The organism is Paenibacillus sp. FSL L8-0708 (assembly GCF_038009325.1).
GTDB lineage: Bacteria > Bacillota > Bacilli > Paenibacillales > Paenibacillaceae > Paenibacillus_AQ > Paenibacillus_AQ odorifer.
Genome location: NZ_JBBPBC010000001.1, coordinates 7,546,201 through 7,603,871 on the forward strand (window position 1 = coordinate 7,546,201; position 57,671 = coordinate 7,603,871).

Here is a 57,671-nt window from a genome sequence, read left to right on the forward strand (position 1 = left end):
TTAAGCATCCGGTCCACTATAACCTCTAAATCTGAGGCGATCTTTTCCTTCGGGCTCCATTCCGAGGCATCTTGGATGATTCTATTTTTCCCAACAATCCATTTAATACTTAAAGCAGCCTGAGCCTGCCGATAGGAATCATGCAGCTTACCCAGTTCTGTTGTGTACATCCCTCTTCCAATCGTAATTGAACAGGAAAACTCCTGATAGAATGACCGAATGAGCTCTTCCATCAAAGCGGTAAAATATTGTTCCTGAACCGCAGCAAGGATCACAAAATGATAGTCATAGGTTGTGATGACCATGCCTAAATTTTGATCTTGCGCGAACTTCCGGATAAAATGATTGGCTGTGCTGCTCCATAAACTCCGCTCTTCTTCCGTCCAAGTTTGGATTTTCCGTGCCATATCGTCAATCTCGACGATGGCAACCGCCGACGCGCCTTGTAAGTAAGACGTAAGAACGTTGTGAATATGCGTCTCCACCTGCCCCGGGGCAGTCTCATTAAACCAGCGCAGCAGCAGCTCCTGATTCACAAGCGTCAGTGTTTCCGATAAGGAAATATGCTGCTTCCTCTCCTTCTCAATCTTGGCGCAGAGTTCAGTCAGTGTCTTATTTAACTCTTCATCATCGACGGGTTTAAGCAAATAACCGGAGGCATTTAATTGAATGGCCTCTTTGGCATAGTTGAAATCCTGATGTCCGCTAATAAAAAGCAGATGGACCTCAGGGTTAATCTCCTTCGCTTTCCGGGCAAATTCCACGCCCGACATAATCGGCATGCGGATATCGGAGAGAATGATGTCAATGCGGTGCTGCTCCATCATTTTTAAAGCGGAAAAACCGCTAGTTGCCGTTCTCACGCTATGCAAAGGCAAATGATCACTGCCCGCCACCCGCCGTCTAAGCCATTCCAAATCGATCACTTCATCATCCACCAGCAGAACGTTGATCTCCATCGCCATACTATTTACTCCCCCATAACTTCCCGGATTTCCGCATTATCCACCGGTAAGATAATTTGAACGGTCGTTCCTGCCCCAAAGTAACTGCCGATATGAATGCCGAAATCATGGCCGTATCTCAGCTTGATTCGTTCCTCCACGTTTCTCAGTCCATAGCTGCTCGAATGGAATGAGCTTGAACGCATATTTCGCAGTGTCTCCGCCCGCATACCAATTCCGTTATCGATGACCTTGAGCTCGATGCGTTCACCCAGCCGTTTTCCGGTAATCCGGATCGCAATCGTCTCCCCAAACCAAGCATGCTTGAATATATTTTCTACAAATGGCTGCAAAATCAGCTTGATGATAGGAACCTGTAAAATATCAGGATCAATATCATAATAAACCTCAAACGCATCGGCATACTTTACCCTCTGAATTTCAAGGTACATCCTTACCTGCTCCAGCTCTTTTTCAAGAGAGATATAGACATGTCCTTCATTCAAGGTGAGGCGATAGAATTTAGAAAGACCTTGTACCATCTGTGTAACCTTCTCAACTTCGCCCAAATTGGCTAAGCTGCCAATGGTCGACAATGTATTGTACAAAAAATGCGGACTGATCTGAGCTTGAAGCACATCCAGTTCTGCTTGCTTTTTCTGAATCCCTTGCTCATAGACGTTCTGGATCAGGTCCTGGATACTAGTCGCCATCTGATTAAAACTATTAGCAATGTAGACAAATTCATCATTCCCGGCAAACCCAATTCTTTTATAAAAATTCCCTTCCTGAAACGACCGGACCAAATATACGATCCGTTTAATTTTTTTGCCTGATATGCGGGCAACGAGGAAGCCGATCACCGCCATGACTAAAAAGCTGATCAGACAAACCGTGGTGATCACCTTCTGCATTCGGCTAGCATCTTTATTCAAGTAGGCATGCGGCACCCGTACCTCGATAGCATAGTCAGACAACGGAATATCTTCACTAATGATCAGATAAGCATCTTGCTTCGCATGTTCATCGACAATACCTTGTTCATAAAGCGTTAATCCACTAACCCGATCCACTAGACGAAGGTCTATGCCCTGTTCAATCGGAAAGGTATCGAAATTGCCAAAAAGCTCGTCAATTCTCGCCGTGACGCGAATATAACCAATAATCGATGGGCCTCCCTTAGAAGAAACCAGCTTGCGGAAATACGAAATATTGCTTAGTTCACTGTCGCTGTCCGCCTGAAGCCACAAGCTGTCTTTGTTATTGGCAACAATCGACTTGAACCATTCCTTATCTTCAATAACCTGATCAGAAAGAATATAATAATCGCTTCTACCGATAGGTACAGACATATCATCACCGGGGATTTCAAGCATCGTCTCATTCGCGGTATAGAGCACAAGTCTCAAATTGTTCCCATACAATTGCAGAGGGGCTTTCATATAAGGAACGATATCATCCCTCATTTTGAGCATGTTTTCCAATGCATCTCCCCTAAACTGCAGAGCATTCTGAAAATTCGTATTGAGAAACAGCGAGTTAGTCATTCGTTTGATTTCATCTGTCTGATATTCGATATTGTTCCTCGTCTGCTTCAAAGCTGTCCGGACATTCGTTTCCGCCATTTCCGTTCTGGACTCTACGAGCATCGTATAAGCTATATAACCCACCAATACATCTGTCAGCAATACTAGAATGAGGTACGGTATCATCATCTTATAGGTGAACGGAATATACTTTTTACTGAATAAAAACCTCTCCATACCCATGCTCCCTTGTATCCGAGTTAATGCTAACGTTGTTTTCATCCATTCTACAATGGAATGAAAGCGGTTACTAGATATTGTGTTTGGAAAATGGGCTTTAGAGCAACACCCTGTTTTCCAATATATTTTTTAGACTGATATGAGATTTTGAAGGTCCAAACTTTATAAGGTTGTCTTGGAATTCAGCTAACTCCTCAATCGACGCGGTTTGCACCTTTATGAGGTAATTATATTCTCCGCTAATCCGATATAAATCGGTAACTTCCATAGCATATTTGCAAAAATCCGTAATCTCTTGGCAATGTTCTGTTTTTAATAGAATAAACGTAGTTGTGCCCCGATCCAGATCTCGTAGATTAAAAGCTGTATGATACCCAGAAATGATATTCCTTTCCTCCAACTTGATCATTCGTTCTTTAACAGAGGGTTGTGACATCGAAACCTCTTTACTGATTTGTGAAATGGACATTCGGGCATTGTACTGAAGTAATTGCATAATCTTTTTATCAATCTCATCCACAAGTTGTTCCATAGCAAGCGCCTCCTAAACCCATTTTATAAAATAAACTTATTCCACTAAAATACCTTAAATTTAATAACCATATTACTACAAAACACTTATCTTATATATATATCTCATATTTTAATACAACTATAATAAGTATATATTAAAGTTGGGAGCGATTATAAATGAGTGTAAAAGGCCTTGCACATGTAGCGATTCAAGCTAAAGACTATAAAGCAACTATTTCATTCTATATTGACGTTTTAGGATTCAAGCTAGGTCATCATTGGAGTCTGCCATCCTTTCAGATCAAAGAAGCCTCCATGCTGATTTCGCCTGACCGCAGAACCTGTATTGAGATTTTTGATAATGATGCAGTCATCGCCGCTCAAGGAAAAAAAGCCTTGTCTGATGAAGATATAGCGCACGGAGCGTTATTACACCTTGCCTTCTATGTAGATAATGTAGAGGAGATGTATCAAAAAGCCCTTGTACATGGGGCAAAGGCTTTTATAGCACCGGACTCTCTGTCTCTGGGCGAACCGCCTCTTCTAATAAAAAACGCGATCATTCATAGTCCCAATGGAGAAGTTATCGAATTTCTTGAAGAGGTTGATTTTGATATGTCCAGCAAAGTTCATGTAGAATAAACGCTAGGGAGGGTTATGAATTATAAAACATACCATTCTCAGTAAAAAGTCGCTTTTCCTCTTAATTTTTTTGATATTTCTTATAGGAACCTACTTTTTATTCTTTGGACTTCCGTGGAAGTCTCTGGCTTTAAAAAAGCAATTTGAAGTCTATTTAGAAGATAAATATCAACTCGATTTCCAGCTGGGTAAGATGGACTTTGATTTTATACATCGCACTTATCTTTCTTATGCCCATCCAGCAAATGATCCCACTCTGATTTTTTATGTAGGTCAAGATATTGAAAGCAAGGAAATTCAGGATCTTTATCCATATGAAGTTAATAAACGAAATGCTGGGAGAAAGTAAGAGAATTTGAAGCCAACTTCTAGCAGATGAAGAAGGAATGGTAGTATTGATCGTGATTCAAGCCATCGCTTGGCTCATCGCCTTCGCAGCCTTGTTATCCATGGTGTCGATTGTGCTGGTGAGCTGGAGAAACGGGATATCGCCGATGCCTACGTCAAAATCTGTACGCTCGGCTGTTGCCGTTGAGGTGAATCGGATTCCGGGATATAGCAGCATTGTGGAGGCGGGATCGGGTTGGGGAACACTTGGCATGGATGTTATTCGCCAATGTCCAGGCAAAAGGCTGACAGGCATTGAAAATTCCAGTATTCCCTTGTGGACATCCCAGCTGCTTGCTAGGTTCGGCACACGTATGCTGCGAGCAGACGAAAGCCAGAATCTGCTCCGCGGAAGGCTTCGTTATGTACGTGGGGATATTTATAGCAGCTCTTACGAGCATGCGGATATTGTTCTTTGTTACTTATTTCCCGGAGCGATGAAACGGCTGGGGGACAAGTTCAAGCGTGAGCTACTGCCGGGCGCGGTGGTCATTAGCATTTGTTTTGCCCTTCCAGGCATGCAGCCTGTCCGTACCATAACATGCACGGACACACTGCGTACCAAGGTATATGTATACACTTTTTAATTCAGGATTACCCCACTACTTCTTTTCAGACAAGGTGGTAATTCTGGATTTTTTTCAGTTTATCCACTTGAAGCTCCCCTTGCCAAAAACAATGAATTGCACGGACTTTATACTACTACCGAGGTAAGTGATTTGTGCAGGAGAATGAATTTTATCCTAAATATAACTTTTTGGATGTCTTCTCCATCTAATTATACAGAGGGCCCTCAAGGAGGAAAAATCATTTGCTGGAAAACGAACTGGATATCAAAAAAGCGCAGAAAGGCGACCACGAGGCGTTTACCCGTCTTTTCAGGCAACTGGAATCCCAGTTGTACAGATTAGCCAAAACCATTCTGCTAAAAGATGAAGATTGCGCGGATGCTCTTCAGGAAACAACACTGAAGGTGTATAAAGGGTTGGCCAACCTTAAACAGCCTAAGTTTTTTAAAACCTGGGTTATACGCATCCTGATTAATGAATGCAATCAGTTACTTCGTATGCGAGAACGAACTATAGCTGTGGCGGAAATTCCCGAGGAACCGGTCGTTTCCTATGTGCATTTTGAAGATTCAGGCAACGTAGACCTGCAAAGCTTCATTAATCAGTTGGACGAATCCCTGCGGCTTGCTATCGTGCTTTTTTATTATGACGATTTATCCATTAAGCAGATTGCAGATGTGCTCGACATCTCCGAGGGAGCGGTCAGGGCACGACTTCATCGCGCACGGAGATTGTTGTCCAAACAGATACATCCTGTGCGGGAGGAGGGTCTTGCTAATGAATAATAACAATTTAGAAAAGCAGATCAGGGAGCTAGGGAAAGCTAATATACAGGAGCTTCCTCCTTTACTACGATCACGGCAGGATTCGATTTATGCATCGCTGGCCACCATTGTCCAGGATCCTGTGGAAAAGGAAAAGAAAAAGCGGATATATCCAAAAATCACAGCTGCTGTGACTGCGGCGATATTGTTAAGTGTTATGCTAACGGCTATCTATCCGCCTACGTTGGCCAATGCGCTCAAGCAGCTTCCCTTGATAGGCGGTATTTTTGAACGGGCAGATGATATAGGGTTACAAGCGGCCCAGCGTCTGGGACTGACTTCCCGTCTAAACAGCAGTGATACCCATGAAGGGATCACCTTGTCTGCCGAAGAGGCTGTATTTGATGGCAGCCGGTTGGCATTCTCGGTGAAGCGTGAGGGAGAAAAACTGGAAGGTAAGCTAGCCGGAGTAACGATTGGAGCGGATGGGAAGCCTTTTTTAGCGAAAGGTGCAATAACCTCTGCAGAAGTATTGATCGACGGCGCTTCCCTGGAGCAATTTTCTGATGGTCTCTGGAAAGCTATGCCGTTTCTAAGCTGGATAGAAGGTGCGGAAAGCAACACAGCTATTTTTAGACTAGTGGATTCCTCGAATTCCGGAATCTCCAACAAACCTTTTCCTGATCGATTTGTATTGACCGTAACTCTTGGCTTAAACGGTATGGATGAACCGTTTGTTCTCCAAATTCCTGCGCGGAAGGCTACGATTAATAAAATTTCTACACCTGATATACGCGCACAAGTTGGAGGATGGAGTTTGATCCTGAAAAAGCTGGAATATAGTCCATTAACGACACGCCTGTCGCTCATGCTGGAACAGGATACAAACGAAGACCATGCAGCATTGAGTTTAGTGGGCTTTGAAGTAAAGGATCAACAAGGACAGGTGCTGAAAGATATTTCACAGAAAGTCCTCTCGACTTCCAATAGGTCACTTAATGTCGATTTGCTTACTGAGCCATTTGAGAAACACCCTAATATGCTCACAATCCGTGGCTATCTTTATGAGTTTGAGAACCCACAAAGTAAGAATGGAGCATTTAAAACAGACAGTTCTGGAAACCCAGTGAAGCATTATATTGACGGTCTAGAGATAAACGTGCTAGTTAAATAAAAATTAAGGAGCTTGATAATATCATGAAAAAAATGACTAAGAAGATGTCTGTAATTTTAAGTGCTGCTGTATGCCTAGGAGCGTTGGGAATGCCAGCTTTAACCCAAGCATCCAGTGCTCAACCCGCTGTTGAAGCTTCCCTGAATACAACAAAAATGGCCGATTCACACGATCAGCTTACTTTAAAGGGCAGTGCGCAGTTTGATGGTAACTATATTAAGATCGACCTGAGCCGTGAGGGATCGTTATTTTCAGGAATGCTCGCAGGAGTAACTTTAAATGATAAAGGTGAGCCCTATCTTGCAGAAGGTACTATTGTGGGAATAGACGCCAAGCTCACTCAACCAGGAGGCATGGATTTAAAAACACCTCGCTGGATCAGTGACGGTGATGCCAACAAGGCGGTTGTTGTATTGCAGACCGAATGGCTAACTGAGCAACAAAAGGCAAACCTGGCTTCCTCTGAATTGAGTATCCATGTGAAGCTTAACGGAATCGATGAACCGTATGTACTTAAATTTTCTCTCAAGCAAGCAGCATTAGTGCGTAACATTCAGCTGCCTGCTATAAAGAAAGACAACCAATTTGAAATCAAAACCACCCGTGTTGCTGCGGGAGAGACTTCTGTGCGTATCGCTTTAGCGATTAAGGGGGTTGCCACCCAAGCGCAGGCTTTAGGATATGACATTTATGATAATCTGGGAAATGAATTAGAATTTATTGCAAGGGATTCTGTTGCAGCAACTCAAAATACGGTTTCTGAAGATTTATTGTTCGAAGCACCTAGCTCAGCGGCAGAATATCTGATTATCAGACCGTATCAAGCCGTATTTGAAAAAGGCAACACCGGGGCTTATAAAGTAGATGCCAAAGGCAATGTAGTTAAAAATTATAACAAGCAACTGGAGATCAAAATCCCTCTAAAATAATCGTTAGCGCAGCAAACATAAACATATTTATCTAGGAAAAGGGGATTACCTCTCCGGCCGAAGGCTTGAGGTAATCCCCTTCTTTCAACGGAAAGAATGTTCCGTTTTACTGGTCATTTATAGATAAAAAGCGGATAGTAGCTGTTGTCCCCTTACCTTCAGAACTACTATAGTAAATTTCCCCGCCGTACTTTTCTACGATATTAAAGCAAATCATTAATCCTAAACCTGTTCCATTACTTTTTAATGAATAAAAAGGAGTCCCTAGCGACTTAACCTCAGCTTCCGACATCCCGCTTCCTTCATCGATGATTGTTATCTCAATAAAATTATTGTTCCTATTCGCCATAATAGAGACAGATCTACCAACATCCGAAGCCTCTAAAGCATTTTTTATTATATTAATAAGCAGCTGCTTAAATTCAATTTTATTAATAGAGATCTTGCAGTCTTCTTCTACATAGGTAACAATTTGATTATCAGATAACATTGCGTAGGAATGGAGCAATCCTGTGACACTCTCAATAACATCCTTCACATCTACTTTTTCTAGTTTTTGTTCTCCATTTGGCTTTGAAAGGGTTAGAAATTGCGAGATAATCTGTTCTACTGTGTTCAATTCATCAATCATTAATTTAAATTTTCTTTTCATAGGATCATCAAATGAAGGATCCTCATCAAAAAACTGTAAAAAACCTCTAACCACTGTCACTGGATTTCTAATTTCATGCGCAACGGCAGCTGTCAATTGTCCAACCATCTTTAAGCGCTCAGATTGCTGTAATTGTTCATAATAAAGCTGCTGTTTTTTCATCCGTTTAAATGATATTTGAAAAATGAAAAATAATAACACTTGAACCGCTATTATATTAATGAAATTCCCTAGAATATCATAATGTAAATATGTATATAGATCCCCTCTATCAATCAAGAGGATATAGCCAAATGTAATTACCATCAGTATTCCATTTATAATGAAGGAAAAATAGAACAATTTTAAATCAAAAAATAGAATAGAGAGTGCAGGAATAAGACAAATGAGGATATAGGTAGTCCAAGTTTGAGGATATAAAAAGAATAGCGTATAAAAATACGCAAATCCAAATAGAATGATAATCTTTCTAAAAGTATGTGTCTCATGCTTAGGGTAAATCCATAAACAAACCGTTAGAAACGCCACACATAAAAAATGAATGATATAACCAAAATCAATTCCATCTAACTCTAGAGTAGATAGTATTAATCCAGACATCATAAGAACGATGATCATTAACATTAATATGTAATAGGTTTTTCGATTCACCCGACTGTAGAACTCTCTCATGAATTCACCACTTTTAAATTGATTGTCGAAATAAGAATTATATCAGCTGAAATAGTAATAAACAATAACTGAAAAAAACTGTAAACTCAATACCCCATTTAATTTCTGAAACTAGTAATTATTGCTATAATTATTGTATTCACTTTAGTTCTGATATCTAAAGCATTAGGATGGTGTACCCTATGGTATTTGCATTTTTATTTATATTCGCTATGTACGCGGCAACTAACTATTACATTGCGAGAAAGATTTTTAAATGGTTACAACATATATTTTCACATATAAACGGGATCATATATGGAGTCATCTACAGCTTATGTGCGTTAACCATCATTATTAATTTACTATTGTCTTCTTCAGCTATGACGACCGATTCAAATATTGTTAATTTTATTGGTCAATTCGGGGACTATTGGATGGGTATCTACTTCTATTTGTTCTTGCTTTTGATCCTTTCAGATGTAATCTTACTAATTAGTAAATGGATCAAGGTCCTCCCTTCTCCTACACCAGCACGTGTTATTTTTCATACAAGGTTCATAGTATTAATTCTAGTCATAGGATTGGTGTCCTATGGGATTTATAATGCAAATCATTTAAAAGAAGTCACCTATCCGCTCCAAATACATAAAAACACTTCATTAGATCAGTTAAATATCGTCCTGATCAGCGACTTACATTTAGGCTACGTAAATGATGTAAAGTTTATTGAAGACGTTGTTGATCGTATTAATGGACTACAGCCGGATATGGTGTTGATGACAGGAGATATATTTAATGGTAACTACTATGCGCTCTCTAACCCTTCCAAAGGAATAGAGTTATTAAGTACTATTCAGTCAACCTATGGAGTTTATGCTTGTTTAGGTAACCATGATGCAGGACGCTCATACGATGAGATCGTGAACTTTATAGATAAGAGTAATATCAAACTTCTAAATGATGAGCATGTCGTTATTGATAATCAATTCGTTGTTGTTGGCAGAAGGGATTCATCACCGATTGGTAATCAAGGGAACCCCAGAGCAATGACTTCAGAAGTGATGAGTGACATTGATACAAATATGCCCGTTATCGTAATGGATCATCAACCAACCAATAGGATTGAATACGCAGATGACGTTGATTTGATACTTAGCGGACATACGCATCAAGGACAAGTATTCCCTGCAAATCTGATCACCAATGCTATGTTTACAGTAGATTATGGCCACTATCAGAAGAATCCTAACAGCCCTCACGTCATCGTTACATCTGGTGCAGGGACTTGGGGACCGCCATTACGAATTGGCACGAATAGTGAGATAGCACAAATCAAAGTTGATTTTAAATAGAGGATAATTTTAGACTGATTAAAAAACATGGAAGAATATCCCGATAGCATACATAAGTTCGAAAAAGAGCATCGACCTCATTAATGAGAAAATCCACCACCGTATACGGTGGTGGATTTCTATGTCTGCCTATCCAACTGTAATATCACCAAGCATCCTCACCGACTAATCATGCCGAATCTCCGTGTTAGTCCGAATACCTTCGAGACGTGCTCTTGGATCAGGCGTTATTCTTTCCCTCTTTCTTCTATTTATCGAATACAAAACAAATAATAATATAAACCATAGAGGCGTCAACAATAAGGCCGGACGAGTTTCATCAGCAAATAGCATAATTATGAGTATGATTGCAAACAAAGCTAGAACAACATAATTCACAAAGGGTGTAAACGGTGCTTTGAATTTTGATTTGGCCTGCAATTCCGGCTTCGTCTTTTTATATCGCAAATGGCAAATTAGAACGACGCCCCAAACCCAGATGAAACAAATGGCACTAATTGTTGTCACGATGCCAAAAGCCGTCTCCGGAATCAGCTTACTCAACAAAGCGCCTACAGATAAGACAAGTGTGGATATGAATAAAGCATTACTTGGTACATGATTTTTATTAAGCTTTGCAAAGTTGGCTGGAGCCTGGTCATTTCTGCTTAGATTGTATAGAATCCGGCTTGTTGAGAACATCCCGCTATTACAAGCGGACGCAGCTGAAGTTAATACAACGAAGTTAATAACCCCCGCGGCAATCGGAATCCCCACTAAACTAAATGTTTTAACAAAAGGGCTTTCTGCCGGGTTTAGTTCTGTCCAAGCGTTGATGCATAATAAGGCAATAATAGCACCCACATAGAAAAATAGAATTCGCAAAGGTATTTTATTAATCGCCGATGGGATAGTTTTTTCTGGATTGGAGGTCTCTGCTGCCGATACGCCCACCAATTCCACACCCACAAAAGCAAACACAACCATTTGAAATGAAAGCAGGAACCCTGAAATGCCGTTTGGAAATACTCCCCCATGTGCCCAAATATTACTGAGCGCAACGGTTCCGGTAGTTGTTTTGAATCCAATCACCAGTAAGACTACCCCGATAGCAATCAAAGCGAGAATAGTGATTACTTTAATTAAAGCAAACCAAAATTCCAATTCGCCAAAGCTTTTTACCGTTAATAAATTGAGTCCTAATAAAATAATTAAACAAATGACTGCGGGTATCCATTGCGGGATATCAAACCAATATTGTACATAGACCCCAACAGCTATAATATCGGCCATAGCCGTCATGATCCAACAAAACCAATAGGTCCATCCGGTTACAAACGCCGCCCGCGGTCCAAGATAGTCTTCGGCAATGTCTGTAAAAGATTGATAACCTGCTTTAGACAACAGAAGTTCTCCTAATGCCCTCATCACAAAAAAAATAGCGATACCCACGATTAAATAAGCAAAAATGATGGATGGTCCTGCCAGCTGTATAGCTTTACCTGATCCTAAAAATAATCCGGTACCGATGGTTCCACCAATCGCAATGAGCTGAACATGCCGATTCTCTAAATCTCTCTTTAATTCTTGTGCTGCCATTTCAAACTCCCCCTTATGTGAAAAAATATACAAGTGAAAATGATAACAAAAAAGAGATTGGATACGCTCCAATCTCTTAGGTCTAAGAATAATAAATAAAATACATTCCTTTATTCTGACGATGATCAGAATAACAAATGAATTATCTAGTACTCTTCTGTCCTTTTGCCTGAGATTGTGAACCCTTCGGCGCCGGGGGAATCCCCCACGGTCTCTCCAGAAGCTGCTCCTGCTATAGTGTGATCCATAGCAATCATAGCTTGCGAATTATTTAATTGTTATGCCGCTAACTTCATTTTTAATATTTTTCAATACTAATCATTGTCAAATATTTTGTCAATAACATTAATTACCGCTGGATTTAAACACATAATACGGATTTTTAATAAAAATGCGAGAAATTAATAGCCTAAACGAGGGTAAAATGCTCGTTTTTAAAAGCTTCTCCTCTAATTGCGATTTACTTTAAGACCCAAAAGATTACTATTTGGAGTACGTATTTCATTTAGATTTTGAAAGCGTTTTATTAGAGGAGTACAGGTAGCTTGTTATGCATGGCAACTAAGTGAGGGGGAATTTATTTGAGACAAAAAACAAGCAATAGGTTTATGAGCGCACTCAAAAAAGACGGGCTTCTTTATATGATGGCACTGCCCGGCATATTAGCGCTGTTGGCCTTTTCCTACTTGCCAATGGCAGGGTCGATTTTAGTGTTTAAGGAATATCGCTTTGACGGAGGTATTTTTAACAGCCCATGGGCAGATCCCATCTTTAAAAACTTTCAATTTTTCTTTAACAATTTTGATACTGCAATGCGGGCGACATTTAATACGATAATGTTCAATATTTTATTTTTTGTATTTGGCACCATCTTCGCGGTAGCGATTGCTATTATGCTCAATGAAATTTCTAGTCGCCGATTCGTCAAAGTTAATCAAAGCATTATGTTTTTTCCGTTTTTTATGTCTTGGATGGTTATTGGCTCCATTCTAAATGCAATTTTGAATAATGAAACAGGCTTTCTAAATCAGATTATTAAAAGCATCACCGGTTCAACTTATGATTTTTATGCTACGCCGTGGATTTGGATTCCGATTCTGGTCATTGTGGTGATTTGGCAAAGTACAGGTTATAACTCCATTATTTATTTTGGTGTGTTGACTGGCTTTGATTCCTCCATGTATGAAGCCGCCGAGGTAGATGGCGCCAGTAAACTTCAGCAAATTTTTAAAATTACAATTCCTATGCTTAAACCGACCATCATTATTTTGTTTCTATTATCGGTCGGCAATATGCTGCGCGGTAACCTAAATATGATTATCGGCTTGACGAATATGAACCCGATTTTGTTACCCTTCACGGATCTGATCGATGTATTTGTTTATCGCAGCGGCGTAAGAAATGGTGAGATGGCGTTTGCGTCGGCGATTTCGTTATATCAATCTGTTTTTGGCTTCTTCCTTGTTATTATCGCTAACAAGATTACAAGCTGGTACGACAAAGATTCCACATTATTTTAAGGGGGTGTCTATTTGAAACGATCAAATGCTGATAAGTTAACTAATATAGCCTTTTATGTCTGCTCAGCAATATTTGCACTATTCTGCTTGTTCCCGATTGTTTTAGCGATTTCCGGTTCACTGTCTGATGAAATGGCGATCACTATGCAAGGTTTTTCGATTATTCCACGTCATTTCTCATTGGATACTTACCGTTATGTATTTTCCAATCTTGATTTTATGATCTTAAAAGCCTACAAGATAACATTGTTTACGACAATATTTGGCACACTACTATCGGTGTCGATAACAGCATGCTTTGCCTACGTCATTTCCGTAAAAGATTTTAAGCACCGTAATAAACTGGCGTTCTTCGCTTACTTTACTCTGCTGTTTAACAGCGGTATGTTGCCGTGGTATTTAGTGACCACACAATTTTTCGGCCTGAAGGATTCGTTGGCAGCATTGATTTTGCCTTATTCAATAAATGTATTCAATATGTATCTGCTACGTAATTTCTTCAAGTCCATCCCACAAGAATTGCTGGAAAGTGCACAAATTGACGGCGCTGGTCATGGGCGGATTTTTATGCAAATGATGCTGCCGTTAGCCAAACCGGGGCTTGTTACGATCTCATTATTTTATGCACTGCAATATTGGAATGACTTCTATTTACCATTAATGCTCAATAATAACCCCGAGCTATATACGATGCAATACATCTTGTACAAAATGATGGCCAATATTCAATACCTTGCAGCCAATCCAAGTGGCACCATGGCAGGCCATGTTATTCTGCCCTCGCAAACGATTAAGATGGCAATTACCTGTATTGCGATTGGTCCGATTATCTTGCTGTATCCCTTTGTACAAAAGTACTTTGTTAAGGGCGTTACTGTTGGCGCTGTAAAAGGATAATAAGAAAAAACAATAGTAGTTAGGCCTATTTGAATTTTAGTAGGCTAAATATAAATTTGGGAGAGTGTTCTTATGGGCAAATCGAGAAAAGGGTTCACCTTACTGCTTGCATCTTTACTGCTGGCGGGACTTTTAAGCGGATGCGGCGGCAAGTCGCAAGGGGACGAAGCTGGTAGCAACAATAACAATAATGGCAGTGGCGATCAGCCGACCAAAGCAACGTTAGTGCTTTACGGGGAGCAGTCAAAACGTATGGCTGATTTTGCGAAAAATGAGTTTCATGACAAGGTTCTGCAAGCGATTAACGTCGATGTAAGTATTCAATATTTACCATGGACCGAGTATGCAACTGGTAAAACCGAGCTAATGCTATCATCCGGCGAAAAATTCGCCACATATACCGATACTGCATTTATGGCAAAATCCGTTGCCAAGGGCTATTACGCTGATTTGACTGAAGCTGCTGAAAAATATGCTGGCGATTTAAAAAAGAATACGGGCGGCGATGAAGCGTTTGACATCTGGAAGGTCAACGGAAAGCAATATGCATTACCTTTCGGCAATAAACCAAATGCTGGAGAAAATTATGTGATTATTGCACGAGAGGATCTGCTGCAAGAAGTCGGTATGACCGATTTGAAAACCGTTGAGGATGTTGAGCAATTTTACAAATTGGCAAAGCAAAAATATCCTGATATGATTGGCTCAGGACGCGGCTGGAGCTTGAATATCTTCAATGGCTCGATTAATTCGAACATTAATATTTATCAGCCGTATAGCTTTATTATGACCGATGGCAACAAGCCGGAAGATCCGACTGTCTACAGCTTTTATGAATCGGATGAATACAAACAAATGGCGGATATCGCCCGCAGATGGAATAAAGAAGGTCTTATCCCAAGCTACGCCTTGTCAAATCCTGCACAAGCAGATTCATCGTTTTTTGCAGGCAAAGCATTATTCGGCATGGGTGCAAGCTATCGCGTATTTGAGTATATGGATGCCATACGCAAAGCTAACCCTAATGCGGTGTTCAAAAACTACTATTTAGGTGATCCTGCGAAAAAACCACTAATGTCACGCGGCACATATTCTACAGCGTTTGCAGTTGGGGCTAATGTAAAGGGTGCTGAACTCGAGGGTTACGTGAAGTTAATTAACTTACTGCAAAGCAGTCAAGAATGGACAGACTTTATTCTGTATGGCGTTGAAGGCAAAGATTATAACCTAACTGCTGATGGACAGATTGAGTTTATTAATCAAGATACATTGTTCGACACTTGGTTGCCTGATAACATTCATTTCACAAGATTTAGAGATTATATTACTGAAGAACAAATCAGTACGTATCAAAATTGGAACGAAGGCTCGATACTACAAAAAGATATTGGCTTCTCCTTCAACATGGAGCCCGTTAAAACGGAATACGCTCAAATGCAAGCCGTAGAACAAGAATATATACAACCCATATCACAAGGTTTTAAAGACTATGACTCCAATATTGACACTGCCTTGAAAAAGCTGCGTGATGCCGGTTTAGAAAAATTTATTGCTGAATATCAAAAACAATTTAGTGAGTTCATTTCCAGCAAAAAAGCAACTAATTAAGCTTATATGACTATCGGAATAGCCTGATTCATCAACTCACAATTAGGCTATTCCTTCATAATTTCATATAAGGAGGGAATGAAGCTATTGAAGCTGTTGAATCCAGGCAAACAATTTGTAAGTAAATATGCCAATAGATGGCGCAAAAGCTTTAAGTTCAAAGTCTATATGAACTTTTTATCCATTTCTATTATTACTGTAATTATTATCAATGTTGCGGCCTTCCAATATTTTAATGTATATATGAAAAATCAAATTAACGACATGTTGCGAAATAAGCTGGAAAATATCAGTACCGTATACAACAGCAAACTAGATCAATACCGTCGCCTGACAGAGCTTATTAATAAAATGCCCAAATCTATTTCTTACATTTATGACTATGAAAACACCAGCGTATTGGACGCGATAGAGATAAGCAATAACTTACACCCGATTTTGAATGCGAACGAATCCGTCAACTCCATTTTCTTTTTTAATCAGGATGACATTATTTATGAACTGGATGACTACTATCTTAATCGAAATGAAAAACAAAATATTTTAAAGCAAGTACTGCAATCTAAGACGGATCGTTATCCTATTCCGATTACATTAGCAGATGGCAGCCAGCGACTCGTATTTTTTCAAACCTCGCGCACAGCCTTATACGGCACTAGTCAAAGTGGTATTATCATAGTCTCCAATACGGAAACATTACGTAAGAGCATTCTTTCCAGCTATGAAGATCAGTCTGACAGTATATTAATCGTAGATAATCAAACAAGCCAAATTATAACTGAACAAAACAATAATTATCCCATAGCACCAACTACACTAAATGAAATAGCGCATGCCACAGATGGCTATAACAGCTATTCATCAAAAAATAAGGGTAAAGATGAAGATATAGTAATTTCCTATGTAAATAATGGGCGTGAAGGATACAGTATCGTTTCCGTCATGGATTATCAAAGCAGTATTGAACAATTACTTAAGGCTAGAAATGCGATTATTATCTTTTCCATCTTCATTATTTTCATTGCGCTATTATTAAGTTATGTGTTCACTAATAAAGTTTACAAGCCAGTTAATCATATGCTGCTCAATATTTATACAGCCTTCAGAAACTCGGAGCAGGATGATGAAGAGGAGCAAGAACATGGAAATCATTATGATGAGATACAAACAGCATCACTGACAATATCGAAAGCGCTTTCTAAAATGAGTGCCTTGGAATCACGGCACAGCAGCAATGAATTTATAGATTTTCTTCAAAAGCGTAACTATAGTCAACAAAATGCAGACCCGCAACTGCCGCGAGAACTGAAAAGCCTGCAAGAAAAGCTAGGAGATCAAGGACATTATCGCGTTATCAGTGTAGAAGTTACTGCACCTTCTGCTCTAGATCTCGATTATAATCTCTTACTTCTTTTGCAAAATGTCGGGCAACAAATATGGAGCCAGGAAATAGATTATAAAGCCTATCCTATAAGCAGCAATCAGTTCATTCTAATTGTCAGCGAAGGGAGGTCGGGTATTTTACTAAACGATCTGCAAGTTGTGGCGCAATACGCTGAACAAATGATTCATAAGCTTGCCGAGAACTATAAAGTTCATATCACTATAGGCATTTCACAAATAGCATATAACTTGCAGCAATTACCGGATTCCTATGAACAAGCCCAACATTTGATAAGAAATAAATTGTTTTGCTACAAGCAGACGTACTTTATCTTTGACACCTTTACACCAAGTAGTCTATCCAAAGGGCAAGCGAATGAGTTGACACAGAAGATTTTGGAGCTAATTAAAAGCAACCAATTGCAAACGATCCCTCTTGAAAATATAGAAGCTTTACTTGAGCTTGTGAAAAATATTGAGTATGAAGCAGGTTTAAGTTATTTAGCCAATTTGCTTGCTGATGCTGCTATGCTAGCGCATAACTCCATAGTAGAAAATAAGGAATACCGTAGCATCTATCTGGATGTCTATGTGAAGCTGCAAAGCTGCAATAATATTGATGAGCTTAGTACCCTGCTAAAAACAATGCTCGACAGTGCTTGTTTAGAGTTAAAAACTTCCCGTTCATTAACGGTGCAAAACAACATTATGAAGGCGATCGAGTATATCCATGAGCATATTAACGATAATACGCTATCCATTGATGCCCTTGCTGAAAAATACAATATGAGCTCATCGTACTTTAGCAAACTGTTCAACAGCTATACGCAGAAGACCTTTCCAGATTATATAAATCAATTAAGACTGCAAAGAGCCGCAGCTCTACTGGTGGAGAAGAAAGATTTCAATATTAACGACATTGCCAGCGAAGTTGGCTTTAATAGTAGTTCTTATTTTGCTGCTGCCTTTAAGAAGAAATATGGGCTGTCACCGTCGCAATACAGGATCAATTATCTTGATGTTACTGCAGAATCAGCTGGAGAATGACACATAGAACACATGGCGGCGAACCATCTCCAAAAAAACCTAAAAAGGCACCCGAAGGGGCGCCTTTTAGGTTTGGAATACACGTTGTATTAGTGGCTTGTCAGCCAAGCCGCCAACTCTTCTGTCTGACTCAGAATAGCTATCGGGTCCCAGTAGCCGGAGCGATCGCTTGTCCAAAGAAATACGTGATCATTTTTGACTGCTGGCAGTGCGCCCCAGATCGGGTCGGCTTTAAGTTCATCCAGCTTTTTCGAGTCGGAGGTAAGAATAATATAGTCACCGGCATACTTTGGTAAGACCTCAGCAGAGAATGAAGCCCAGCCCGGATCGGCCATTTCGGCGGCGATATCCGCAGGAGGCTTAAATCCCAATCCATTATAGATTGGTTGTCCACCTTTGCCGAAGTCTGTTCCGACGGCCATCAAGCTGTTTTCAGACCATTCAATAATGGAAAATGTGCTATCTGCTGGCACAACCTTCAATACGCTCTCCTTGGCATTGGCCATACGGCTGTCATAGTCTGCAAGCCAGGTTTTGGCCTTATCTTCTTCACTAAGCAGCTCACCGAAATAAGCCACTTCCTCATGTACCGTTTTTAAGGAAGCGTATGGAATAACGACCGTAGGTGCGATTTTTGACATCTGCTCATTTAGCTCAGGATAGAAATCATCCATAATAATCAAATCGGGATTAAGCGACAGAATTTTCTCTACATTTCCATTTCCGTCCCCTATATTCTCAACGTCTTTCAAATACTCCTGAAAATATGGATTTTTAATATGATGTTCGGAGGTTCCGATGGGTGTAATGCCCAGCGCAATTAAGCTGCCGAGATATTCACCTGCAACAATTCTTTTGGGATGAAGGGGGATCTCCACCTCACCGTTAACCGTTTTAACGATTTTGGTCTTCGGCTGCTGTGAGGCAGCATTCTCCGTAGCACCGTTTGTACCACATGCGCTCAGTACCAAAATGAAACTTAACAGCAATACCGATGCCAGCGTAGGCCTTGAATGTTTAAACATGAATGAATCTCCCTCTTCATCAAAATGATACTGATAATCGTTATCAATATAATCAGTATAGTCAAATGATTCAAGGGCAACAATGGAGGATTCTATGTTTGTGGCAGGACTATCTTCTAGTTTGTTCTTTCTGGAATGCAATTCTCTATAGCTAATCGGGGAAACACCCTTATACTTTTTGAACAGCCTGCCCAAATAACTAGGATCTTGATAACCGACGCCCACTGCAATTTCTTTCAGCGTAGCATCTGTTTCCAGCAGAAGTGCCACCGCTTTTTCGATGCGCACCTTAATTAAGTAATCAATCGGGCTAAGTCCAGTACGGATTTTGAAGTAGGAAGATAAATGGGGGACGCTATAGTTCAGGCTTTCCGATAATGATTCCAGCGTAATGTTATCCGTATAATGTTCATGGATAATGTCGGCGATCCGGGCGGCCAGATCACGCTTAGTCGTATTAACACCGTGCACCGACATTTGATGGAGTAGCTCATACACAAACTGATGAAGTAAAGTGCGAACATGCAACCGCGCAAGCGGCTGCGGCTTCCCCCACTCCTTAAACATCTCGCTCACTATGCGATACAGCGCTACCGAATTGTCAGGCGTCATGCTGTACGAATGATCAAAGGATTTAGCGCCCTCGTATAGCGTAGCAATCTCTAAGGGTAGTGAGGGATGCATACTCACTTTATAATAAATGCTATAGTAATCCAGCCCCTCGCTGCCTGCGTCAATGTTGAGCACAGTTCCTTTGCCTACATGAAGCACTGTAAAGCGCTGTAAACGGTGAACTTGGCTTCCCAGGTTAACTGTAGCATTACCGTGAATCGACATAAGAAACAACCTTGAGGGGACGTAATAGGAAGGTATAGATTCGCCAGGTCTAAGGGTCATCCGACGAATATCAACTACTTTGCAATTCGCGTGATTCCATACAGCAATAAGGTCATTGATGTCCATGATTGACTAACACCTTACATGTTTTCGTTTGAAGCCGAGCTGCGATTTATCAACTGCCTTTTGAATATTAATTGAAGCATTCAAAATCTTGCTTTTTGCACTACCGGTATGGACTTCCACCGGGCCAACGTCCTTTGCAATCTCAACCGCTTTATCATGAAGCGGCAGATAGGATACGCCCACAGTGTAGATGAAATTGTTCATTGCGTATTTCGTTCGCTCAGGAGCATCATGAATCGTATTTTTAGCAAGCTCCAACATAGCGGCCAATTTTTCTGCGGAAAATTCACTGTCCGGGCGATTTCCGAGCAGCCAGCAGTAACAGTTCCAGCCCGCCGACATTTTCAGCTCTATCTCACTTGCAATCCATTTATCAGAAACCTCTTGCGCAATATCCGTCTCCGCCAACGTTACTGCCACCACAAAGTCCGATAGCATATAGAAATAAGCGCCAGCAATCCACCGCTCAAAATCCGACTCTGACATTGCTTTAGGCTCCGCGATCACCCCGGCAAAATACATAGCGTCGTAATTTCCCGTAGCATAAAGCTGCTCGGCCAAGGGTTGATTATGTTTTATTTTTCTGAAGATGGGCTTCATCTGGCCTGTGGCCACACCAAAAAGCGGTTCGTGCGCGCCATTGGATAGATATATTTTCTTGGTGCGTTCCTTGCCGAGAGCTTCAAGCTCTTGCATGACCGTTTCTAAATCCATTGTTCGCACTTCCTTTTTAGATTATTGGCTAGGGACTCAAACTTTACTTGAATATATCATAAAAGCCCTTATAAATACCTTCTTTTATACATCAAGGTAATTTGCCCCGCTATGTATTCAGCGCTATATTGGTTGCCATCCTTAATCCACCACATAATAATCCCCAGTAGTGAGGCTGCAATAATATCAACGGAGACTACCTCCTTAGTAAGGTCAATGTTCCTCGCGTTTCTTCGTTTTTCGACAGTACCTTTTAACAGGTTGGTCAAGTGTTTTTTGAAGCCTTTATGCTCAATCAATACAGCAAAAACTTTCCGGTATTCAAAAAAATAATTTAAAAAGGTGACCAGCTGCTCCTGTTCGTTGTTACTCTTCATTTGTAATAGGGGTTCAACCTTCATGGACAGGTCATCGAAGATTTCATGTACGATCTGGCGCAATAAATCGTTAATATCCTCATAATGCAAATAAAACGTTGCACGATTTAGTTCCGCGCGGTTGGCGATTTTTTGGACGGTCAATTGCGAAATCTCCACATTGTCGGCCAATAATGAAAAAACGGCGTTCTTAAGCATCTTTTTTGAGCGAATAGCTCGTGGGTCAACTCTTTTATGTTCAGTCATTTCATCCCTCTATTATCGTTTAAATGGCATTTCATCAACTAATTTGCCTATTCTGTCGATTAGTCGACATTTTCAATAAAATTGCAAATAGGAATACTATTTAAATCCTGATATGATTTATTTTATTGACACTATGTCGAAAAAGCAATGAAGAGAGGACTGCAACATGCAAGAAGACATTAAGAAAATAAATAAAGGGATCTTACTAACCATCTTAATCTTTGGTTGTTTCTTATCCACACTCAATCAGACGCTTTTAAATGTCGCCTTAAGTAGTCTGATGGATGTATTTGATGTAACGGCAACAACCGTACAATGGATTTCAACAGGATTTATGCTGATCAACGGGATTTTGATTCCGATTACGGCCTATTTAATGAAACGTTTTACAACACGGCAATTATTTATAAGTGCCATGTCATTTTTATTAATCGGTTCTATAATTTGTGCAGCAGCGCCGAGCTTTAGTCTACTCTTAATCGGACGAATGATCCAAGCTGCCGGTGCTGGCATTATAATGCCGCTCATGATGAGTGTTGTGCTGGCGATCTTCCCCGTTGAAAAACGTGGCAGCGCTATGGGACTGCTTGGACTGGCGATGATATTCGCTCCTGCTATTGGGCCAACGCTCGCGGGTTTTGTTGTCGAATACCACTCTTGGCGCTGGTTATTTATCGGGCTTATTCCACTTGTCCTCATTGTTATAGCGTTGGCACTCAAGTATTTAGTGAATGTATCTGAGACGTCTAAGTCGAAGCTTGATGTCATAAGTGTTCTTTTATCAACCGTCGGATTTGGCTTGATTTTATACGGCTTCAGTAGTGCAGGCAGTAAAGGCTGGGATGATGTAATCGTGATCCTGACCTTAGGGATTGGGGTCGTGGTAACAGCCGTATTCTGTCTTCGACAAATCAAATCGGATGATCCGCTGCTAAACCTGTCGGTCTTCAAAAATAAGGTTTTTACGATGACATCTCTTATTAACGTATTAATCACGATGATGATGTACGCAGATATGATCTTATTGCCTATTTATCTGCAGAATGGCCGCGGGTTTACAGCATTTGATGCAGGACTACTATTGTTGCCGGGCGCACTCGTAAATGCGTTCATGTCACCCGTCACCGGTAAACTATACGACCGTTTCGGTGCGAAGCCGCTGTTCATCATTGGTCTATTGTTTATTATTCCATCTATGTGGGCGGTAACAGATTTATCTGAATCAACTACGTATACGTATCTAATGATTCGTACTATTGGCCTGCGAATTGGATTAAGCTTCATTACTATGCCACTCAATACAGCCGGACTAAATGCGTTGCCCAAACAACTTGGCACTCATGGTACAGCTGTGAACAATACCGTTCGCCAAATTGCCGGGGCCATTGGTACTGCTGTCGTAATTACAATTTATACAGTGCAGGCAACAAGTCATGCAACTACAGTGATGCTGAACAATCCCTCCACTACTCCTGAGATTCTTAAATCCCTTACATCAATTCTTGGGGCAAGTGACGCCTACTACTTCATGATGATTTTATCCATTGCCGCATTTATTATAACCTTATTTATGCCCACGAAAAACAAGCTCATGATTGAAAAGAAAGCAAACCTAGTTAGCAAAGAAGAACCTCAGTTGTAACTAGTAATTGCAGAGTAAATGAAGAAAAGCCATTCCTTAGCGGAGTGGCTTTTGTTATGAATGGCTTGCTTTGGATCATTGGAGCACGTATTCCTACGAGCATCAATATTTTCTTATCCATATCAGTATCCCCCTCTCCATATCAAATGTGTAGACTCTATTATAAAAACGGAAAAATATTTAAACTTTACACATAAGTTAATATATGGTATTTTAATAGTGTTATTAAAAGGAATATTAATCCATAATAAGGAGCTGATTCCATTCATGAAATTATCTTTAAAAAAGAGATTGATGCTTGTTGGAACCTTTGTTTCAGTCTTTCTTTTTTCTTTTGTTTCCCAAGCATATGCGACTAATTTAATTGGCTACCCTACAGCTACACAAGCTAAGAATAATTGGTGCTGGGCTGCGACTAGCGTTACCATACTTCAATATTACGGAATCTCTGTAAGCCAATGTTCTTTTTATGATCATGTGAAGGGAACCTCCGGCTGTACAACAGACGAGAGTGAATCTTATGGAACTGTTCAAGAAGGCATTCATGATTATGGTGTCTCCAGTTGGAATCATACAGGAGCACTATCTTACAGCGATGTAAAAAACCAGATTGATAATGTTGGCAGTCCTATATATGTAAGCTGGAAATGGAATAGTGCTACCGGTGGCGGGCACGCAGTAGTTATCTATGGGTACGACACATATAGTGGAAATGATTGGATTCAACACATGAACCCGAGTGGGGGCACAAAAACCTCCATGTTATACACCAACGTTAAAGGTGGCTCCAGCTACGATAGAACCTGGAGATGGGGACTTCATGGCTTCAACAAATATATTTAAGGAGGGCTTCCCATTAAGAAAACGCTGCTTTTAACTGTAACTTCATTCGTTTTATTTCTGACTTTTTTCTCACCTGTATGGGCTCAGACCGTAACTGAAGATGTTGTTTCTTTTGCAAATACAGAAGGATTAACATTGATTAAAGAAGGGCTATCTAAAGATCCTGAAGGGTATGGTTACAACAATGAAGCAGAGATTAGTGAAATTACCGTAGGTCAAGGAATGCAGATTCATTTTATTGATGGCGCTAAGCTTAGGGCGGCTTCCGATAGTCTGATTGAAACGGCCACACCCCAAGACAACTGGGAGTTTCTTATTTTATCGGGCGGAATACCCAAATCTAAAATGATCATTCAAAAGGATTCAAACGGGTCCTATCAAGTTACTGAGTTTGGAGGAAATCCTAATACTTTGGCCTATGCTATTCATTCACTAGAAGCTGAGGGTGAAGTGAGTGAGCCTACACTTATCCGTGAGCGGGACGAATATATAGCTGCCTTCAAGAAAGACAATCAGGAACTAATCATCGCCCCACAACAAGCCTCATCAGCAGAAACAAAAGGACTAAGCAATATTTCGGAGCCTCAAGCACCCGGGCATTTAATTGATGTGTTACAAACGATGCAGAACGATTCTTCCGATGACGAGCAGGATGGGTCGGGAACCATTGCTTCCGCATATTATGCGGACGATAATAATCATCTGACAAGGTCTATCACCATTAGCGCCATTATTGCTCTAGTAGCGGTATTTGTGTTCTGGGCCTATCTCAGAAGACGTAAACAACCTAAATAAATGTAAAAATAAGTAGGCCGCCCTCCTTCATTGGATTGCGGCCTACTTTGATAGATAGTACCTCTAAAAAGCCTCCCTCTCCCCATATGATTAGGACATAAAGGCTGCCAAAGACCTCGTTAGCATAACACCATTTGTAATGGTATCTTGCGGCTAAACATCTCGTCCAGTACCCATGCCCCTTTTATACATTTTTTCTGCTTCAATAGGACTTTCTTTTGCCGTGATATGATACGGAATTACCCGATAAACTTGAACCGGACCGCCAAATACAGCCGATCTATACTTTTCCACATGCTGCTTGGACAAGGGGCGATTATAATAACCCGGTACGTATTTATTGATCAATTCCTGAAGTACATGTGTGGCTTCATCCAAATCTGAAATCGGTTCTGCTTGTCCAAAAATCATTACGCTCATATAAGCTGTATCCGTTTTGGCTGGTACCGGATCTGTAATAGTTCCGTATTCCTCACATACCGTAAAACATACCTCCGGATTATCACGCATGACCTGATTACGTCTTCCATCTCCAGCCCCATGAATATACAGTTTCCCTTCAGTCCATACATAATTAAGTGGCACAACATAAGGGAGGTTCCCATCAACCAACCCCAGATAACCTAATCTCGTTTGGTGAAGGAACCTTTCAATCTTCTCTTGATCTAGGCATTCCCTGGTCTTGTAACGAACCGAATTCATATCGAATCTCTCCTTTTATTTAAATTGCGGATACCAGCGTTGTTACGGTAGTATATCAATGAATGGATTGCATTAAAATATCCATAATTCGCTGTTTAGAGCAATCCATAATCAGCTTTTTATGATTGGAGTTTCTATTTGGAGGTATGTACGATGATGAAAGTAATTCGTAATGATAAGCGACCGATCTGGCAGCAATTGCTTGATCAAGCGATCCATAATATTACTAGCGGAGTCTGGGCACCAGGAGAACTACTGATTCCTACCCGCGAACTTGCGCACATCGTAGGTGTCTCCCGCTCAACTATACAGATCGTCTATGAGGAATTGTTAAGTCGGGGTTATACAGTTACCTCCCGCCGGGGAGGGACGCGAGTTAGTACATGGAAGCAAGTCGCTATATCAACGAAGGAAATAGAAACAGAGGGCCCCACACCTCCTTCACTCTCCTTGCTAGACTCAGCTGTTGATCAATTACATGACTGGTTCAGAGGTAAAGAACCGCTAGAAGTGGATATTGATTTCAGTCCCCATGAACCCTATTTGGATGAACAATTTCAAAAAAACTGGCGGCAATCGCTGCTCCAGGCATCCTCTGAAATGGATTTATCAAGCTGGGCTTACGGTAACTGCTACGGGTACACACCATTACGTGAGCAAATACAGCGTTATTTATCACTTGAACGGGGCATACATGTCCAAACCAATCAGATTCTGTTGACCTCAGGAGCTCAGCATAGTATTGACTTAATCGCACAGTCACTTTTAGCTGATGGGGACACTGTCTCAGTAGAAGATCCAGGTTTCCCAGCTGCTTGGATGGCAATGAAATACCGCCGTATGAATGTGGTACCCGTTCCTGTTGATGAGTATGGTCTAGTGGTTGAGCATATTCACCCGCAATCCAAACTGGTCTTTGCCACCCCTTCCCACCAGTGCGCAGTAGGGGTCGTTATGTCGGAGCCCCGCCGGCAACAATTGCTGCATAAGGCCGTTCAAGAACGATTTTGGATCATTGAAGACGATTATGATAGTGAATTTCGATATCGCGGGGAGCCGCTGCCAACGCTGTTTAGTCAGGCATCTAATAATACTTTGTATCTCATGAGTTTCTCTAAAATGATTGCACCAGGCATTCGTATTTCGGCTATTGTTGGATCAGTCGAGGCAATTGCTCAACTAGCGAAGGTGCAGGAGCTGACTTACCGTCATCTTCCGATTATGGATCAGCTAACACTAACCCACTTCATTAAAAATGGTCATTTTATGCGCCATATGCGAAGAGTCAGAAACGTATACCGGCGAAGACACGAGGTCATGGCAAAAGCTATTATGGCTAGCGGTTTAGGGGAGCGCTTCACGCTCAGTGGAGTAGAAACTGGATTACATATGTTATTAGAAGCTGAGGAAACATTCGACGAAGAAGCTGTGACAAAGTTAGCCCTACAACATGGAATACGTGTGTACCCTCTTGGGCCCTATTGTTTGGATAGCAAAAGAAAAGGATGGGTATTAGGGTTTGCAAAAATAGATGAGGCAGCAATTGAGCAGGGCATTCATCGTCTTGCGGAGCTGATCCTATAAAATCATCTCCGCAGCACTCACAAAATTTATTGAACAGTCCATAGACTATTTTAGATTTATGAAACCATTGCTTCCGCGTATTATCCGGACGATAATAATCACCTAACAAGGTCTATTACCATTAGCGCCATTATTGCTCTAGCAGCGGTATTTGTGATCTGGGCCTATCTCAGAAGACGTAAGCAACCTAAGTAAATGTAAAAAGAAATAGTCGCTCTTTTCATGAAGTGCGGCCTATTTTTCTCTCATCTACGGCTCCCGAGAAATATTCAAACACTGCACTCTAATACTATTAAAAACTTACCAAGAAACTACTAAAAGGCATGTTGATTACTACTTCCGGAGACTATTTTTTATATGAAGGAATCAATCCTGGATTGGCTCAAACAGACAATGTAGTATTTGAAATCCCAGAAGATATGACTGGCTTTCTTTTGAATGTCCAAACTGGGTTCTGGGGAACCGAACAAGGACAGATTGAATTGAAATAATACTATATGGATCGTAAACCACCAATGTAAGTTGGTGGTTTTTTGTTACTTTTTCGACGTAAAAATTCTACTTTATGATCAAAATAACCGTCAACGAAGTAACTGGTGCTTTAAAACGTAGTGGTTAAGATACTTGGCAGTTAACAACTGAATATTTAAAAATCAATGCAAAAGGCACTACCTTGAGGCAGTACCTTTTGCATTGTTAAGTGAAGAGATCTCCAATTTAGGGGGGGTTAATACTCCACACCGATTCAATCAGGTCGTATGTTACATAGCTTTTTCAGCCAGATCACTAACTAAATTTCTCATCCACTTACGGGAGTAAATCCGGGCGTAGCCGAAACCAAAGCGGACAACCTCCTCCAGCGAGATGACGAGATACACAAGGTAGACTGGTTGCTTCCAAATGTATGACAGCAACAGCCCGGATGGGACACCTATCAGCCACGTTGCGGTAGACTCCATGCCGAATACGAACTTGCTGTCTCCTCCGCTGTTTAGAATACCGCCGGCTATAATCATATTGGATACTTTGACCCAAAGAAATCCAGCAAACACGATAACGATATACATGCTCATTTGCTTAGCATCCTCGGAGATATTGAACGCAGAGACATACAGCTTCGAGCCTGCCGCAATGATAACCCCGACAATCAGAGAGATAATGATGCCTAGGCGAATGAACCTTTTCGCATGATCGAGTGCGATATCAGATTCATTCGCACCCAAACGGTTGCCAACCATTACCCCTGCTGCACTAGCCAGACCCGATAATAAACCGATGCAAAGACCCTGAAGTGGGAAGGTAATGGTCATTGCAGTCATTTCCATCGTCCCCATACGGCTATAAATGACCGCATATGCCGTTTCACCCAATACCCAAATCAATTCAGTCAGTAGCAGCGGATAGGTCGTTCCAAAAAACTTGCGAATGAGCGGTTTAGGAACGATGAATAAGTTCTTTAACCCGACAGCTCCCGGTAAACGATACCGGTACACGGCACCAATGATCAACAAGCATTCGAAGACCCTAGAGATAAGAGTAGCAATGGCAGCGCCCTTCAGACCAAGCGCAGGAGCACCGAAATGACCGTAAATAAGTACGTAATTCAGTATAATATTCAAGCCAACTGCAATTAGACTTACATACATCGGCCATTTGGCATGGCCAGTACTGCGTAAAATCGCGGAATACATCATCGTGAGCATGACAGGTACAAAACCGATCGACATTATCTGGAGAAAAATATAACCCTCATCTATTACATTCACGTCTGTAGTGAACAGGCTCAGAAAGAGCGGCGAATCGATGAAGACAGCCGCAGAGAACAGGAATGAGAACGCAAAGCCGGTGATCAGTCCGAGACCCAGTACTTGAGAGACGCTTTTGGAATCTTTATTTCCCCAAAACTGGGCTGCATATATGGATACACCCGTCGATAAACCGGCCAAGACAACCGCGATGATCCCGTATATTTTGGTCGACATCCCCACCGAGGCAATTGCCACATCTCCCAGCTGCCCAACCATCAATTGATCCGTCAAATTAAGCAATGCCATCAGCAAGCTTTGAAGCGTAACGGGCACAGCGATTTTATACACACTTTTGTAGAAATCTTCTTTCTCTGACATGTATCGTTCACAACCCCCATATTCTCGATTTTTCCAGAACTCATTGTCATTCGCAGTCTATGACTTAGTGTGAGGCTAGATCACCTTTTTGTAGCGCATGAGCGTGTAGTTATCTTTTGGTTGAATTTCTACAACCTTGAACTTTTTCGCAAAGCTCAATTGCTGATACCCGTCTCCATCCACTAAAGTAATGTTTGTGGAGCCGCCTATGATGATTGGAAGCTGCATTAGAATAATCTCATCGACGATATCCTGATTGAAAATATGCCAGTTTAAGAATCCGCCGCCTTCGACCAGCAGACTGGTAATCCCATAGTTCTCCTCCAACTGACGTTCAAGCTCCACAAAATCTACTTTATCCTCGCCGCAGATAAGGCACTCCTTTCCTCTTTGCCGGATCTGTTTGATTTTTTCTTCATCCCGTCCTTTCTCGGTCGTGACAATAATCGTCTTCCCTTGGTCCGAGAGTACATTGCAATCTAGCGGAATATCCAAGGTAGTTGTCGGAATGATACGAATTGGATTTTTATTTTCCTCATACCGATTAGTAAGGAAAGGATTGTCCGTCAAAATTGTATTTTTGCCGACCATAATTCCCTGCACCTTCCCCCGGAATAGATGAATAAATTCCATATCCTCACTGGAAAACAAAGAAAAAAGCTCTTTACTCGAATTACCAGCGCCCATAGTAAGCTTTCCATCAATAGAAATTTGGCTGAATATCGTTGTTTTCATTTGGCTCTCCCCATCTCTAATTAGCTTTTAAATGCGCCCCAAGAGGCTTGAATAGTCTGTTCTATTTTGTTCAATGCTTGTTCAGGATTGCTCAAGGGCAGCTCGATAAGACCCGCATTTAACGCCTCCCATACATGGATCATGAAGGGATAAGTCGGCATCGGCCGTGAATGATCTAGAAGCGATAAAATCATCTTTTTGTTAGGCGCAGCAGAGGCAGCTAGACGGTTCAGCACCTCTTCCTGAGCCGGAATCCGCTGTACACCCAGCGTCCACATCGATTGGCATTCGTCACTCAGCATAAAGCGCGTGAATGATAAAATATCTTCCCTCTCCTCGGACGTTAATGAATGATTAGGGTAGATCAGGCCGATAGAAGAAGACATGGATAACGATTGCCGCCCTTCGATGCTCGGAAGCTGGCAAACCGCAAGCCTATTGTTCATATGCTTATCTAGATGGTTATAAATCCACTCGCCACAAATAATGGCGCCGATCTTACCGTCAATGAACTGCTCAAGCAGTCCTGTGGAGCCGTCGAGACTAACGAGCACGCCTTGATCCATCTTGTCGCTAATAAACTGAAGCGCCTGCTTCATTTCAGAGGTGACGATATTCGGCTTTCCATTCTGTACAGGCCAGCCGCCGAAAGCTGTAAGGAACGGAATAAACCAATAGCCTTGCTGTAAGTCTGCTCCAATCGGTACGATACCTTGGGCGGATAACCTTTCTGCTGCCTCTTCGAACACGTCCCATGTCGTCGGCGCACTAGGGTAAATCGACGGGTTGTAATACACAACCAGATGATTGCCCCGCAATACCGGGATACCATACTGAACACCATTCATTTGCATCGTTGAAAGAGCACCCTCAGTCAGCGTATCGTCAAATAGCCCGCCCGGCACTTCGGAGTAAAGACCGTTCTCAACATAGGAGGACATGTCGGCAGGAACCATCGCCAGATGTGGACCTTGCTGGGTGTCCTTAATTTGGTTCAGGCGCGCAGTCAGCTCCTTAATATTCATGACTTGTGGCGTAATTTGTACCCCAAAGCGCTCAGTATACAGCTTACAAATTCCCTCCAGCACCTCAATCGAGGTATCTCCCGGACCATCAAACTCATGCCATACCACGACTTCCTTATTGTTCTTTTCCATTGCAGCCTCTCTCCCTTACCTAAATTGTCTATCATTGTTTACGAGCACTAAAGCCTGATTAGGCGCAAGCAGCAAGCAATCGAACGCCTGACCTACGCTGCTACCCGTTAAGGAACTATCCAGTGTTACCGTCATTGGGCATCGGCCAGGTACGGCAACCTTCAAATCAACTTGGCAGAAAGCAGCAGCACTCAAGTTAAAGCAGCACAGCAGCGTTTCATCTCCTTGCATATACCCATACAGAACAATACCTTCCGGGGATTGAGCCACGAAAAAGTTTTCCGGCTTCACTAGGTGGCGCCAATCTTTCTTGAGTTCACTTAGCTCTGCCAACAGCGGCAGCATCGGTGTAGGATTGGTCCAATTAATTTGCATAACGTTAAAAAAAGCTCGGGAAATCTCCTCTCCGTTCGTGTTATCTCCAAGACCACAGTTGAGCGGCTGCTCCTCATTCATTTCATACCCCGTCGTCACGTATGGAATTGCGTTCGGAAGAAATTGATTAAATACCGCGATCATCCGAGCAACCTCTACACCGCCACGGCTGGTGATCCGAGGAGTATCTGCTGTTTCTGCACAGGCAAACACATGTATATTCAACTCAGGCAGCTCTTCTAAGAATGAAACGAGATTCTCTTTAGTAATTTGTGTCATGACGTTCCACCCACTGCCAAGCATAATGTTATAGCCGGTGTTTGCCGCCTTCTTGTGGTTGCGATTGAACAAATCTTCGCTGATTAAGATCGCATTTGGATTCATCTCTTTAATCGTGTCAAAAATACGAGTCAACAACGGAATAGGAAGCACGTGTCCGATGTCGATGCGGAAGCCGTCAATCCCATATTTTTCGAGATTAACCCGTACTGCCTCCTCCAGAACATCCCACAGCTCCAGATTCGGCTGCTCTCCCGGGTAGTCATTACATTTAATCGTATCAAAAAGGACATATGGCGCCTGATCCGGACTTATAAGATGTCTCACTTGCGGAGAGAAATCCTTGTAGAGGCGTAAGAACGTAATGTCTGTCCAAATCGGCTGCACATCATTTATCCAATCCGAATGCGCTGGAGCAGTCGTTATCCCCATCTCTTGCTCCACCAAAGTTAATAGCTCATCTCCAGTTTTAGCAGCTTTCTCCTTTAAGTGCTGCCAAAGAATTGGATGGAGTTCATTGGGCGGTGGCGTGAACTTCCGCAGAAATACTGCTGTCTCCTGGCTGCGGTAGACCGTCTCCAATTTGTCCGGCGTACACTCCTCAAAAAATCCAAGCTGGGGAATCGCGGGCGGCGCAAAGCCTTCTAATTCGTCCATTTTGATCCAATACACCCATTCAGGATGCTCGGTAATGAACACACTGTTTTTCGCCGTCACACGGGGAATGAAATCAACAACAGTCTTAATATCAAGTAAATGACAAGCCTCTACCAAAGCGCTGAGCTCATCGTGGATCGTAAACTCCTCCATATCATCCAATAGGCTATCGTGCAGGTTCTCGTCCAAATGGAATAACGATTGCACTGCGTAAGGGGACCCAATATCCCCCTTCAGATTCAACTTGCTGTACTGGTTAACTGGAAGCATGTACAGAATATTGATGCCCATTTTCTTTAGCAGAGGCAGAAGAATAAAGAATCTTAAAAAAGTACCTGATTCAATTTTTCCGTCATGGTTGTAATCCCAAGCCGTAGAATAGCGAATAAGCGAAGAATAGATCGCGCTATCGTCCAGATTTATGCGTTCCTTAAGCAGATATCTCCACGAAAGCCTGTCCACATAATTCAAATGATCAGTCAAAAAATCATACGGGTGTACACAAATTTCACCCTCTTTTTCTAAGAGAACACGTTCATATTGGCACTCATTCCACACTGCGGGTATCCAAATTGGCTCTACCTCTTTGGCCTTTTGTGTAGACAAGTAATCTTGAATTAATCTGAATTTGCTATCATTGCTCATCAACAGTGCCACCTCTCATTGATTGTAGTCTTACGTTTAGGGAACAAAAACCGTCTTTACGGTTTCACTCCCAACCACCTTCAAAGAGTTCAATTCATAGCCGATTAACTCATCTATCGCTGCTTCATGCTGACTGAGCTTAACTTTTCTAGTTACTAGTTTCTCCATTTCAGGAGTTTCAGCGGCAAACCGCAAAGCTTCCTCGAACATGTAGCGGTATTCACCTGCTGCTATAATTTTTATTGCATGCTGCACGAATTTGGTAGGGGAAAAGGTGTAGCGATACTTCGCATTAATACCAAAAGGAACGATGCGGCCTCCACGTTCAATCCACTTTTCCGCCACTTCGAGTTGAGTGCCCACCGTATCGATAATCACATCAAACTTATGTCCCGCACAGATTTTGTCTACGGTAGCTTGATTTAATTGGGCAGGGGTTAGAGCAAAATCTGAGATCTCTCTGGCAAAAGCTAGCCGATAGGGATTAACTTCAGTCGCTACCGTGAGCGCAGATTTCGACTTGCTCACAATTTGGCTTAACAGTCCCATTGGACCCGATCCAAGAATGAGTACCTTGTCGTCTGCTGTGACATTAGCTTCTTTGAAATTGTGCAGTACACAGGCAAGCGGCTCAATCAAAACCCCCGTCTCCCAGCTCATATGATCGGGAAGACGGTGTGCAAACGTTTGTGCAGTTGAGTAAAAAAAAGTGAATGTCCCATTTCGATTCAAACCCGCAATAGGCATCCCATTTCCATCGATGCCCGTACAGAGGTGCGGCTGTTTCTTCAAGCAAAAATAGCATACATCACAGCTTTGATTCGGATCGATAACTACGCGGTCGCCTACCTTAACACGGTCAACGTTGCTGCCGATTTGGATTACAGTCCCTACTGCCTCATGACCCCGAATGACCCCTGGAACCCCCTCCTCTTTCCCAGTTATGACTGCTAAATCTGTTCCACATACACCTGTCATCTCAATCCGGATCTTGACTTCATCCGGTGCTGCAATCTGCGGCTCTTCCCATTCGCAGAGCTCCAGCTTATGATTGGATGTCCACACCAACGCTTCCATACTCATTCCCCTTTCTCTTTTTTGTTATCCATATTCGCCCAGAATATATCATAACTACCATGTAAAAGTAAGGTGAATGTTGTCGAAAAATGTTAATAATTACATTTTTATATAAACACTCACGAGTAAGCGCTTTAATTTTCTTTCGCTTATTATGCGGATTGCACTGTCTGAAACGGCAAGTTTAAGGGCCATCCCTTGTGGGATGACCCTTGAATACTATCGTGATCAATCGAGCACCGCACGGGAATAAATCCCACATCAACGTCTCCTATTTTGCAGCTTCCGCTTCCAGCCGTGTAATGACCTCTGAGCCGGCTTGATCTGTGAAGCTAAGCACCCCGTTTTCCTGAACGATCAGTCCTTCCCGTATTCGGCCATCCAGCCAATCGCTGATCCAGCCGGGAGCATACCCTCCTTGGCCGAACTCGCCGCCAAAAGCAATCATTTCTTCATATACATCCAGATATTGTTGACGGCTCGTATTTGGATAAGAGCTTGTGTATAGCCAGAACTGCACATCATACATCAGAGTAGAAAGCTCATCCGCATGAAAGGAGAAGTGTCCCTTCTCTTCAACGATTCGGGTACATACTTTACGGATCTTATGCTCAAGCTGATCTACTTCAGACACATGGCTGCACAGCTTCGCAAGCAATGGCGAGAATTGGCCTACGGCTACTTTGCGCAAATCCTCCTCTTTATCTTCTTCAGAGGTGTCGTATTCTTCATCACTCACCAGGCCGCGTATAAACGTCTCGAAGTCTGGGGCCAGAAACGTAATCTCATAATTATCTTCCTGATCCACATGAATCACCTCGGGTTCACCGTCCTTCCCGCAATTCCGGTAATCCAGCATCACGACATCATGACCTGCCGAAGGGCAATCGCAAATTACCACGCCAATGTCAGGGTATCCCCACTCCTCAATCATAAACGGACTGCCGAGATCGCCGCAGAGTGAATAGCTTTTCTCACGTCCGATGCCCATAATGCACGTAATCGCGATATGATCCTCAGCCCATGAGGTCGCATCCTCCGTAGGAAAACAGGTATTATAAGGCACTCCCCCATTGTGCTGCTTCATCAGACTGATATAAGAGGCAGGAAGCTTGTAACCTAGTTCTTCTTCTACAGAAGCAATCAGCTCATCCGTAGGCGGGGCCGAAACATATTCTTTTAGCGCATAATCGCTATCTTTCCAAAATTCGGAGAGGTCCATCCCTTCAAAAGGAGTTGCAGTCGTCCCCGAATCATTATGTTGCTCTCTGATTGCCTGTCTGGCTGCGGCGTGTTGTTCTTTGCGTAGCTTGCGCTGGCTGAATTTCAGAAACATGGCCGTATTCTCATCATCCGGATCGAGGTCATGGGCAATACCCAGCACTCTCACCGCTTCCTCATATCGATTCAAATAATAATAGGAATATCCCACACGAAAATACCACAGATAATCATTCTGTCCTTGTTCCGCAATCTTCGCGAAGTGTTCAAGGGCTTCTTCATAACGTTCCAAATTGTTATACGCTCTTGCCAGACTGCTGACCATCTCGTAATCTCTGTCCGCTGGAGGAATCTCCATCAGAGTGTCTACAATCTTCTGGTGTTCATCATCTTCATGCCACTGTGTCAGCTGTGCGATTAGTTCTTTGTCCATGGTCTACCTCCCCAAGCTTATAATCAAGTTACTAGAATATAGAGAAATATGGTTTTCCCTATTCTACCAGATGGGATGTAGGTATTGAAAATCGATAATAGAGCCTCACAAAGATTCTTAATTATGGGTACAGCCATATCCCAGAAACCGTCATCACCGCTGGCAGTGCAGCCTCGTCAACCGCTACATTGTCATACCAGCCGCCCACTGCAAGGTTCAGCACCAGATAAAATGACTCGTTAAAGGGCATAACCCCTGGCTCCAAGCAGCGCTCGGCAAAGCAATGTCCGTCTACCACCCATCGAATCGAACTGGCGGTCCATTCCAGTGCATAATCATGAAATTCATTAATGGTTCCGCTTTCAAAATGGTGTGAGAACTCCTCGACGATTTGATGTTCCCAATCCTTTCCGTAGTGCAGTGTTCCGGATATTTGCTGAGGCAAGCGGCCTTTGGCTTCCATGATATCAATCTCGCCGGAAGCTGGCCAAGGTCCGTAAGCCTGTTCCTGCGGAAGCAACCAGATGGCAGGCCAAACCCCTTGCCCCACCGGCAGCTTTGCACGCACAACTAACTTCCCATAGCAAAAGGAAAAATGGTCCTTTGTATCCAAACGAGCCGAGGTATATGCAAAATTGCGCCCATCCTTTCCAATGGATTCACTGCGTGCGCACAGATTTAAGCCAAATTCATCGATATACAGATTGCTGGAATGATCCGTGTAATACTGCTGCTCTCCGTTGCCCCAACCTGGGTCTATGGGATTACCTTCATTATCTAATAAGTCGTTGCCAAGGCGGATATTCCATAGCTTCAAATCGGCATTTCTATCTAAGAAATTCTGTTCCCATATAGGTTTATTCATCCTTTGCACACTCCCTTCATTTAATCACAGCATACTTAATTTTTGCGGCTGGTCAAACAAATCTAAAAAAATGGGATAGGGTCGATAATCATGGGCTTTTTTTCCTATGCGCTTTTTCATACGATGAAATAGAAAGGGGGCACGGAAAATGTTCCAATACAGAACGGAACAAATGAAAGCGCTTTTTAAGCAGTGGCAATTGCAAAGCATGGTTATCCCGGGAATCATCTGGATGTTTATCTTTTGTTATATCCCTATGTTTTGGCTCATTATTGCATTTATGGACTACAGCATCGCCAAACCCTTACTAGAATCACCGTTTGTCGGGCTGAAGCATTTTCAGGATTTTTTGACGGATGAGCGTTTTTGGCGTTCGATTCGCAATACTCTGGGGATGAGCAGCATCAAGCTGGTCCTGGGTTTTCCCATTCCTATCTTGTTTGCCTTGCTGCTGAATGAAATACGGAGTCTTCGATTTAAGCGAACGGTACAAACCATTTCGTACCTGCCGCACTTTATTGCCTGGACGATTTTTGGCGGCATTGCGCTCAATTGGCTGGGCGAGGGCGGTGTGATCAATCAGTTGATGATGGCGATCGGGCTCCAGGAACGCGAAATCCTGTTTAACAGCGACCCTAAGTACTTTTGGTGGATCACCTTTTTCACCGATACGTTAAAAGAAACCGGCTGGAGCGCCATTATCTACATAGCGGCAATATCCGGCATTGATCCGGGGCTGTACGAAGCGGCTGAGCTGGATGGCGCAAACCGGCGGCAGCGGATGTGGCATATCACCATTCAGAGCATACGCCCCACCATCGCTATTTTGTTCATCCTCGCTGTCAGCGGGATACTTGGCAGTAACTTTGAGCAGATCTTTATGTTGAAGAACAATATGAACATGAGGATGGCGGAAAGCCTAGACTTGTATATCTACAACATGGGGTTGGTCTCCGGGCGCCATTCCTTCTCAACAGCCGTCCTGTTCGCCCGCTCTATTGTGGCGCTAGGTTTGTTGTTTTTGGCCAATCACACATCCAAAAAACTAACCGGCGACAGCATTTTTTAGAAAGGAGAGGACAGAGGTATGGAAAGACGCAAAAGATTTCGGCAAATTGGAGTATTTGAGGTCTGCAACACCCTGCTGATGCTGGCGGTTTGCTTTTTAACACTGTACCCGATGTGGTTTGTATTCATTAACTCGCTTAATGCGCCGCAGCAGGCATCCCTGGGCACCGTCAACTGGTTTCCCAAAGAATTATCGCTGGCCAGCTATAGCGTTGTGTTCAATGATAAAACAATGATGAACGGTTTTTACATCACCACTCTGCGCACAGTGATCGGGACAGCAACGCATGTGTTGTTTACCGCCATTATTGCTTACGGAATGAGCAAGTCTAATCTAATCGGACGCAAGCTGTATCTTAAAATCGCATTGGTTACGATGCTGTTCTCAGGCGGGCTGATCCCTACATTTATTCTGATGACGAAGCTGGGATTATATGATAATTTTTGGATATTCATCATTCCCTCTATGTACACTTTTTTTAATATGGTCATTTTCATGAGCTTCTTCCGCACCATACCTGACAGCCTGGAGGAATCTGCGAAGGTAGACGGTGCTTCAGACTATGGTGTCCTGTTCAGAATCGTATTGCCCAATAGCATGGCTGTCATTGCGACTATATCGCTTTTTTCAGCCGTTTATCATTGGAATGATTATTACCAGGGGGTCATCTACATCCGTTCGCAGGAATTACTGCCACTACAGACCATGCTGTACAAAATCATTGCGGAGAATTCTATGTCCTTCATGCAACAGCAAGCTATGGCGCAATTCGGCGCAAGACTTCCCGGCAACTCTATTAAATTTGCATCCATGATGGTGGCCACACTGCCTATTCTGATAGTCTATCCTTTCATTCAACGCTATCTGGTCAAAGGTGTAATGATTGGCGCCATTAAGGGATAAGAGTGTGAGTGTCTAGAAACTGGTATACAAAAATTCAGAAGCAGCAAAGAAAGGATGATTATGTCATGAAACGCAATCTCATTAAGCCGGGGTTGACCCTCGTTCTGGCCGCAAGCCTGATGCTAGGCATAGCCGCGTGTTCCAATTCAGCGAATAGTGAAAATAAGCCAACACCACAGCCTACAGATAGTACACAGCCGCCGCAGAGTGAAGCAAAGCTCAATCCCGATGATCCGGCATGGAAGCTGGATACCAGCCCTGTTGATTTGACCTGGTTCGTAGGTGCTAACTGGTATGCCCACACTTGGGGAGACAGCTTGACCTCCAAGTACGTAACGGAAAAAACAGGCGTAAACATCAAGCTTGAGGTACCTTCCGGTGAAGCGAATGAGCATATTACCCTAATGATGACCTCGGGCAAGCTGCCAGACTTGATATCAATGGGTTCGTGGGAAACCGCTGTCAAAAAGCTGTGGGAAGGCGATCATGTCTACGCCTTAAATGAATTAGCTGACAAGTATGACCCTTACTTCTTCAAGGTGGCCGGGGACGGTACACTGAAGTGGTATCGTCAAGAAAATGGCAATACCTATGGCGTTCCGAATGATTCATATAGCCCCAACCTGATGCATGAAACTGGCATGACGGCCGCCAACCAGACTTTCCTGGTGCGAAAAGATTTGTATGAGGAGATGGGCAGCCCGGACCTTAGCACTCCAGAGGGCTTTCTGAACGCACTGCAACTGGTAAAGGATAAGTACTCCCAATATAAAGGCCAGCCCATCAGTCCCTTTTTTGCACAAGGGAACGTCCCTTACGGGATGACCGAATATCTGCAGAACCTACTGGCCGTACCGCATGAGAAAGACGGAAAAGTATACGACCGCATTACCGATCCCGATTATATTGCCTGGCTTAAAACCTTCCGTACGGCTTACGAGCGCGGGTTGATTAATGTGGATTTCCTGGTGGATTCCGATACTCAGGTAGAGGAAAAAACAAACAACGCCCGCTATTTCATGATGGTCCGCGAGTGGACCGGTATGTCGGCTGTCAATCCTATGCTGGCTGCTAGCGGCAACCCGGACTCTTACTACATCGCAGTCGATGGGCCAAAGAACAGCAAGGGCGATAACCCTAAGTTATTCCCTGGCAACATGGACGGCTGGATGGTGACGATGATTAGCAAATCAACCGAAAACCCTGAACGAGCCATCCGCTTTTTGACCTATCTGGCCAGCGAAGAAGGCCAGCGAGATTTGTTCCTTGGCAAGGAAGGCGAAACATGGGAGATGGTGGATAGCAAGCCGCAACTGAAGCCTGAAATGGTAAAATTACTCGACACTGATATTGAGAAGCTGGAGAAAGAATACGGCATCATGGATACCTATTGGATGATGCGAAACCCTGTAATCGTCAACCAGTGGAGACCGGAGAAATCTCCTGTCATTAAGCAAATGGAAGACTTCGCCAATAAGCAGGCCGATATTGATAGCGGTATCTATAAGGGCTTAGATCCACAGGGCGATTCTGATGTGTCGGTAGCCTGGTCCCGTATTTCGCAAAATTGGGAGGAAGTACTCCCTGAGCTAATTACGGCCAAGAATGAGGCTGAATTTGATAAAATCTTCGACAATTTCCTTGACCGCCGCGAGAATTACAACTTTGGCAAGGTGATGGAATACCGCCAGGCTGAACTGGATGTGCGAAAATCCAAAATGGTAGAGTAATAATGCCCGTATAAAGATTACTGCCGGCCACCGAAAGGTTGGCCGGTATTCCCTTTTTCGCTTCTTTTAACCATTTAACAAAACAGCCTAGTTACCTACCGGGCAGTTTGTAATATATGGTATATTACAAGGGTAGGAGGCTACTTAAATGAAGTATCTGCTGACTAAAATGAAGAAGCTGTACCGTAATTCCCGCATCTCCCAAAAATTGTTTTTGGCCTTTAGCATGATGATTGCCATCCCTGCGATTGTGGTATCCTTTTTATTTATCCGCACACAGGAAAGTCAGCTATACAAGGACGCTATGGCTACCGGCAGCAGCCATGTCTCAAGAATTAACGAACAGCTGCGCAGCAAAATGGGCATTATTGAGAACGCTTCCTCTACTGCGCTGAATCAAAAGGCATTTGTAGATTTCATTCACTCCAATATGCGCGGGGATGGCCTGCGTCTCGTAAAATTTAGACAAAATCAATTTGAGCAAATGCATAATATCATTCAAAGCTACGAGATGATCAGCGAGCTCAGTTTCTATATCGATAATCCAAACCTATTTGAGATTTGGCCTGAAATCTACCATTATGACAAGTTCTGGCCGAAGGACTATTGGGTGACACTTCGTGAGGAAGGCGGTGCGGCATACCGCTTATTTGCTTTTAAAGATGGGGAGCATACGCTATCCTATTACCGGCTGGTACGCCTTCAGGGGCAACAGCAGAAGCTCCCTACCATTATGGAAATCCGCGCCCAGCATAGCGTCTTTTTCAGTGACTTGCTTGAGGATAGCGGGGGGGATTTCTTTTCTGTAGTGATGGATGGAGCCGACTCTTCCCGATCGGTATACAATCCTGAGCATATTTTTTCTCAAAATGCCGGTGACGAATTGGATAAAATTCTAGGCAGCATTCACCAGCGGTTGGATGTGCTGCAGCAGAGCAGCCCCATTAAGGTAAAGGTAGGCGACCATACTTACTACGCGTTATATCGCTACATCGCCCCACTGAACGCCTATGTAGTGGATATTGCCTCTCATCAAGCGCTGATGAAAGGCCCACGAAGCTGGTACTTGCTCGTAGTAGCGATCACATTGTGTGTATTGCTGCTGATGTTACTGCTCGTTTCACATACCACTCGGCGCATTTTTCGCCGGCTCGACAGGGTGCTGGTTTCTATGCGCAAGGTGCGGCAAGGCCAACTGGATGCGAAAATTGATACCGGCCTGGATAAAAACGAAACCGGTGACGAAATCGACGAGGTGGCCGTCAGCTACAATAATATGTTGGACGAAATCAAACATCTGATGACCCAAGTGGTAGATAAACAGCTGATCGCCAAAAATGCACAACTGCACTCGCTGCATTCGCAGATCAATTCACACTTTTTATATAACGCGCTGGAATCCATCCGTATGCTCGCGGAGGTTCAGCGCCAGCCGGCTATCGCCGAAGCGTTGGTGTCTTTAGGCTCACAACTGCGATACAGTATGCAATGGCGCAGCGATACGGTTGCGCTTAGCGAAGAACTTGCCAACATACACAGTTATGTCCGATTCATAAACTTTATGGAGGGTGGCAGCATTGAGTTGACGGCGGATCTCCCGCAGGAGGTACTGCGTTATACAATCCCTAAGATGTGCATGCAGCCCATCGTCGAAAATGCCGTTCATCATGCAGCGCCCTCGGGCGGCAGCGTACGTATCCATATTACCGTATCGGTAGAAAATGAAAGCCTTCTGCTAATTGAGATACGAGATGATGGCGGAGGTGTTGACCCGGAAATGCTGTCCAGTCTGCAGGCTGTGCTACGGGGCGACTCAGATTCACCGATTGTTACCAGCAAAAACGGACTGGGCTTGGAGAACGTGCATAAGCGCATACAGCTTCATTATGGTAAGGACTGCGGTCTTTGGATTGACAGTGTGCAGGGCGCCTATACTTGTGTAACCATACGTTTGCCTTGGGAAAATGTGAATCTTGGAGGATGGTAGGGCATGATCAATATTCTAATTGTGGACGATCAAAAGCACATTCGTGATGGGCTGCAGGCGATGCTGCGCCAATTTCCGCTGCAGCTGGACAATATTTACTGTGCAGTAAACGGAATTGAGGCCTTGGGTATATTGAGTCAGCACAATATCCAACTGGTGATTACTGATATCAGGATGCCCGATATGGATGGACTGACGCTGATGGCGCAGAGCAAACAGAAGCACATCGAGGTAGATTATCTGATTATTAGCGGCTATAGTGATTTTGCCTATGCTCAAAAGGCCATCGAACTTGGAGCAAAGGGCTACCTGCTCAAACCTGTGAAACGTGAAGATCTGCAAACCGCAGTAGAACATGTAGCAAATGAGATAAAAACACGGCAGACGCTCTCGCGTAATATGGAGCATATCTCCCGCCGCGCCCGGGAGACAGACCGCAAGGAACTGAGTATGTTCATGCAGGGTGCAATGATTGATGAGGCGTGGGTTATCCAGACCCAGCAACAGAATCCAGAGTTGTGGAGTAATTACCGCCTATGTCTGCTGCGGGAGGAATTATGGATTAACCAACCGGGAGCCGACAGTAGCCACAGCATGGAATCCCTTGCCTACCGTGTGTATGGCAGACGAGGGTGTATATGCCTGCAACACCGCCCGTACCTGATTCTCGCGGTTGATGCGGCCGTAGATACGGGAGCCTTCCCGGCCGCCCTCAAAGCAGGACAGATAGATGCCATTACTGCCATGACCAGCCCGCAGCAAGGATTGAAGGAGTTGCCCCGCAGCTATACACAAGCGTTGGAGCTCTATCGCCACAGTTACCTGTTTCCAGAGAAGAGCTGCATCTTGCCAACACATATTGAGCGACTGGAGCAGCAGTGGGAGCTTCCCTATGAAGAGTTATATGTCCTGTTCCAGTTAATCGGCACCAAAAACAGCGGTACAATCACCCAAGGCATTTCTATGATATTTCACAAAGATACATTGCAACGCTATCACATCCAATACACACAGCAGCTATGCCGTGCCATTGTACAGATGCTGGAGGAATCTGTACGTGTGATCCGCCCGTACATGGGGGAAGAAGCGCTGGACATCGAATGTTTACGTAATCTATTCGATTATCCGGGTATTCGCGATTATATTCAGGCGCTGCAACAACAGCTGCTTCGGCTGAACCAATTTTATTATGAATATAAGTGCAGCTATCGCAACTCGCAAGATTTAAATGAAGCCATACGCTTTATACACGAAAGCTATCATAAACCCCTGGATCTCGCGATGGTATCGAATCACGTGTCGCTTAATTATGCCTACTTTTCTAACCTGTTCAAAAAAAATATCGGCAAAGGCTTTGCAGAATACTTGCGCGATGTGCGCCTGGATAAAGCCCGGCGGCTACTGGCCGAAACCGATCATAAAATTGTAGAGGTAGCCACCATGGTAGGGTATGAAAGCTACAAAAGTTTTACACGATCCTTTCGGGATGTCATGGATATGCAGCCCACAGAATATCGGCAAATGATGCGCCGGAAGCACGACAGCGGGGAAAAGTACCGTGACACAGCGCTATAAATAATCAAAAGCCAAAAAATTGGGTTAGAACAAAAATAATTGTACCTTTTAGCTGATTATTATATTCGATAGAATAGAGATGTCCCTAAATGTAAGCGGTTTCGTTTCTTCATTATTTTATTAAAGGAGGGCAAGTATGAAACGACTTTACAATACGGAGAGTGGTTTTAAGCAGAAGGTATTTAGTTTGTTCTTAGCAGTAGTACTGTTAGCTGGGGTTGGCCTATTGCCGACTTCAAAGGTGCAGGCAGCAGGAACCACAGTTACCTCTATGTCTTACTTTTCAGCAGCAGACGGTCCTGTCATCTCAAAATCAGGGGTTGGGCAAGCTAGCTATGGTTTCGTCATGCCTACATTTAATGGGGGCTCTGCCACCTGGAATGATGTTTCCGATGACGTCGGTGTAAAAGTAAAAGTTGCTGGAAACTGGGTGGATATTGACAATGCAGGCGGCTATACCTACAACCAAAACTGGGGACACTGGAGCGACGGTGGCTTGAATGGCTATTGGTTCACTCTCTCCGCAACAACGGAGATTCAGCTATTCTCCAAGGCTAATGGAGTTACACTTGATTACACCCTTGTATTTCAAAACATAAACAAAACGACCATTACTGCTATGGCCCCTACACAAGGGCCGCAGATTACAGCAGGATTTACAGGAAGTGCAGGCTTTACTTATCCTACCTTCAACAATGATCCGGCTGTTACCTATGAAGCCGTAGCTGAAGATCTGAAGGTATATGTAAAACCTGTAAGCAGCAGTACATGGATTGATATTGACAATAATGCAGCCAGCGGCTGGATCTACGATAACAACTTCGGACAATTCACCGAAGGCGGCGGCGGCTACTGGTTCACCGTAACAGAGTCTATCAACGTCAAGTTAGAATCGAAAACCTCAACGGCTAACGTCGTTTATACCCTCACCTTTAATAAACCTGTAAGAAATTCATATGTCTTAACTCCTTATGAGGGAACGACCTTTACCGCAGATGCAAAAGGTGTAATAGGTGTCCCGCTACCCAAAATTGATGGGGGCGCTCCAATAGGCACTGAGCTAGGAAATTACGTATACCAAATTAACATCAACGGACAATGGGTTGCTATGAGTGATTCCAGCCAGAGCGGATTTGTATACGCCGGCAATGGCTATAACAACATGTCTGATGCCAACCAGTGGGGCTATTGGGCTGACTACATCTATGGGCTTTGGTTCCAGCCCGTCCAAGAGGATGTGCAAATCCGTATTGGCTATCCATTAAATGGACAGGCGGGCGGAAGTGTCGGCAACAATTACGTCAACTATACCTTTATCGGTAATCCAGATGCCCCACGTCCAGATGTATCCGATCATGATGACATTGCCATCGGAACAGCAAACGACCCGGCGATAGAGGGCATGAATCTCATTTGGCAGGATGAATTTAACGGAACAGCACTCGATACGAGCAAATGGAGCTACGAACAAGGTTATTATATTACTGACGATCCGAATAGCTGGGGCTGGGGCAACGCGGAACTGCAGCACTATACAGACAGTACACAAAATGTATTTGTACAGGACGGAAAGCTGAATATCAGAGCTTTGAACGATTCAAAATCCTTTCCACAGGACCCAAGCCGGTATGCCCAGTACTCATCCGGCAAGATTAACACCAAAGATCACTTGTCCTTCCAGTACGGCAGAGTGGATATTCGTGCTAAGCTGCCTACAGGTAACGGCGTTTGGCCAGCACTTTGGATGCTTCCGGAAGATGCCGCTTATGGAGCGTGGGCCGCATCCGGAGAAATTGATATTATGGAAGCCAAAGGACGCTTGCCCGGCACGACCAGCGGGGCCATACACTTTGGCGGACAATGGCCTGTAAACAGATATATTGCTGGTGAATATCACTTCCCTGAAGGCCAGACCTTCGCCAATGATTATCATGTGTACTCCATGATCTGGGAAGAAGATAATATGAAATGGTATGTGGACGGCAAGTTCTTCTTTAAAGTCAGTAGAGATCAATGGTATTCCGTAGCTGCACCTAACAATCCGAATGCCCCATTCGATCAACCCTTCTACATCATTATGAATCTGGCAATCGGCGGGCACTTCGACAGCGGCCATACCCCAGATCCGTCCGATATTCCTGCAACAATGCAAGTGGATTATGTTCGTGTCTATAAAGAAGGCAACAGCGAGAATCCGGTAAACGTACCGGTTACCGGTATTTCTCTGAATCAAACTACTGCGCAGGTGGAAGTCGGACAGACTGTGCAGTTGAACGCCAATATTGCCCCGTCTAATGCAACCAATAAGCAGGTCACTTGGAACGTATCAGGTACCAGCGTCGCTTCCGTGAATCCGAACGGTCTCGTGACGGGACTCACTCCAGGCACAACAACCGTAACGGCTACAACAGCCGACGGCAATAAAACAGCCCTCTCCACCATCACTGTTGTACCGGCATCATCATCCGGTGTTATCATCGTCGGCGATGAGGTGCGGGGTCTGAAGAAAATAGGTGACGACCTGCTGTTCTATGTGAACGGCGCAACCTTTGCCGACTTACACTATAAGCTAAATAACGGTGGGCAGCTAAACGTAGCCATGACCCCGGCAGGAAACGGTAACTACACCTACCCTGTAAATCACCTGCAACACGGGGATACCATCGAGTACTCCTTCACCTATAATCCGGGACAAGGGGCCGTCGATTCCCCAACGCTCTCGTATATCCATGGGGTAACCCAAGGAACACCAGAATAAAGTAGTTGAACCCTAGGCAAAATGCAAACACGAATAGGCGAGGAGGAAGTATGACGCTTCCCTCTCGCCTATTTTGTTGTTTCTACCGTGCTGCAGGTCTTCTCGGTGGAAGCTCGGCTAGCTAGCCTCATGATTATGGGCCGTCGGTTCATCACCTGACGCTTTCCGCACCTTCGCTCGCTTGCCTAAATTAACGCGTCGAAATGACCCTCCGCGTCCACCGTCGCCGTCCGGGGATCAGTCAGGCCGATGCCTTTGAGGCCTCCCATTCCTTCATTTCCCCAAAGGGGGAGGTGATCCTGAAGCGGAGAAGCCGGCACAAAATTTACGGAGGTGCTGCTCCCGCTTTTCTGTACCAGTTGGGACTCCAGCAGCCGGATTTGCCGCTGCAGCTGCTCCCGGCGATAAGGCGTCTGCATCTCACTTCCTTGTGCCGCATTCACTTTATCCAGTTCCATCATCAGCCGGTTTCGCTGTTTCTCCAGAGAACTGACATCACTCTGTGTACCGCCGTAGGCCGCAATGGGCTGTACGGAGCTGATGCCTGATACTGTCTGTGCCGCCATGATCTTTCCCCCCGTTTCCTTGGCTCCCAATCCAAAATCAGCCAAATTTGAAAGTTCTAATCATCTTTATTACCCGGCAGGCCCCGTCATGACAACATCACAGCCTCAATTGGAAAATAATCGTCGTATAGTCTCAGTCGGCCGCTTGTTTCAACCCTACCAAAGACCCACCGAAGGCTGGCTAAAGTCCCTTCAGAGCTCCCTTACTCGTCCTTCAACCGCCGCTGATACAAAATGACAGACACTACTGTTAGCACAACCGTCCATACCAAATTAATGAGGAGTGGTTTCAATACATCGCCCGTCGTATAACCTGTATTGCTTAGACCCAGCAGATGCACAAGCTGACTGCTTGGCATGTAATCCAGCACTTTGAAGACCGGATAATCCTTCGCTAGTACTTCTCCCCACGGTGCCCCCATAAATATAAACGCCACAGGGAGTATAGATAATGAGGCTTCAAGCAACGTCTTGGAGAATAAGCCGCAGATCGTCCCAGCTGCAGTGTACAGAATAATCGAAAGAATGATTACTGCCACAAACGCCCATATATTAGCCGGCTCATAGCCAAATAATAATGTAGAAATAGCGAGAACAACAGTGGACATGACAAAGACCAAACTGCTTTTACCGATTAGTACATCCATGGTCGTAGCCGGTGTCATCATTAATGACCGTAAAGTGTTACGCTCCTTCTCTTCCGCAATCAAGCAGGCTTGTGCGAAACATGTTAGCAATACAAACGAACTATTAAAAAGAAAACCGCTGGCTCCAGGTAAAGACGCACCTGCCCTCTTGAAAATCAGAGCGATAATAATAGGAAAAATCAGCATAATGGACAGCGCGTAGTTACGTGAAAACTCTTTGTAATCCTTCACAAATATCGCCCGGGCACGTTTGTATGAGATACTCATAGTAGCTCACTTCCTGTCATTTTAATAAAAATATCACCTAGACTTGGTTCTTTCGTCTCTAACCGGTCAATTAGCCCCCGCTTCATCCAATCCGCGATTTGATCAGCCGTCCCCTCATCGATCGGGAGCTCGTAGGTTTCCCCATTGATTAAGTCCACACAAATTACGTTCTCCCGGTGCTGCCGCTTAAGTTCCTTTGGTGAGCCTATGGTTTGGATTTGTCCCTGATACAGAATCGCTACACGGTTGCATATCAATTCTGCTTCAGACATATCATGCGTAGTCAGAAAAATCGTTGTTCCTTTCTCATTTAAGTAGCGTAAGCCTTTATAAATATGTGCTGTGTTTACCGGATCTAGAGCTGAAGTAGGTTCATCCAGAAATAATAATTCCGGCTCATGGATAATCGCGCATGCCAGCATGGCACGCTGACGCATCCCTTTGGATAAGAGATGGGCTTTCTTTTTGCGCTCCCCGCTTAAGTTTACAAACTGCAGCACCTTGTCGACCGCAGATTTGGGAAGATCATATAACTTACGATACAGCTCCAGATTTTCCTCAATACTTAACCTCTCATATAGACCACTGTTATCCGTCAAAATGCCAAAACGCATCTTCTGAGCAGACTGCTGCATCATCTCCGCTGACTGATCAAATACACTTGCCTGTCCACTTGTCGGATTTAATTGTGCCGTTAAAATCTTGATTAATGTTGTTTTGCCTGAGCCACTCGGTCCAAGGAAACCAAAAATTTCACCCTTAGGAATTGAAAAAGAAACATCTGCTAACGCATCTTTTTCTCCAAATCTCTTACGGATACGTTCTACCCGGATAACATTCATTAACTCCACATCCTTAGTGTTGATGGCTTAAACATATACAGATTACATGCTTCCTGCCATCAAAACGCGCCGAAATGTAGCTGTAAGCGCCTGAATGGTACCCTTTAAATGTTAAGAAGAGCTTTTAATTCAGACAATTTTGAACGGGATAACGGAACCACGGCATCTTGACCTGTATTTAATCGCAAGCTGTAGCTATTTTTCGTCCATGTAATAATCTCTCTTACTTTTTGCAGATTAACAATATAGGATCGGTGACACCTAAAAAAACCGAAATTTAATAATCTCTGCTCGAGCTCGGTCAGCGTCAGCGCACAGTCATAATTTTCACCGCCCACATGAACAAGGATTGACCCCTCTACACTTTCTATAAAATCAATTTCAGGAGGATTAAATAAAATCACTTTGTCATTTCTTTTGGTAGAGATCTTCTGCAAGGTTATATTGGCCTCGTCTTGTTTCTGTACTTCCTGCTTATCCTCGTCGAAGTCCCGAATATCCAATGGATGAAATCCCGATTCGTTCAACCGATAAATGGCATCACAGGAAATAAGGGCATCCTCTAAATTCGAAGTTAAAATTAAAATCTGCTTTTCTTGTGAAAGATCATCAAGAATCCGTTTGAGTTGACGACAATCTTGCTCTTCCAAGTAAAAATAGGGTTCCTCCAGTACAAGTGTAGGCTGATACGCGAAAAATACACGCAGCAATGTCACATACATTCTTTTCGATGAGCTTAGATCCTTGATCTTTACCTTCCGTTCTTCCTTTAAAGCAAAATAATCTATCAACGAAGCGGCACGCTCATACCTCTCCGTTATTCTGATTAGAAAAGTGATTAGTTCCTCCACCGATAAACGCATATACTCGTTTTGCCCAGCCCGAAATAAATAATATTGGGAATGATCACCTAATTGATTCATTAAAAGCTGCTTTCGCTTCAAGTCCGTTATGATGCCAACCGATTGATTCGGTGTCATATTTAATTCGATCTTCGGTAGAAATAATTCCCCATTATAATAAATTGGTTGAAATTGCATGCCATCCTCCCGGTCAGTGCTGCTATAGGGTATACTTTTTCAATTTAGCTCCTGTTATTTCCTGCTCGATAAATACGATTTAGGTAATATTTAATGCAAATTTTAGTAGTCAAGGCATCTAGTTTACCGCATCTCTGGTGAGCAGGAATTCCCTCAACTTAAATTCCTCACTGAGATTTAATACATTTATTTTGAAAATTTCGGAAGAGTTTTGACTTTGTTACTAAATTTACATAATAAGTAGATTTAAAATTATAGAATAACATTGTTAATAAATGGGTTATTAGGGTATCTAAAGAATCAAGTGATGTCATTAGGTTTGGGTTAACAATTTTATCTAAAAGCATCTTTCTTCATTATTACGTCTTGATGGTTTCTGGGTACTTACAGATATCCTCGGAATTCCCAACCTGCATACTAGAAATTTTACATTGGTAAAACAAGGATTATTGGGATATGTATGTAGGAAACGACTTTTCCGCGAGAAATTCAGATTAAATATTATCAATATGAGCAGTACTTACAAGAAAGTGTTTTTAGCGTATTCCTCTTTATACTTAATTGTTTTTAGCATTGCTTTAATGTATATGTTACGTTTTATTTTTTCATTTACTTCCCTCTTTCATTCTTGGAACTGGACAAACTTCAAAGGCATTTTGATAGTGATTGTGATATTAATTCTTCAATTCACCATATTACTTATTAAAAAAATTAACAGAAAGAAGGAAAATTCAGTTGATTGTAGAACAACCGATTCTGGACATTCAAAATCTTAACAAAGAGTACGAATCCGAAGCCGGCATAATATCTGTTCTTACGGGAATAAATCTGAAGTTTTACAAAAGTGAGATTGTAAGCATTATGGGACCCAGCGGCAGCGGAAAATCAACCCTGCTTGGGATTATGGGATCCCTAGATAAGCCTAGTACAGGGAAAATCGCACTTGAGGGTAAGTCAATCGAATCTTTATCTGAAGAAAAACTTTCTGATTATCGCGCACAAAAAATCGGGTTTGTTTTTCAATCCTTCAATCTAATCTCTACAATGACCGCTCTTGAAAATGTAATGCTTCCCATGTTCTGCATCAAAGGCACCCGACATAGTGAAATACGTAAAAAAGCAGAAGAAATGTTGAAGCTTGTGGGGATGGGCGATCGGATGAAGCACCTGCCTAATCAACTATCCGGCGGACAACAGCAACGTGTCGCTATTGCAAGAGCTCTGATTATTAAGCCCTCTCTAGTCATTGCTGACGAGCCAACCGGCAATTTAGATCGTGATTCCGGACAGAAAGTTCTTGACCTTATCTTCCGCTTAAAAGAGCAAATGAGAATGACCTTCATTATTGCTACCCATGATCCAGAGGTTGCTTCAAAATCCGACCGAGTGATTTACATTAGAGATGGACGGGTTGAAACTGAGGATCCTTGTCTGAGTAAAGGAAGGTGAATATCTGATGATATGGCTGAGCTCTGCCGGGAGAAGTTTATTACGTAACAAATTAAGAACAATTTTCACTATATTGTCTCTCATTATTGGAAGTGCAAGTTTCTTTAGTATGTTCCTATTATCTGAATTGGCGCCACGTTCTATTGAGAATTCTGCCAAACTGCTATTAGGTGGGGATGTATTAGTCCAGTCCTACCTTAAGCCACTACAGAGCAATATAGTGAATGATATATTCCAAGACATGGGAGAAATCGACAGCCATTCATCTTCATATGTCGGACAGAGCATGGTGCAATCCAAAAATAAAACAACAAGCGTGATCTTGAAGGGAATTGATCCGAAGACTTACCCTTATTATGGGGAAAATCAATACCCTGGCATCCGTTCACTTCAAGCGAATGAGGTCCTTCTTGCTGATAATGCAGCAGATCGCCTATAGGTAAAGGTTGGAGAAAAAATTTGGTTGCCGAGCGCGTCTGATGGAAGTCTGCATGAGTACAAGGTAAAAGGATTAGTACTTAATGTTCAAGAGTCTTACGGAGATGCGGATATTTTTGGAGCTGCTTATCTTACCTTGAATGAAGCAGCTAATCTGTTAAACGCTCCAGCCGGAAGCACAAATGAAATTCTTATCCATTGGAAAGCGGGCACACCAAAGACTTCTTGGCAAGCAGAACTTGAGAAGCATCTGCCAAGTGCTACGCTAACGGACACGAAAGAGCGGACAGACGAAAGCTTGGCTCAAGCCAAGACCCTTCTTTTACTTTTACAATTGTTCAGTCTGCTTGCACTGGGAATCAGCGCTTTGACAGTTTCAAATACAATGAAGCAGGCAATAAGCACAAGAATGCGCGATATTGCAGTTATGAAGGCAATAGGTGTACGCTCTCGCTCAGTTGCCGGTACCTTTTTAACAGAAGGTATTCTTATCGGAACTATAGGAACTATTACTGGAATAGTAACAGGTCTTCTAGTGAGTACTTGGTTAACTTCTTACGTAGGTAAAATGTTAGCTATACCGTTGTCTTGGGAGTTTTCATGGAAAGTCACAATTGTTACCTTCGCAGTAGGAATGCTAATGGCACTGATATCAACATGGATTCCTCTAAAAGGAATGCTCATCGTCTCTCCTATGCAGCTATTGCTTGAAGGAAACCATCAGATCCCTTCTTATCGGGTACGCTTTTGGAAAAGAGGACTCTTATTATTACTGATTTCGCTAGTTGTAGCATTCTACTTACAAAAAACACTTTTTCTGGGTTCAACCGAATCCATTAGTTCTAGAGTCGTTCTATCTTTTTTAGGGATTCTACTGATTATTATATTGGTAAGTATATTTGTGAAGGTATGTTCATCTGCTTTCTCTTTCATTTTCAGAGTGGTTGGAAGCATGAGGAAACTCATCTCTCCTCGTTGGTTTATCCCTTTTCATAATTTATCATCTGGAAGAAAATGATACGGACTATTGGCTCTTATCTTGAGTGTTGGTGTTGCATCAGCAGTATCAAGCGAACTTTTCACTGATAACTTAACTCAGTCTGTCAGTCAACAGTTAGAGAACGAGGCCAAAGGAAATCTACTCATCACAAGCTCCTTAGTAGAGTCTGAAGCAGTCAAGGAAGCTTTTCAATCTCTCGATATTAAAAAGTGGACAGAGGGTGTCCAGATGAACGGTCTTTTAAGTTCAATTAACGGAAGTGAAGCAACTTCTCTTTTTCAGCAAAAGTCAGACGGGAATAAGTTCTTCGCTTCCAATAAATTGAGCATTGAAGGTGTTGACCCTTCACTTGCATCAAGGTCCTATTCCATTATTGGCGGACGTGACCTTATAGAAGATGATTCATCGCACAAGACCGCATTATTATTGGAAGATTATCAACAGTTGGGAATTAAGACAGGCGATACAGTTGAAGTTACAATGGGAGAAAAGAAGATTCCTTTCAAAATTGTTGGCTTTTTTGAATCAGGGTTCGTAAAAACAGTAGGTATGAGAACAACTAAAGATATATTGTCTAAATATGGGGCGCCTAACCGGGTAATGTTTTCTATTGACGGAGGGACCCGGACTACGGGTTTACTATCTGAATTAAACGGTTTACTTCCAGCATCCGCTATGGCATATTCAGTATCAAGTACAGCCTCCGAAAGCTTAAATTCAATGATACGTATGATAAGTGTATTCTTCTCTATAGTGACTTTATTTGCCTTCATTACAGCGATACTTACCATCGGGAATCAAATTGTGATAAGCCTTTTAAGAAAACGCAGAGAAATTGCAATCATCAAAGCAGTGGGAGTATCCAATGGTAAGACATTACGGTCAATCTTGTTAGAGAACTTTGTTTTATCCTTAGTCTCAGGAACTGCTGGTACAGGGATAGCTTTGTTGTTAACGACTGTAGCTCTAAAACTTATGTTCAAGTTACCTGTCCTGGTTGATGTTAAATGGGTGATTTATGGGATTGGCCTATGTGTTATAACCACACTCTCAGTGGCTTGGATAGCGGCGAGGCCTGCTCTGCTTACTAAACCTACGCAGCTCTTACAGACCAACCAGTTATGATCTAATAAGGCTCTAATGAATTGGTACTTAAATAGTTACTGTCCCTCTCTATTACGCAGAGAGGGATTTTTTTATACCTTGTCATAACTACGTTTGGTGTAAAAATACATTAATTTTTGATACGGTTCACAGTATTTTAATTGCCTCAATACAAAGCTCGATCCTCACTTCATTTCCGACTATAATTCCACCCGTTTCCAGAGGCGAGTTGAATTTCAATCCAAATTCATTACGATCAATACTGGCTGTTGAGTGAAATCCTACACGTTCCCGTCCGCGGGGGTCCTTGTTTAGTCCTTCAAAAACAGTATGAAAAGTAACAGATTGGGTTACTCCATGCAGAGTTAGATTGCCTGTAAGTTCATATTGCCGCTCACCAGCAAAGACACAGTTGGTGCTTTGAAATGCAATGGTTGGATACTTGGCAGCATGAAGGAAGTCGTCGCCCCTCAAATGTTCATCTCGTTGCGCTTGGCGAGTTGTGATACTATTTGCGTCTATGGAAGCCTGAATGCCCATGGTCGTTAACTCGTTGGGATCAAAACTTAAAATCGCCTGGAAACGCTCAAATACTCCTTTGATTTTATTAATCATTAAATGGGTCACCGAAAACTCGACGGAGCTGTGGTCCGGATCCACTTCCCATTTGATATTACTCATGAATAGATTCCACCTCTATAATAAGATTATGAGCAAGGTCACCCTATATCCAAAACAATGCGCTACTCGCTATACACCTAATATACAAAAACGCTACTGACAACGTTGTGTCAGTAGCGTTTTAGCATTTTTGCGGCTTCCTCGTAAATCCGATTTCAGAATGGTTCCCCATTGAATCCGTAATTCCTTTTACCCGAATATCCACCATCGCAATAAACATCGAACTGTGTGTGAACAGTCATAATCTGCAACTAGTCGAATCTTTGCAGCGATTCAAATAAACGCCTTAAGTTATTCAATAAGCTGTTTTTTTCCTCCAGAGTCCAGTCATCCAAAGCTTCATGCAAAATTCGTTCACGGGTGAGGCTAATCATTGCATTGATTTCCTCCCCGCTTTTCGTCAATTCAGACACACGAATGCGGGAATCTGAACTTGATGGATACGTATGAACCAACCCGGCATTTTCTAACTTATCGATTTGCCGGCTAACACTCGAATAGTTTTTACCCATCATTGCGGCCAAATCACCAACACTAGTCGGTTGGAGATGCACGATGCCCACAAAGACACGAAAGGTTGCTGCCTCCAAATTGACGCCAGCATTAGCAATCATCTTCTTATCGCGGTCTGGTCTATTGATAATGGAAACTAAATCGATCAGCGCTTTAAAAATATCGTTTTCCATTTTATTTCACCCTTACAACAGGACGAGGCATTAGCGGGGCATTCCAAGCCTCTTCAATATCTTCTAGAGCGAACTCTTTTGTGGTAATTTTTATCTTCCCCACGGCAGCCATTTCAAATACACCTCTAACAGCGGATAGCATATCAGCTTTGGAAACACTCTTATCTCCGCTACCTACGAGTTCGATTGTTGATGAGCGTAAAAGAGATGAAGGTAAATGAATGCTTTCTTGGCCAGATGAAGTTCCAATGCTTACAAAACGGGTTGAACGATCCGTTTTCGTCTTAGCAAGAGCTGACATGATGGCGAGTGCGCTGTCGCCCCAAAGATAATCCAATATAACATCAACACCTTCAGCAATAACTGGCATTAAGGCGTTTTCAAACATTTTTTGACCGTTGTCGGCTGTCATATCAAATGCAAGGCCCTCATCAGCTTCAAGTGCTTGCAACTTTGATTCGTTGCGTCCTGTTACAATGACCTTCTTGGCCCCCAGACCCTTAGCAATCTGAACTGCTAAACTACCGGATGTACCAGTAGCGCCATTAATCAATACAGTTTGACCGGATTTAAAATCAGCTCGAAATACCAATGCAGCCCATGACGACATAGCAGGGTTGGCGATAGCGGCAGCAGTGAGATCATCAATACCATCTGGTAAACGGACAGTCAGCTTTTCGTTGACAATTGTTTGCTCAGCCAAACTGCCATATGGTGCAGTAGGCAGCGCAAAGTAAACACGAGACCCATCTTTCAAAGTTCCTACACCGTCGATACCGGCTACAATTGGAAAGTTATCTTCAGAAGAATAGTGCATACCCATTGAACGGAACTTGCTAACTCGACTCAAGGCCGTTGCCGTAACGTTAATTATAACTAGCCCCTCTGTCCCAACGGGGGAATCAAAATGACCCATTACGGGAATCGTCCCCTTATCCTTTACGATTGCTGCCTTCATATTTACACCCTTCTTCCATCCCATATTATGTGCATATTGCACATAATAAAGTATAACATAAATTATGTGCAATATGCACATTTTATTCGGAATCCATCTCCATCTTGTCGGTCTCATGAAGTGGGATAAAATCGAGGCAGTTCTGGTAGATAACCCCCCCAATCATTGAGGGAATGCATCACATTAGCCTTAGAGTGGGTATCAGAGATAGCTCGTTGAACAGCCCATACACCGCGCAAGCCCATTAGCTTATTTCCAAAAAAAACGACTGGTCAGGTTCCCCTAATCCAGCCGTTTTTTGATTATTTTAATATTACATTATCGATTAGTATCAGTTGAACCATACCTAAGTCGAGCAGAGGGTTATGATAGCGATTTAATATTTCATCGTATAATTCTTCACATGCACTAAGATTTTACAATGATAAGCTTATAATGTATGCCTTATGACACTTTAGGAGGTAATATAATGAACAAGTACGACGAAGCCATGAAGCTGCTGGAAGAACAAGCGGGTAACAAGGACGCCCTGCTCTCTCTGTCTACCATCGCGCTGGAACCGGGGGCCAATGGCAAAAGCCGTCCCGCCGCCCGTATTGTGGACGCCTATTATGAGGACGGTGCGTTCTACACCGTCACTTATGCGACCTCAGGCAAGATGCAGCAGATCGCCCAAAACCCCGAAGTCGCCGTTTGTATCATCGTCGAAAACTTTACGGCCGATGGTATCGGTGAAAACCTGGGCTGGGTATGTGACGAGAAAAACGCGGAGATGATGACAAAGCTACGCACAATATTCGCCGAGTGGTATAACGAAGCCAATAACGACGAAGATCCTAACACATGCCTGCTGCGCATTCGCCTGACAAAAGGCCTGTGGAATGACGCCCATAAAGGGATCAGAAATGAGATTGATTTTATCAATAAGACGGCAAATTAAGTGGTCTATGTGGTTTCTATAATTGGATTAATGTGAGGTAGAAATTTGATAACAGACAATTTTAGCTCAAAGGGAGTGTCCGCAGACTCCCTTTTTTTCGCCGTTATTTATGATACGGTTCCCATAAACTTCTTATAATATTACACCGTATGTTGCGAGTTTGCAGGTCTCCGCCTGGAGTAAATACTGGT

General features: G+C 43.0%; 51 protein-coding genes and 1 riboswitch (2 of these 52 only partly in view). Of the genes, 27 read left to right on the forward strand and 24 right to left on the reverse strand.

Going from position 1 to position 57,671, the window contains the following annotated elements; all coding sequences use genetic code 11:
- The 3 genes from NYE58_RS35325 to NYE58_RS35335 form a co-directional block, all read right to left on the reverse strand.
- Positions 1-965, reverse strand: the 5' portion of a protein-coding gene (locus tag NYE58_RS35325; RefSeq protein ID WP_305954098.1) for a response regulator. 616 nt of this gene lie to the left of the window's left edge; 965 of the gene's 1,581 nt are visible here — the first part of the coding sequence; its start codon is at positions 963-965; its stop codon lies off the left edge, out of view.
- Between the two features lie 5 nt (positions 966-970).
- The gene (locus NYE58_RS35330) at positions 971-2,707 is read right to left on the reverse strand and encodes a sensor histidine kinase (RefSeq protein ID WP_076191558.1); all 1,737 of its coding nucleotides are present in this window, start codon (positions 2,705-2,707) and stop codon (positions 971-973) included.
- A gap of 100 nt (positions 2,708-2,807) precedes the next feature.
- On the reverse strand, positions 2,808-3,242 hold the full coding sequence (locus tag NYE58_RS35335) for an Lrp/AsnC family transcriptional regulator (protein ID WP_076276303.1): 435 nt from the start codon (positions 3,240-3,242) through the stop codon (positions 2,808-2,810).
- Positions 3,243-3,400: 158 nt separating this feature from the next.
- Here NYE58_RS35335 and NYE58_RS35340 point away from each other — a divergent pair, with 158 nt between their 5' ends.
- From NYE58_RS35340 to NYE58_RS35365, 6 genes are all read left to right on the forward strand, one after another.
- On the forward strand, positions 3,401-3,865 hold the full coding sequence (locus NYE58_RS35340; RefSeq protein ID WP_341004154.1) for a VOC family protein: 465 nt from the start codon (positions 3,401-3,403) through the stop codon (positions 3,863-3,865).
- A 70-nt stretch (positions 3,866-3,935) separates the two neighbouring features.
- Complete coding sequence (locus NYE58_RS35345; RefSeq protein WP_341004155.1) at positions 3,936-4,214, forward strand: hypothetical protein; 279 nt, start codon at positions 3,936-3,938, stop codon at positions 4,212-4,214.
- 37 nt (positions 4,215-4,251) lie between these two features.
- On the forward strand, positions 4,252-4,839 hold the full coding sequence (locus NYE58_RS35350; protein WP_076276305.1) for a class I SAM-dependent methyltransferase: 588 nt from the start codon (positions 4,252-4,254) through the stop codon (positions 4,837-4,839).
- A 224-nt stretch (positions 4,840-5,063) separates the two neighbouring features.
- On the forward strand, positions 5,064-5,606 hold the full coding sequence (locus NYE58_RS35355; RefSeq protein WP_232061486.1) for a sigma-70 family RNA polymerase sigma factor: 543 nt from the start codon (positions 5,064-5,066) through the stop codon (positions 5,604-5,606).
- Positions 5,599-6,759, forward strand: coding sequence for a DUF4179 domain-containing protein (locus tag NYE58_RS35360; protein ID WP_076276306.1), 1,161 nt, complete (start codon positions 5,599-5,601; stop codon positions 6,757-6,759). Before NYE58_RS35355 ends, NYE58_RS35360 begins: the two co-directional genes overlap by 8 nt.
- A gap of 23 nt (positions 6,760-6,782) precedes the next feature.
- A complete protein-coding gene (locus tag NYE58_RS35365) occupies positions 6,783-7,688 on the forward strand; it encodes a DUF5643 domain-containing protein (protein WP_341004156.1) in 906 nt (301 codons plus the stop codon).
- 106 nt (positions 7,689-7,794) lie between these two features.
- On the opposite strand, the gene NYE58_RS35370 is transcribed toward NYE58_RS35365, so the two are convergent.
- Positions 7,795-8,964, reverse strand: coding sequence for a HAMP domain-containing sensor histidine kinase (locus NYE58_RS35370; RefSeq protein WP_341004158.1), 1,170 nt, complete (start codon positions 8,962-8,964; stop codon positions 7,795-7,797).
- Positions 8,965-9,194: 230 nt separating this feature from the next.
- Between NYE58_RS35370 and NYE58_RS35375 the strand changes: the two genes are divergently transcribed.
- Positions 9,195-10,346, forward strand: a complete 1,152-nt coding sequence (locus NYE58_RS35375; RefSeq protein WP_341004159.1) for a metallophosphoesterase — start codon at positions 9,195-9,197, stop codon at positions 10,344-10,346.
- Between the two features lie 165 nt (positions 10,347-10,511).
- On the opposite strand, the gene NYE58_RS35380 is transcribed toward NYE58_RS35375, so the two are convergent.
- Positions 10,512-11,924: an amino acid permease gene (locus tag NYE58_RS35380; protein WP_076191542.1), complete on the reverse strand. Its 1,413-nt coding sequence runs from the start codon at positions 11,922-11,924 to the stop codon at positions 10,512-10,514.
- Positions 11,925-12,071: 147 nt separating this feature from the next.
- Positions 12,072-12,154, reverse strand: a riboswitch (glycine riboswitch).
- Between the two features lie 351 nt (positions 12,155-12,505).
- Here NYE58_RS35380 and NYE58_RS35385 point away from each other — a divergent pair.
- From NYE58_RS35385 to NYE58_RS35400, 4 genes are all read left to right on the forward strand, one after another.
- Complete coding sequence (locus tag NYE58_RS35385; protein WP_139331004.1) at positions 12,506-13,444, forward strand: ABC transporter permease subunit; 939 nt, start codon at positions 12,506-12,508, stop codon at positions 13,442-13,444.
- Between the two features lie 12 nt (positions 13,445-13,456).
- Positions 13,457-14,341: a carbohydrate ABC transporter permease gene (locus tag NYE58_RS35390; RefSeq protein WP_076218853.1), complete on the forward strand. Its 885-nt coding sequence runs from the start codon at positions 13,457-13,459 to the stop codon at positions 14,339-14,341.
- Between the two features lie 72 nt (positions 14,342-14,413).
- A complete protein-coding gene (locus NYE58_RS35395; protein ID WP_076276309.1) occupies positions 14,414-15,949 on the forward strand; it encodes a DUF3502 domain-containing protein in 1,536 nt (511 codons plus the stop codon).
- Positions 15,950-16,036: 87 nt separating this feature from the next.
- Positions 16,037-18,379, forward strand: coding sequence for a helix-turn-helix domain-containing protein (locus NYE58_RS35400; protein ID WP_341004161.1), 2,343 nt, complete (start codon positions 16,037-16,039; stop codon positions 18,377-18,379).
- An 89-nt stretch (positions 18,380-18,468) separates the two neighbouring features.
- On the opposite strand, the gene NYE58_RS35405 is transcribed toward NYE58_RS35400, so the two are convergent.
- The 3 genes from NYE58_RS35405 to NYE58_RS35415 form a co-directional block, all read right to left on the reverse strand.
- Positions 18,469-20,367 (reverse strand): AraC family transcriptional regulator, encoded by a 1,899-nt coding sequence (locus NYE58_RS35405; RefSeq protein WP_341004163.1) that lies wholly within the window; start codon positions 20,365-20,367, stop codon positions 18,469-18,471.
- A gap of 6 nt (positions 20,368-20,373) precedes the next feature.
- Positions 20,374-21,081: a DNA alkylation repair protein gene (locus NYE58_RS35410; RefSeq protein ID WP_076220608.1), complete on the reverse strand. Its 708-nt coding sequence runs from the start codon at positions 21,079-21,081 to the stop codon at positions 20,374-20,376.
- 68 nt (positions 21,082-21,149) lie between these two features.
- Entirely contained in the window at positions 21,150-21,704 is a 555-nt protein-coding gene (locus NYE58_RS35415; RefSeq protein ID WP_076220609.1) for a TetR/AcrR family transcriptional regulator, read from the reverse strand.
- A 166-nt stretch (positions 21,705-21,870) separates the two neighbouring features.
- Here NYE58_RS35415 and NYE58_RS35420 point away from each other — a divergent pair, with 166 nt between their 5' ends.
- From NYE58_RS35420 to NYE58_RS35430, 3 genes are all read left to right on the forward strand, one after another.
- The gene (locus NYE58_RS35420; protein WP_076220610.1) at positions 21,871-23,346 is read left to right on the forward strand and encodes a DHA2 family efflux MFS transporter permease subunit; all 1,476 of its coding nucleotides are present in this window, start codon (positions 21,871-21,873) and stop codon (positions 23,344-23,346) included.
- Between the two features lie 267 nt (positions 23,347-23,613).
- Positions 23,614-24,189 (forward strand): C39 family peptidase, encoded by a 576-nt coding sequence (locus NYE58_RS35425; RefSeq protein WP_076124249.1) that lies wholly within the window; start codon positions 23,614-23,616, stop codon positions 24,187-24,189.
- 135 nt (positions 24,190-24,324) lie between these two features.
- The gene (locus tag NYE58_RS35430; RefSeq protein ID WP_341004166.1) at positions 24,325-24,984 is read left to right on the forward strand and encodes a hypothetical protein; all 660 of its coding nucleotides are present in this window, start codon (positions 24,325-24,327) and stop codon (positions 24,982-24,984) included.
- Between the two features lie 153 nt (positions 24,985-25,137).
- On the opposite strand, the gene NYE58_RS35435 is transcribed toward NYE58_RS35430, so the two are convergent.
- Positions 25,138-25,686, reverse strand: a complete 549-nt coding sequence (locus NYE58_RS35435) for a pyridoxamine 5'-phosphate oxidase family protein (protein WP_036682364.1) — start codon at positions 25,684-25,686, stop codon at positions 25,138-25,140.
- Between the two features lie 153 nt (positions 25,687-25,839).
- On the opposite strand from NYE58_RS35435, the gene pdxR reads away from it, so the two are divergent.
- A complete protein-coding gene (gene pdxR / locus NYE58_RS35440; protein ID WP_341004167.1) occupies positions 25,840-27,270 on the forward strand; it encodes a MocR-like pyridoxine biosynthesis transcription factor PdxR in 1,431 nt (476 codons plus the stop codon).
- Between the two features lie 323 nt (positions 27,271-27,593).
- A complete protein-coding gene (locus NYE58_RS35445) occupies positions 27,594-27,761 on the forward strand; it encodes a DUF4352 domain-containing protein (protein ID WP_143761884.1) in 168 nt (55 codons plus the stop codon).
- Between the two features lie 270 nt (positions 27,762-28,031).
- Here the strand turns inward: NYE58_RS35445 and NYE58_RS35450 are convergent, their stop codons facing one another.
- The 7 genes from NYE58_RS35450 to NYE58_RS35480 form a co-directional block, all read right to left on the reverse strand.
- Positions 28,032-29,396, reverse strand: coding sequence for an MATE family efflux transporter (locus tag NYE58_RS35450; protein WP_076132870.1), 1,365 nt, complete (start codon positions 29,394-29,396; stop codon positions 28,032-28,034).
- A gap of 75 nt (positions 29,397-29,471) precedes the next feature.
- On the reverse strand, positions 29,472-30,131 hold the full coding sequence (locus tag NYE58_RS35455; RefSeq protein WP_076220834.1) for a RibD family protein: 660 nt from the start codon (positions 30,129-30,131) through the stop codon (positions 29,472-29,474).
- A gap of 20 nt (positions 30,132-30,151) precedes the next feature.
- A complete protein-coding gene (locus NYE58_RS35460; protein ID WP_076276314.1) occupies positions 30,152-31,288 on the reverse strand; it encodes a sugar ABC transporter substrate-binding protein in 1,137 nt (378 codons plus the stop codon).
- Positions 31,289-31,303: 15 nt separating this feature from the next.
- Positions 31,304-33,244 (reverse strand): alpha-amylase, encoded by a 1,941-nt coding sequence (locus tag NYE58_RS35465; RefSeq protein ID WP_081387429.1) that lies wholly within the window; start codon positions 33,242-33,244, stop codon positions 31,304-31,306.
- Positions 33,245-33,280: 36 nt separating this feature from the next.
- Entirely contained in the window at positions 33,281-34,327 is a 1,047-nt protein-coding gene (locus tag NYE58_RS35470; protein ID WP_341004170.1) for a zinc-dependent alcohol dehydrogenase, read from the reverse strand.
- 265 nt (positions 34,328-34,592) lie between these two features.
- Positions 34,593-35,975 (reverse strand): SMI1/KNR4 family protein, encoded by a 1,383-nt coding sequence (locus NYE58_RS35475; RefSeq protein WP_312147329.1) that lies wholly within the window; start codon positions 35,973-35,975, stop codon positions 34,593-34,595.
- A gap of 121 nt (positions 35,976-36,096) precedes the next feature.
- Complete coding sequence (locus NYE58_RS35480; protein WP_076220285.1) at positions 36,097-36,840, reverse strand: glycoside hydrolase family 16 protein; 744 nt, start codon at positions 36,838-36,840, stop codon at positions 36,097-36,099.
- Between the two features lie 148 nt (positions 36,841-36,988).
- Between NYE58_RS35480 and NYE58_RS35485 the strand changes: the two genes are divergently transcribed.
- The 6 genes from NYE58_RS35485 (at position 36,989) to NYE58_RS35510 (ending at position 46,862) form a co-directional block, all read left to right on the forward strand.
- Entirely contained in the window at positions 36,989-37,909 is a 921-nt protein-coding gene (locus NYE58_RS35485; protein ID WP_076124267.1) for an ABC transporter permease, read from the forward strand.
- Positions 37,910-37,927: 18 nt separating this feature from the next.
- Entirely contained in the window at positions 37,928-38,812 is an 885-nt protein-coding gene (locus tag NYE58_RS35490; protein WP_038573901.1) for a carbohydrate ABC transporter permease, read from the forward strand.
- 65 nt (positions 38,813-38,877) lie between these two features.
- Complete coding sequence (locus tag NYE58_RS35495; RefSeq protein WP_341004171.1) at positions 38,878-40,542, forward strand: extracellular solute-binding protein; 1,665 nt, start codon at positions 38,878-38,880, stop codon at positions 40,540-40,542.
- Positions 40,543-40,690: 148 nt separating this feature from the next.
- Positions 40,691-42,529 (forward strand): sensor histidine kinase, encoded by a 1,839-nt coding sequence (locus NYE58_RS35500; RefSeq protein WP_341004172.1) that lies wholly within the window; start codon positions 40,691-40,693, stop codon positions 42,527-42,529.
- A 3-nt stretch (positions 42,530-42,532) separates the two neighbouring features.
- A complete protein-coding gene (locus NYE58_RS35505; protein ID WP_076220732.1) occupies positions 42,533-44,104 on the forward strand; it encodes a response regulator transcription factor in 1,572 nt (523 codons plus the stop codon).
- 136 nt (positions 44,105-44,240) lie between these two features.
- The gene (locus NYE58_RS35510; protein WP_076276318.1) at positions 44,241-46,862 is read left to right on the forward strand and encodes a family 16 glycosylhydrolase; all 2,622 of its coding nucleotides are present in this window, start codon (positions 44,241-44,243) and stop codon (positions 46,860-46,862) included.
- A 185-nt stretch (positions 46,863-47,047) separates the two neighbouring features.
- Here the strand turns inward: NYE58_RS35510 and NYE58_RS35515 are convergent, their stop codons facing one another.
- The 4 genes from NYE58_RS35515 to NYE58_RS35530 all read right to left on the reverse strand — a co-directional run bounded on the left by NYE58_RS35515 (position 47,048) and on the right by NYE58_RS35530 (position 50,224).
- Positions 47,048-47,428, reverse strand: coding sequence for a hypothetical protein (locus tag NYE58_RS35515; RefSeq protein ID WP_341004173.1), 381 nt, complete (start codon positions 47,426-47,428; stop codon positions 47,048-47,050).
- 203 nt (positions 47,429-47,631) lie between these two features.
- Complete coding sequence (locus NYE58_RS35520) at positions 47,632-48,342, reverse strand: ABC transporter permease (RefSeq protein ID WP_076218792.1); 711 nt, start codon at positions 48,340-48,342, stop codon at positions 47,632-47,634.
- The gene (locus NYE58_RS35525) at positions 48,339-49,184 is read right to left on the reverse strand and encodes an ABC transporter ATP-binding protein (protein WP_341004175.1); all 846 of its coding nucleotides are present in this window, start codon (positions 49,182-49,184) and stop codon (positions 48,339-48,341) included. The genes NYE58_RS35520 and NYE58_RS35525 overlap by 4 nt, the downstream gene beginning before the upstream one ends.
- A gap of 104 nt (positions 49,185-49,288) precedes the next feature.
- Positions 49,289-50,224, reverse strand: a complete 936-nt coding sequence (locus NYE58_RS35530) for a LytTR family transcriptional regulator DNA-binding domain-containing protein (protein WP_076276319.1) — start codon at positions 50,222-50,224, stop codon at positions 49,289-49,291.
- A 735-nt stretch (positions 50,225-50,959) separates the two neighbouring features.
- Between NYE58_RS35530 and NYE58_RS35535 the strand changes: the two genes are divergently transcribed.
- Genes NYE58_RS35535 through NYE58_RS35550 form a run of 4 tightly spaced genes read left to right on the forward strand, consistent with a single transcriptional unit; the run spans position 50,960 to position 54,236 of the window.
- A complete protein-coding gene (locus NYE58_RS35535) occupies positions 50,960-51,673 on the forward strand; it encodes an ABC transporter ATP-binding protein (RefSeq protein WP_341004177.1) in 714 nt (237 codons plus the stop codon).
- A gap of 7 nt (positions 51,674-51,680) precedes the next feature.
- Positions 51,681-52,112, forward strand: a complete 432-nt coding sequence (locus NYE58_RS35540) for a hypothetical protein (protein ID WP_341004178.1) — start codon at positions 51,681-51,683, stop codon at positions 52,110-52,112.
- A gap of 24 nt (positions 52,113-52,136) precedes the next feature.
- Positions 52,137-53,129: an ABC transporter permease gene (locus NYE58_RS35545; RefSeq protein WP_341004179.1), complete on the forward strand. Its 993-nt coding sequence runs from the start codon at positions 52,137-52,139 to the stop codon at positions 53,127-53,129.
- 9 nt (positions 53,130-53,138) lie between these two features.
- Positions 53,139-54,236, forward strand: a complete 1,098-nt coding sequence (locus tag NYE58_RS35550) for an ABC transporter permease (RefSeq protein ID WP_341004180.1) — start codon at positions 53,139-53,141, stop codon at positions 54,234-54,236.
- Positions 54,237-54,362: 126 nt separating this feature from the next.
- On the opposite strand, the gene NYE58_RS35555 is transcribed toward NYE58_RS35550, so the two are convergent.
- The 3 genes from NYE58_RS35555 to NYE58_RS35565 all read right to left on the reverse strand — a co-directional run bounded on the left by NYE58_RS35555 (position 54,363) and on the right by NYE58_RS35565 (position 56,540).
- Entirely contained in the window at positions 54,363-54,896 is a 534-nt protein-coding gene (locus NYE58_RS35555) for a YceI family protein (RefSeq protein ID WP_076105142.1), read from the reverse strand.
- Between the two features lie 251 nt (positions 54,897-55,147).
- On the reverse strand, positions 55,148-55,582 hold the full coding sequence (locus NYE58_RS35560) for a MarR family winged helix-turn-helix transcriptional regulator (RefSeq protein WP_076276320.1): 435 nt from the start codon (positions 55,580-55,582) through the stop codon (positions 55,148-55,150).
- Position 55,583: 1 nt separating this feature from the next.
- The gene (locus NYE58_RS35565) at positions 55,584-56,540 is read right to left on the reverse strand and encodes a quinone oxidoreductase family protein (protein WP_076276321.1); all 957 of its coding nucleotides are present in this window, start codon (positions 56,538-56,540) and stop codon (positions 55,584-55,586) included.
- Between the two features lie 469 nt (positions 56,541-57,009).
- Between NYE58_RS35565 and NYE58_RS35570 the strand changes: the two genes are divergently transcribed.
- Positions 57,010-57,480, forward strand: a complete 471-nt coding sequence (locus NYE58_RS35570; RefSeq protein WP_076219982.1) for a pyridoxamine 5'-phosphate oxidase family protein — start codon at positions 57,010-57,012, stop codon at positions 57,478-57,480.
- 132 nt (positions 57,481-57,612) lie between these two features.
- Here NYE58_RS35570 and NYE58_RS35575 read toward each other — a convergent pair whose 3' ends face one another.
- Positions 57,613-57,671, reverse strand: partial view of a hypothetical protein gene (locus tag NYE58_RS35575; RefSeq protein ID WP_076276322.1) — the end only. It continues 1,231 nt past the right edge of the window; only the last 59 of its 1,290 coding nucleotides appear in the window; its start codon lies beyond the right edge, outside the window; its stop codon occupies positions 57,613-57,615.

What these genes read in the sequence shown, in the direction of transcription:
- NYE58_RS35330 (WP_076191558.1), bottom strand. Translation starts at nt 2,707, where the DNA reads ATGGAGAGGTTTTTATTCAGTAAAAAGTATATTCCGTTCACCTATAAG.
- NYE58_RS35335 (WP_076276303.1), bottom strand. Translation starts at nt 3,242, where the DNA reads ATGGAACAACTTGTGGATGAGATTGATAAAAAGATTATGCAATTACTT.
- NYE58_RS35340 (WP_341004154.1), top strand. Translation starts at nt 3,401, where the DNA reads ATGAGTGTAAAAGGCCTTGCACATGTAGCGATTCAAGCTAAAGACTAT.
- NYE58_RS35350 (WP_076276305.1), top strand. Translation starts at nt 4,252, where the DNA reads ATGGTAGTATTGATCGTGATTCAAGCCATCGCTTGGCTCATCGCCTTC.
- NYE58_RS35360 (WP_076276306.1), top strand. Translation starts at nt 5,599, where the DNA reads ATGAATAATAACAATTTAGAAAAGCAGATCAGGGAGCTAGGGAAAGCT.
- NYE58_RS35365 (WP_341004156.1), top strand. Translation starts at nt 6,783, where the DNA reads ATGAAAAAAATGACTAAGAAGATGTCTGTAATTTTAAGTGCTGCTGTA.
- NYE58_RS35370 (WP_341004158.1), bottom strand. Translation starts at nt 8,964, where the DNA reads ATGTTAATGATCATCGTTCTTATGATGTCTGGATTAATACTATCTACT.
- NYE58_RS35375 (WP_341004159.1), top strand. Translation starts at nt 9,195, where the DNA reads ATGGTATTTGCATTTTTATTTATATTCGCTATGTACGCGGCAACTAAC.
- NYE58_RS35380 (WP_076191542.1), bottom strand. Translation starts at nt 11,924, where the DNA reads ATGGCAGCACAAGAATTAAAGAGAGATTTAGAGAATCGGCATGTTCAG.
- NYE58_RS35395 (WP_076276309.1), top strand. Translation starts at nt 14,414, where the DNA reads ATGGGCAAATCGAGAAAAGGGTTCACCTTACTGCTTGCATCTTTACTG.
- NYE58_RS35405 (WP_341004163.1), bottom strand. Translation starts at nt 20,367, where the DNA reads ATGGACATCAATGACCTTATTGCTGTATGGAATCACGCGAATTGCAAA.
- NYE58_RS35410 (WP_076220608.1), bottom strand. Translation starts at nt 21,081, where the DNA reads ATGGATTTAGAAACGGTCATGCAAGAGCTTGAAGCTCTCGGCAAGGAA.
- NYE58_RS35415 (WP_076220609.1), bottom strand. Translation starts at nt 21,704, where the DNA reads ATGACTGAACATAAAAGAGTTGACCCACGAGCTATTCGCTCAAAAAAG.
- NYE58_RS35420 (WP_076220610.1), top strand. Translation starts at nt 21,871, where the DNA reads ATGCAAGAAGACATTAAGAAAATAAATAAAGGGATCTTACTAACCATC.
- NYE58_RS35425 (WP_076124249.1), top strand. Translation starts at nt 23,614, where the DNA reads ATGAAATTATCTTTAAAAAAGAGATTGATGCTTGTTGGAACCTTTGTT.
- NYE58_RS35435 (WP_036682364.1), bottom strand. Translation starts at nt 25,686, where the DNA reads ATGAATTCGGTTCGTTACAAGACCAGGGAATGCCTAGATCAAGAGAAG.
- pdxR (WP_341004167.1), top strand. Translation starts at nt 25,840, where the DNA reads ATGATGAAAGTAATTCGTAATGATAAGCGACCGATCTGGCAGCAATTG.
- NYE58_RS35445 (WP_143761884.1), top strand. Translation starts at nt 27,594, where the DNA reads ATGTTGATTACTACTTCCGGAGACTATTTTTTATATGAAGGAATCAAT.
- NYE58_RS35450 (WP_076132870.1), bottom strand. Translation starts at nt 29,396, where the DNA reads ATGTCAGAGAAAGAAGATTTCTACAAAAGTGTGTATAAAATCGCTGTG.
- NYE58_RS35455 (WP_076220834.1), bottom strand. Translation starts at nt 30,131, where the DNA reads ATGAAAACAACGATATTCAGCCAAATTTCTATTGATGGAAAGCTTACT.
- NYE58_RS35460 (WP_076276314.1), bottom strand. Translation starts at nt 31,288, where the DNA reads ATGGAAAAGAACAATAAGGAAGTCGTGGTATGGCATGAGTTTGATGGT.
- NYE58_RS35465 (WP_081387429.1), bottom strand. Translation starts at nt 33,244, where the DNA reads ATGAGCAATGATAGCAAATTCAGATTAATTCAAGATTACTTGTCTACA.
- NYE58_RS35470 (WP_341004170.1), bottom strand. Translation starts at nt 34,327, where the DNA reads ATGAGTATGGAAGCGTTGGTGTGGACATCCAATCATAAGCTGGAGCTC.
- NYE58_RS35475 (WP_312147329.1), bottom strand. Translation starts at nt 35,975, where the DNA reads ATGGACAAAGAACTAATCGCACAGCTGACACAGTGGCATGAAGATGAT.
- NYE58_RS35480 (WP_076220285.1), bottom strand. Translation starts at nt 36,840, where the DNA reads ATGAATAAACCTATATGGGAACAGAATTTCTTAGATAGAAATGCCGAT.
- NYE58_RS35485 (WP_076124267.1), top strand. Translation starts at nt 36,989, where the DNA reads ATGTTCCAATACAGAACGGAACAAATGAAAGCGCTTTTTAAGCAGTGG.
- NYE58_RS35490 (WP_038573901.1), top strand. Translation starts at nt 37,928, where the DNA reads ATGGAAAGACGCAAAAGATTTCGGCAAATTGGAGTATTTGAGGTCTGC.
- NYE58_RS35495 (WP_341004171.1), top strand. Translation starts at nt 38,878, where the DNA reads ATGAAACGCAATCTCATTAAGCCGGGGTTGACCCTCGTTCTGGCCGCA.
- NYE58_RS35500 (WP_341004172.1), top strand. Translation starts at nt 40,691, where the DNA reads ATGAAGTATCTGCTGACTAAAATGAAGAAGCTGTACCGTAATTCCCGC.
- NYE58_RS35505 (WP_076220732.1), top strand. Translation starts at nt 42,533, where the DNA reads ATGATCAATATTCTAATTGTGGACGATCAAAAGCACATTCGTGATGGG.
- NYE58_RS35510 (WP_076276318.1), top strand. Translation starts at nt 44,241, where the DNA reads ATGAAACGACTTTACAATACGGAGAGTGGTTTTAAGCAGAAGGTATTT.
- NYE58_RS35515 (WP_341004173.1), bottom strand. Translation starts at nt 47,428, where the DNA reads ATGGCGGCACAGACAGTATCAGGCATCAGCTCCGTACAGCCCATTGCG.
- NYE58_RS35520 (WP_076218792.1), bottom strand. Translation starts at nt 48,342, where the DNA reads ATGAGTATCTCATACAAACGTGCCCGGGCGATATTTGTGAAGGATTAC.
- NYE58_RS35525 (WP_341004175.1), bottom strand. Translation starts at nt 49,184, where the DNA reads ATGAATGTTATCCGGGTAGAACGTATCCGTAAGAGATTTGGAGAAAAA.
- NYE58_RS35530 (WP_076276319.1), bottom strand. Translation starts at nt 50,224, where the DNA reads ATGCAATTTCAACCAATTTATTATAATGGGGAATTATTTCTACCGAAG.
- NYE58_RS35540 (WP_341004178.1), top strand. Translation starts at nt 51,681, where the DNA reads ATGATATGGCTGAGCTCTGCCGGGAGAAGTTTATTACGTAACAAATTA.
- NYE58_RS35555 (WP_076105142.1), bottom strand. Translation starts at nt 54,896, where the DNA reads ATGAGTAATATCAAATGGGAAGTGGATCCGGACCACAGCTCCGTCGAG.
- NYE58_RS35560 (WP_076276320.1), bottom strand. Translation starts at nt 55,582, where the DNA reads ATGGAAAACGATATTTTTAAAGCGCTGATCGATTTAGTTTCCATTATC.
- NYE58_RS35565 (WP_076276321.1), bottom strand. Translation starts at nt 56,540, where the DNA reads ATGAAGGCAGCAATCGTAAAGGATAAGGGGACGATTCCCGTAATGGGT.
- NYE58_RS35570 (WP_076219982.1), top strand. Translation starts at nt 57,010, where the DNA reads ATGAACAAGTACGACGAAGCCATGAAGCTGCTGGAAGAACAAGCGGGT.